Source organism: Lentzea terrae, assembly GCF_003265345.1.
In the GTDB taxonomy this organism is placed as follows: Bacteria; Actinomycetota; Actinomycetes; order Mycobacteriales; family Pseudonocardiaceae; genus Lentzea; species Lentzea terrae.
In genome coordinates, this window is the sequence record NZ_QFWW01000034.1 from 67,652 (window position 1) to 124,651 (window position 57,000).

The window sequence follows — 57,000 nt, forward strand, 5'->3', positions numbered from 1 at the left end:
AAGTCCACGCCGGTCTTCGAGGCACGCTGCTGGCCCAGCACCAGCGCCTCCAGCCCGGCAGAGCCCAGGAACCGGACCCCGCCGAGGTCCACGACGACGGCCCGGTTGCCGGACACCACGTGCGTGTCGAGAGGCGTGGTCAGCTCGCTGCTGGAAGTCGTGTCGAGCTCGCCGGACACGTGCAGCACCACGACGTCGGGTGCGACTCGGTCGACGACCACGGAGGCCAGCGTGGTGGGGTCGGGCACGTCTCTTCCTCCAGAACGAATGCGGGGACTAGCACCCCACGTTAACCCTGCCCTGCGAGACCAGCCAGCGGCCCTTCAGCGAGGTGCGGGCCGCGGCGACGGACGCGTGGACGTGCTGGGTCAGGCGGGCGTGCAGTTCCTGGCACACGGTGAAGCCGAGGCGGACGTCCTCCGGCGGGCACGGCACGGGCAGCAGCTGGGCGAACGGGTCGCCGCCGATCGTGTCGACCGCGGTGAGAAAGCCCACCAGGCAGCCCACCAGGCGCTGGTGCAGGCCGAACAGGGACAGGGCGTTCACCAGGGCCAGGGTCAGCGCGGGCATCTCGTCGACGCCGGCGGGGTCGATGTCGCGCAGCGTCACGGTGAACAAGACGGAATGGGTGCGCTCTCCGTAGGCCTGGAGGTCGCGCAGCACCGAGCGCATCTCGCGGCGCGGTTGCCAGAAGGCGTGGTGCTTGCGCAGCTCGGCGAGGCCCTCGTCCGACATCACCGCGGGCTGGGTCGCCTCCGACAACGTCCGCAGCGCCTCCTCCCAGCGGGTTTCCAGGGCCGCGTGGAACTGCGCGAGGAAGGGGTTGTCCTCCCAGCCGGAAGCAACGTCGTCGAAGCCGCGCGTGCGCAGCTCGTAGCAGATCCACAGCGAGAGCTGCAGGTCGTCGTCGAGGAAGATCTCCCTGGTGCCACCGCTGACGAGCAACGCAGGCCGGGGCAGGGGTGACGCGCGGAGCGCGGAGATGAGGGCGGAGCTCATGTGGCCGCGGGGAGCGGGCAGGCGCATCAGGTTTCCTCACGCGTTCGGGCGATCAGCATGTCCACAAGGGACTCGGGGTCCGGGCAGCGTCGTTGCCGAGCGGCACCGCAGCCGTTGTGGCGCAACCAGTCGATCTGCCGCTCCACAGTAGACAGAGTGCCGCGATCGTGCAGCGCGACCGAAACGTGCTCAACCAGCGCCACTACCCGGTCGAACGCGGGGGAGAGTTTTCCGGTGTGTGGATCGGCGGCCAGTCCGTCGACCCCGTCGCGCGACGCCCGCCAATATGCCGCTCGCAGCACGGAATCGTCCACCCGCTGTTCGGAGGGTTCGGTCGCCACGATGGCGCAGATGAGCTCCGCGAGAACGACTACTTCCGTTGCCAGTTGCGGAATGTCCGCAACGCGCACTTCAACCGTCGGATGATCCGCCGACGGCCGCACGTCCCAGTAGACCATCGCCCGGTCCAGCAACGCCTGGGTCGAGATGATCGCCTCGACCGTGCGGTCGTAGTGCTCCGGACCGTCCCACGACGGCGGCGGCCCGCTCACCGGCCAGCGCGACCACACCATCGACCGCCAGCTCGCGTAGCCGGTGTCCTCTCCTTCGTAGATCGGGGAGTTCGCGCTCAACGCCAGCAACGTCGGCAGCCATGCCCGCAGCTTGTTGGAGGCCTCCAGCGCCTCCGCCTTCGACGAGACACCGACGTGCACGTGCAACCCGCAAGCACCCTGCCCGATCACGAGTCTTCGGTGGGAGTACTCGATCTGGTGATATCTGGGGTCGTCCGTTCCGGGAGGTGGCCCGGCTTTCCCGATTGGCGGCATGCCCGTCGCCACGAGCCGGCATCCGGTGGAGTCGGCGGCCTCGACGAGCACCCGCCGGGCGCGCCGGACCTGCTCGTCGAGCTCTTCGTAGGAGTGCGTGATGCCGGTGGCGATCTCGATCTGGAACGGCGTCAGTTCGCCCTGCACGTCGAGGTCACCGGGGGCACGCGAGATTTCCCGGACTTGGGGAGCCAGTGCTACCGGCCGCCGCGATTCGGGATCTACGAGAAGGAACTCTTGTTCCACACCGACCGTGTAGTGATTCATCGGCGGGCGGGTACCCGCATCTCGTGCTGATCAACCACGAGGTGGCCAGATGAGACTTCGCCGGAGCGCTCCGTCGGGGCCGGGCTGGACGCGGGTGAGGCACGGCAAGGGCTTCCGCTACCTGGACGCCCACGGCCGGCCCCTCACGGCGGACGCCGTCGCACGGGTGAAAGCCCTGGTCATCCCGCCTGCGTGGCGTGAAGTGTGGATCTCCCCGCACCCCAACGGCCACATCCAGGCCATCGGGTACGACGACGCGGGCCGGCGCCAGTACCTCTACCACGAGAAGTGGCGCACCGGCCGGGACGCCGAGAAGTTCGACCGCGTGCTCGAACTCGCGCCGAAACTGCGGCGGTTCCGCGAGCAGGTCGAGCAGGACATGAGGTCACGCGGCCGCAAGCGAATGCTCGCCATCGCCCTGCGCATGCTCGACCTCGGCGTCTTCCGCGTCGGCCACGAGGAGTACGCCGAGGACAACGGCACGCACGGCGTTGCCACCCTGCTGTGCGAGCACCTCAGCGTGCGCGGCGACCGGGTCCGGTTCAGGTTTCCAGCCAAGCACGGCGTCGAGGTCGACGAGGAGATCACCGACCCGCGGCTCGCGCGGGCCGTCCGCTCGTTGCTCAAGGACCAGACCCCGGACTGCCGCGTCTTCGACCTCACCGCCGACGACATCAACGAACGGTTCCGCGAGCTGGTCGGCGACGAGTTCAGCGTGAAGGACCTCCGCACCTGGCACGCCACCGTCCGGGCCGCCCAGGCGTTCGCGCACACCCTGGAAGAACGCGGCAAGCCGTCGAAACGAGCTGTCAGCGCGGTGATGAAGGAGGTGGCGGAACACCTGGGCAACACGGCGGCCGTGGCGCGGAAGTCCTACGTGGATCCACGCCTGGTGGAGGCGTTCGAGAGCGGTGAGGTGATCGGCAACGGCGACCCGGAACGGGCGGTGCGCAAGTTGCTCAAGCAGCAGCCTTGAGCGCCGCCACCCGGTCGCACTGCCGGCACCAGGCGGCACCCTGAGCGGAAGCCAGGGCAGCGAACCCGGCGAACAGGTGCAGCGCGTTGCTGCCGGGGTTGACGTTCAGGAAGTTGACGACCTGCTCGTCGTACCGGGCCAGCCCCAACCCGAACAGCACCAGGAACAGCAACGCCGTCAGCAGCCCGACCCCGCTCAACGCCTTCAGCCGGAACGCCGCCAGCAGCAGCGCGACGCCGAAGACGAGGTGGATGGTGTTCTGCAGCGGGTTCACCCGCAGCAGCAGAATCGACGTGTCGGCCTCACCGGCGAACGACGAGAAGCCGGTCACGAAGAACCCGGCCACTCCCCAGAGCGCGAGCAGGGCGCCAGTGCCGATCGCCAGCTTCTGGGGCCACCGCAACCGGTTCATGCGGCCAGTATCGCGAAAGCCGGACATTCCCGCTCGCCCATTTCAGTCCTCTGCCAGAAGGTCGTGGCGCAGCTGCTCCAGTGACTTGGTGAGCAGGCGCGAGACGTGCATCTGGGAGATCCCGACGCGGCGCGCGATCTCCGTCTGGGTCAGCCGGCCGAAGAACCGCAGCACCACGATGGTCCGTTCCCGCCGGGGAAGGCCCCGCAGCATCGGCTGCAGGGCCTCGTGGATCTCGACGCCTTCCAGGGCCGGGTCGTCAACTGTCGACGACTCCAGCGAGTCCAGCGGCGCGAAGGCGACGTTCTTCTCTACGCGCAGGCCCTCGTAGACGTCCGTCAGCGGAACCCCCAGGTGCCGGGCGATCTCGGAGGGAGTAGGAGATCGCCCGGTCTTGTGCGACAGCTCGGCGGTCGCGCCGTCGATGGAGTCGCACAGCTCTTTCAACCTGCGCGGCACCCGCACGGCCCAGCACTGGTCGCGGAAGTGCCGCCGCACCTCACCGGTGATCGTGGGGACGGCGTAGGACAGGAAGTCCGTCTGCCGGCCCACGTCGTACCGGTCGATGGCGTTGATCAGTCCGACCGCCGCTACCTGGGCGAGGTCTTCCATCGGCTCGCCGCGTTCGCTGAAGCGGCGGGCGATGTGCCTGGCGAGCGGGAGGTACTCGCGCACCAGCCGGTCTCGCAGCGTGTAGTAACGCGGCGAGTCACGGCCGGTGCGGGCGAGTTCCTCAAACGCCGCCTGCTGATCTGGCGTCAACGTGCACCGCGATCAGACCTGGGGCGGCGGCGTGACGTCGCCCCGCCATGCACCGGTCTCGGTGCCGCGGTTCTCGATGAACTCCTTGAACCGCTTCAGGTCGCCCTCGATGCGGTGGCCGACCACGCCGAGCGCGGCACCGGCCTTCTCGGTGAGGGTCTCGGGGTCGTACTCCATCTGGAGGTGCACCCGAGTCGTGTCGTTGTCGAGACGGTGGAAGGTCACCACGCCGCCCTGCGGCGGTCCGTCGACCGTGGTCCAGGCAACGCGCTCGTCGGCGTGCTGCTCGGTGATCTCGGCGTCGAACTCGCGGACGACGCCGCCGATCTTCGTGGTCCAGTGGGTCCTGGTCGGCGTGACCTGGTCGATCTTCTCGACGCCGTCCATGAACGCCGGGAAGGATTCGAACTGGGTCCACTGGTTGTAGGCCGTGCTCACGGGCACGTGGACATCCACCGACTTCTCAATGGTGGTCACGAAACCTCCTCCTCATGAGTTGTGGTGCACCAGGTGAGTACCCATGTGACCGGTTGTTACACATCGTGTTCGGTCCACTCTGGACGGACACGGACAGTCGTGAACCAATCGCGATTTGCGCATCACGAAATCGCTCAGAGTGGTCAAACCTGCTGTGATCCAAGTCATACTGATCGGCATCGCAGGCCCTAGGAGGCGCTGGTGCTCGAGGCGAACAACCTTGAGGTTGTCTACGACGACGTGATGCTGGTGCTCCGCGGCGTGAGCCTCAGGGTGCCAAAAGGCCAGGTCGTCGCCCTGCTCGGCGCCAACGGGGCCGGGAAAACCACTCTGATGCGGGCCTTCAGCGGCCTGCTCGACGTGCACGACGGCAAAGTCACCAAGGGCTCGATCACGCTCGACGGTGAACCGATTCACAAGCTCTCACCTGCGAAAATCGCCGACCGGGGCATCAAGCAGGCGCTCGAAGGCCGCAGGATCCTCGCGGAGCTCACCGTGGAGGAGAACCTCAAGGTCGGCGGGCACGCGCGGCCGAAACGCCTCAAGCAGAATCTCGACCGCTGTTACGAGCTCTTCCCGCGGCTTCTGGAGCGACGAAGACAAAGTGCCGGCTATTTGTCCGGCGGTGAGCAGCAGATGCTGTCGATCGGCCGGGCGTTGATGTCCGAACCCGAATACCTGCTGCTCGACGAACCGAGCCTCGGCCTCGCGCCGCTGCTCGTGCAGCAGATTCGCGACCTGGTCGTGAAGATCAACGAACAGGGCACCACGGTCCTGTTGGTCGAGCAGAACGCCAGCATGGCGCTGTCCATCGCCGACCACGGCTACGTGCTGGAGACCGGCAAGGTCGTGATGGACAAGCCCGCCGCGGCGCTGCTCGCCGACGACGACATCCGCGAGTTCTACCTCGGCCTCGGCACCTCTTCGTTCCGTGCGGTCAAGCACTACAAGCGCAGGAAGCGGTGGCTGTCATGAGCGCTCCGGCGGCGAGCGTCCTGGAAGTCGACGGCATCCGGCTCGCGTTCGAGGGCGTCGTGGCCGTCGACGGGGTGTCGTTCGAGGTCGGCGAGAGCGAGCTCTTCGCCATCATCGGCCCGAACGGTGCCGGCAAGACGTCCATCTTCAACGTCCTGAGCGGCGTCTACCGGCCGCAGCAGGGCTCCGTGCGGTTCAACGGCGACGACCTGCTGGGCCTGCGGCCGCACCGGATCGCCGCTCGCGGGATGTCCCGCACGTTCCAGAACATCGAGCTGTTCTCGCACCTCACCGTCGTCGACAACCTCATGCTCGGCCGCCACAACCACATGCGCTACGGCGCTCTCAGTGCGTTTTTGTGGCTCGGGAAGGCGCGGAACGAGGAGCTGAAGAACCGGTCAGCGGTCGAGGACGTGATCGACTTCCTGGAGCTGGAGCAGTGGCGCCGGTTCCCGGTCGGCCTGCTGCCCTACGGCGTGCAGAAGCGCGTCGAACTGGGCCGCGCGCTCGCGATGGAACCGAAGTTGCTCCTGCTCGACGAGCCCGTCGCGGGCATGAACGTCGAGGAGACCGAGGACATGGCCCGGTTCATCCTCGACGTCCGCGAGGAGCTGAACATCCCGATGATCATGGTGGAGCACGACATGGGCCTCGTGATGGACCTCGCCGACCGCGTGATGGTGATGGACTTCGGCCGCCCGATCCGCACCGGCACGCCCGCCGAGGTGCAGGCCGATCCGGACGTCATCCGCGCCTACCTCGGTGAGCAGCACCGGAGCGTGACGACATGACCACTGCTACAGCTACAGCAACTACCACGGTTGTTACGCGCGTCAAGAACCGGGCAGCCAACACACCCGACCAGATCGCGTTGCGGGCCAAGGACTTCGGCATCTGGCAGGAAGTCACGTGGGCGCGGTACTGGGCGAACGTCGAACTGGTCGGCGACGCCCTGCTCGCGCTCGGGCTGCAGCCCGGCGACCGGGTGGCGATCCACTCGGAGAACCGTCGCGAGTGGCTCTACGCGGACCTCGGCATCGTTGCGGCGCGCGGCATCACGGTCGGCCTCTACCCGACGAACCCACCGTCCGAAGTCGCCTATCTGCTGTCGCACTCCGGCGCGCGGATCCTCATCGCCGAGGACCAGGAACAGGTCGACAAGGCGTTGCTGGTCCTGGAGGACACGCCGGACCTGGAGTGGATCGTCTACCTCGAACCCCGCGGCATCAGAGGGCGCTACGACAACCCGAAGCTGTTGTGGTGGGACGACTTCCTCGCGTTGGGCGCGCGGCACCGGGACGAACACGGCGACGAGCTGGCGTCCAGGATGGCGCAGACCCAGCCGGACGACGTGATGACGTTGATCTACACGTCCGGCACCACCGGGCCGCCCAAGGGCGCGATGCTCACCGTGGCGAACGTCGAGTTCGCCGTCCACGTGCTGGTGGAGGGCGGCGGTTTCACTTCGCCACCACCGTCCTCCGCCGATGTCACGCTGTCGTACCTGCCGTTGTGCCACGTCGCCGAACGCATCTTCACCACGTGGTTCAGCGCCGCCTCCGGGGTGCAGGTGCACTTCGCCGAGTCCATCGAGACCGTGCAGGCGAACCTGCGCGAGGTGCAGCCGACGATCCTCTTCGGCGTGCCGCGCATCTGGGAGAAGGTGCTGGCGGGCGTCACGATCGGCGTCTCCAGCGCCGACTGGCTCAAGCGGTCGGTCACCCGGTTCTGGCTGCGCAGAGCGGAGGGCATCGGCGCAACATTGGTGCGCACCGGCGGCAAGCACACGGCGCAGAGCAGGCTGATCTACGGCATCGGCTGGCTGTTCTGCTTCCGCGCGCTGAAAGCCCGCATCGGCATGCGGTACGTCCGCTACGCCGCGTCCGGTGCCGCGCCGATCGCCCCGGACGTGCTGAAGTTCTTCATGGGCATCGGGGTGCCGATGCACGAGGTCTACGGCATGACCGAGAACACGGCCGTGGCAACGGGAAACCGGCCGGGCAGGGTCAAGGTCGGCACGGTCGGCGAGCCGCAGCCGGGTATCGAGCTGCGGATCGACTCCGAGACCGGCGAGATCCAAACCCGGCACGGCGGCACGTTCGCGGGCTACTGGCGTGATCCGGAGGCGACGGCCCGCGTGGTCACCGACGGCTGGCTGCACACCGGCGACGTCGGCGAGTGGGTCGACGACACGCACGTGAAGATCACCGACCGGATGAAGGACATCATCATCACCGCGGGCGGCAAGAACATCGCGCCGTCGGAGCTCGAGAACGCGCTGAAGACCTCCCCGTACATCAAGGAAGCCGTGGTGATCGGCGACCAGCGGGCGTACCTGGTGGCGTTGATCGGCATCGAGTACGAGACGGTCGGGCACTGGGCGCAGCAGCGCAAACTTCCTTACACCACTTACCGGGACCTGTCGGAGAAGCCGGAGGTCCTGGAGCTGGTGCAGTCGATCGTGACCGAGGTGAACTCCCGGTTCGCCAACGTCGAGCAGATCAAGAAGTTCCGGATGTTCCCCAAGGAGCTCGACCACGAGGACGGCGAGCTGACCGCGACGCAGAAGGTGAAGAGATCCGCGCTGGGCAAGATGTTCGACGACCTCGTGGAGTCCATGTATGGATGAGTTTCTGCAGTCGTTGATCCGAGGCCTCGGCACCGGATCCATTTACTCGTTGCTGGCCCTCGGCTTCGTGATCATCTACAAGTCGACGCAGGTGATCAGCTTCGCGCAGCCGGCGTTCATGCTGGCGGGCGCGGTGCTGGTCTCCTACCTCGCACCCCAGGTGTCGTTCTTCGGCGCGGTCGTGCTGGCGGCGGCGATGATCGCGGTGCTGGCGCTGGGCGTCGAACGCACGGTCCTGCGGCCGATGGTCGGCAAACCGGTGTTCGTGGTCGCGATCATCACGATCGGCGTCGACGTGGTGATCCGGGTGGTGACGAACGCCTTCATCGGGCTGGACGTGCGCCAGGTCGGTGACCCGTGGGGCCTCACGACCGTCTCGTTCCTGGGTGCCGAAGTGCAGCAGCGGTACCTCGTGATGATCGGGACCACCGCGGTCGTGACGATCGCGCTGTTCGCGTTCTTCCGGTACTCGCGGATCGGGCTCGCCATGCGAGCGGTTGCCTACGACCAGGAAGTCGCGCTGGCCCAAGGGATTTCGGTCGGGTCGGTGTTCGCGCTGTCGTGGGCGCTGGCGGGCGGGCTCGCCGCGTTGGCCGGCGTGTTCGTGGCCACCGGCGCCGGAGTCGACCAGCAGTTGTGGATCGTCGCTTTGAAAGCGTTGCCCGCGATCATCCTCGGTGGACTCGAGTCGCTGGGCGGCGCGGTCGTGGGCGGGCTCGCGGTCGGGATCGTCGAGTCGCTCTTCGGCACCTACCAGGGTGATTTCGCGCCTTGGCTCGGGCCGAACTTCGCGCTTGTCGCGCCGTACGCGTTGATGCTGCTCGTGTTGCTGGTCAGACCTTATGGGCTTTTCGGCAAGAGGGAGGTGGAGCGGCTGTGAAGGGTCGTCCTGAGCTGTACACCTCTTATGGGCAGGACATGGCGTTCCTGAACACGCGTCCGAAGCGCGCGTGGACGGGTGGGCTCGTGGTGCTCGCTCTGCTGGTCCCGTTCCTCATCACGGACGACCTGCTGCAGCTGCTCGCCACCGGGTTCGTGGCGGCGATCGGCGCGATCGGCCTGAACATCGTCACGGGCTACGCGGGCCAGGTTTCCCTGGGCCACGCGTTCTTCCTCGCGATCGGTGCGTACACGGGTGCGGCTTTGAGCGGTTCGGAGACCGGGCGGGTGATCGGGTTCGGCATCACGTCGTTGCCGATCTGGTTGCTGGCCTCGGGTCTGGTGGCCGCGTTCTTCGGTGTCCTGGTGGCACCGGTGGCGGTGCGGTTGCGCGGGTTGTACCTCGCCATCGTCACGCTGGGACTGGTCTTCCTGGGAGAGCACGTCTTCCGGGAGTGGACATCGCTGACCGGCGGGCCGGGTGTCGGGCGGCCCGCGGCGATCCCGGAGCTCTTCGGGGTGCGGCTGGACCGGGACAACGCGATGTTCACGGCAGCACAGCAGCTGTATCTGTTGATGTTCGTGCTGCTGGTGATTTTCGGTGTGCTGGCACGGAATCTGGTGCGCTCGCGGGTGGGGCGGGCGTTCGCGGCGGTGCGGGACCGGGACCTGGCCGCGTCGGTCATCGGCGTGGACCTGACGAAGTACAAGGTCCTGGCGTTCGCGGTGTCCTCGTTCTACGCGGGTGTCGCGGGCGCGTTGCTGTTCGTGGTGAACGGGTTCTTCGATCCGGGCTCGTTCAGCCTGCTGTTGTCAGTGCAGTACATCGCGATGGTGCTCATCGGCGGCGCGGGCACCATCTCCGGCGCGATCATGGGCGCGCTCTTCATCACGCTGCTGCCACGCATCACCAGGGAACTGCCCGCGGTGCTGCCGTTCATCAGTGGTGACGCGACCGGAACGTTCACGGTCTTCCAGCTGGAGGCCGTGCTCTACGGCGTGCTCATCATCGTGTTCCTGATCGTCGAGCCACGCGGGTTGTTCGGCATCTGGGTGCGTGTCCGCAACTACTGGCGCACCTGGCCGTTCTCGTACTGAGGAGAATCCCCATGTCTGGTAAGCGATTGGCCGTTCTCTTTGTCGGCGCGCTGGCTCTGGCCGCGTGCCGTGGCGGGGACGGCGCCGCGCCGCAGGAGGGCGCGGGCGGTATCAAAGTCGACTTCGGCGTCACCAAGGAGGCCTGCCCGCAGGCCACCGACAAGGCCAAGGGCTGCATCTACCTGGGCACGATCTCGGACCTGACCGAAGGCCCGTTCAAGACGCTGGCCGTGCCGATCACGGACGCGCAGAAGGCGTTCTGGAAGCGCGTGAACGACCGCGGCGGCATCGGCGGCTACGAGATCGACGTGACGACGTACGTGAAGGACAACAAGTACAACCCGCAGATCCACAACCAGGTCTACCAGGAGATCAAGGGCAAGATCCTCGCCCTGACCCAGACCCTGGGCTCTCCCACGACCGCCGCGATCCTGCCGGACCTCGAGAGCACCCAGATGGTGTCGGTGCCCGCGTCGTGGACCTCGTTGTGGGGCTTCGAGGAGGTCGTGCTGGAGTCCGGCGCGAACTACTGCGTCGAGTCGATGAACACGGTCGACTACGCCGCGGACAAGATGGGCGTGAAGTCCGTGATGGCCGTGCACCTCGCCGGTGACTACGGCGACGACGCGGCGGCCGGCACTCGCATCGCCGCCGAGAAGCGCGGGCTGACGTTCGAGAACGTGACGACGCAGACCGGTCAGGACAACCAGGGCGGCGCGATCGACGCCGTGGTGTCCAAGAAGCCGGACCTGGTCGTGCTGACCACCGGCCCGACCGACGCCGCCGTGATCATCGGACAGGCCGCGGCCCGCGGGTACAAGGGCAAGTTCATCGGCACCTCGCCGACGTGGAACCCCGGTCTGCTGAAGTCGCCGGCCGCGCCCGCGATCAAGGCCCTGTACATGCAGTCGGCACCGTGGAAGGCGTGGAACACCGAGACCGTCGGCCACACCGCGATGCGCGCCGCGCTGCCGGGCGTGACGCCGAACGACGGCTACACCGCCGGTTGGGTGTGGGCGTACCCGTTGAAGGCCGCGCTGGAGAAGGCGGCTGCCAACAAGGACCTGACGCGTGCCGGTGTGCTCGCGGCCGTGCGTCAGCTCAGCTCGGTGGACTACGAGGGCATGCTTCCTTCGGGTGCGGGTAATTTCTCCGCTTCGCCCCAGGACGCCCTGTTCCGTCAGACCGTGCTGTACCGCCCGGACGACGCCGGTCCGACCGGGCTGTCGCTGGTGGAGGACTTCTACACCGGTTCCACTGCAAAAGATTTCAAGTTCGAGAAGCCCTGTTACCAATGAACCGAACGGGTGACGGTTGCCTCTGATCACCTGGGTTTCTGGCTAGTCTCGCTGGTGAGCTGGGTGTAGGAGGGTGTTGCGGTGTTGACGTGCGTCGAGGTTCGCCGTGCCGCAGGAGGCCTCCGTTTGTTCGTTCGTCCCCCGGCCGCGCTGCGCTGGAGCGCGCGGCTGGGGTACGAACGGGTGGCGGAGCTGCTGACCGCGATTCGTCAGGCGGAGTCGTGCAGTGTGCCGGACGTGGCACTGCGGTACGTGCCTGATCAGCGCACCGGTGAAGCCGTCTTGGCGTGCGCCACCGGGACCGTCGTACTGGACGCGGACGACGTGACGTCGTTGCACGACACATTACGGGCGCACATGCCCGACCGGATGAGGCCGCTACCGGTCTAGCCGCTGCCCTTTGGGGCAGCCGATCGTGTCCTGCGGGACGTCGGTGCGCTGGTCGTTCGCGGTGCTCGGGCACGCGATCGTGGACGGCGTGATTCACGAGGTCGATGAGGCTTTGCGCCGCCTGGTCCGCGACGAGGCGCTGCGCGGTTCCGATCTGGACGTCGCGTTCGACGCGCCGACCAAGGACTGGGCGGCGCGGCGGAACGCGCCCACGGTCAACATCTACCTCTACGACATCCGCGAGGACATGCGGCGGCGCCAGCGCGGGCTGCTCAACGAGTACGACGCGCAGGGGAAGGTGGCGGCGAGGCATCTCCCGCCGCGGCACATGAAGTTGTCGTACCTGGTCACGGCGTGGACGCAGCGGCCGGAGGACGAGCACCGGCTGCTGTCGGACCTGCTCATCGGGTTCCTGAGGTACGACGCGGTGCCGCCGGGGCTGCTCAGCGGGTCGCTCGAGGAGCTGGACCTGCCCGTGCCGATGACGGTCGCGTTGCCGCCGCCGGAGGACCGGGCGTTCGCGGACGTGTGGAGTGCGCTGGGCGGCGAGCTGAAGCCGTCGCTGGACGTCGTGGTGTCGGCGCCGGTGTCGTCCGGGCGCCGGATCGCCGCTGGGCCGCCGGCACGGGAGGGCGTGCAGTTGCACACCGGGGACGACCGGGTGCGGCACAACGTGTCCGAGGACGGCGTGGCGATGCGCCGGGTGGCGCGATGATCTTCGAGCGGATGGCGGGGCTGGAGCGGCGGATCCGGGCCGCGGTGGCGGCGCGCCGGGCCACGGACCCCAACCCGGACGACCCGTTTCGCGGGCTCTACCTGTCGGACGAGGTCATCGAGGCGCTGCTGGACAGCGGCAGGGAGCCGTTCGCGCCGTTCGTCGAGGCGACGGCGGACGGGCGGCTCGGCAGGCTGGCGCGCAAGGCTCGACTGTCCGAAGTGGACGTCGAGCTGCTGCTGGTCGCGTTGGCGCCGGACGTCGACAGCCGGTTCGAGCAGTTCTACGGGTACCTCAACGACGACGTGACGCGGCGGCGGGCGACGGTCGGGCTGGCGTTGCGGTTGTGCGGGCTCGCGGAGGCCTCGTCGCAGGGCCGGGCGCGGCTCGACCACGGGAGTCCGCTCGTGCGGTGCGGGCTCATCACCGTGGAGGACGCGGAACGGCCGTTGCTCAGCAGGTCGTTGCGGGTGCCGGACCGGGTCGGGGCGCACCTGCTCGGCGACGACCGGCCGGATCCTTCGCTGACGGACTTCGTGACGCTGTCCGGGGATCCGGTGCCCATGCCGGGTGCGGAACGGCTGGCGCGCGGTATCGAACGCGGCGTGCGGCTCGTCTACCTGCGCGAGCACCCCGGCGGTGGCGCGGCCGAGTTGGCCGTTTCCGCGTTGGCGCGAGCGGGTTTCCCGGCGTTGCTGGTGGACGCGGCGCGCATGACGGATCCGCTGGCGGTCACCCGCGAGGCGTTGCTCCGGGGCGCGGGGATCACGATCGGCCCGGTGGACTCGAACTTCACGCTGGACCCGTTGCTGCACGACGAGATTCCGGTTGTCGCGTACGGGCCGGGCGCGTGGGAGCCGCGCTGGACGCGGATGCCGCCGTTGCAGCACGACGCGGTGCAGGTGCCGTTCGACGTGCGGGTGGCGTTGTGGCGCACGGAGCTCGACGGCAAGCTGGCGCGGGGGATCGACCCGGCCGAGGTGACCGCGCATTTCGTGCTCGGGCCGACGCAGATCAGCAGAGCGGCGAACGCGGCGGCGGTGTCGGCGCTGGCCGACGACGGGCTGGTCGACGTGACGCACCTGCGGGCCGGTGCGCGCAGCCAGAACGCGGGAGGCCTGCAACGGCTGGCGCGGCGCATCGAGCCGGCGGTGTCCTGGCCGGACCTGGTGTTGCCGGCGCCCATCACGTCGTTGCTGCGCGAGCTGGCGGCCAGGGCCAAGCACCGCGACCGCGTGATCGACGAGTGGCGGATGCGGCCCGGTGGCGGCCGCGGTCGGGGCGTCACGGCGTTGTTCGCGGGCGACTCGGGCACCGGCAAGACGATGTCGGCCGAGGTGATCGCGGCGTCGCTCGGGCTGGACCTGTACACGGTCAACCTCGCGACGGTCGTGGACAAGTACGTCGGCGAGACCGAGAAGAACCTGGAGCGGATCTTCGTCGAGGCGGCCGGTGTCAACGGCGTGCTGCTGTTCGACGAGGCCGACGCGATCTTCGGCAAGCGGTCGGAGGTCCGGGACGCGCACGACCGGTACGCGAACATCGAGAGCGCGTACCTGTTGCAGCGCATGGAAAGCTTCGACGGCATCGCGGTGCTGGCGACGAACCTGCGGGCGAACCTCGACGACGCCTTCACCCGGCGGATCGACGTGATCGTGGACTTCCCGCTGCCCGACGCGGAGCTGCGGCGCGGTCTGTGGGACCGGTGCCTCGGCGGGTCGGTGCCGCGATCGTCCGATGTGGACCTGGACTTCCTGGCGGCGTCGTTCGAGCTGGCGGGCGGGCACATCAGGTCGGCGGCCGTGACCGCGGCGTATCTGGCTGCTGCCGCAGGGCATGTCGTCGGCATGGTCGAGCTGATCGGCGCGGTGGCGCGGGAGTACCGCAAGCTCGGCCGGTTGGTGGGGGAACGCGAGTTCGGCCGTTACTTCGAACTGGCCACCGAACGGCTGGTGGGGTAGGTCATGGCACAGGGAGCGGAGATGCACGGACACGGACACGAACACGATTCGGAAGCCTCCTTCCGGCCCAAGGGCGACCGGATCCAGCACGAGGAGACCGACCTGCTCGGCCGCGCGGCCGTCGCCGGGCGCCCCGACGTGCTCGGACCCGCCGGAATGCTCGGCCTGCAACGGGCCGTGGGCAATGCCGGTGTGGGTGCGGTCGTGGAGGAGGAACGCTCGCCGGTGCACGACGTCATCTCGTCCGGCGGCTCACCGCTGTCCGCCGACGTGCGCGAGGACATGGAAGGCCGGTTCGGGCAGGACTTCTCGGACGTGCGCGTGCACACCGGGTCAGCCGCGCACGACTCGGCGAAGTCGGTGAACGCGCAGGCCTACACCGTCGGCTCGAACATCGTGTTCCAGCGCGACAAGTACGACCCCGCGTCGGACAGCGGCAAGCACATGCTGGCTCACGAGCTCACGCACGTGGTGCAACAGCGGTCCGGGCCGGTCGACGGCACCGACACCGGTGGTGGCGTGAAGGTGAGCGACCCGTCCGACCGGTTCGAACGCGAGGCCGTTTCCAACGCGGACCGGATCATGGCCACGCCTGCTGCTCCCGTTCAGCGGTGCGAAGACCACGGCAGTCATGCCGGTGAGGCGCACGTGCAGCGCGAGGAAGCGCCTGCGGAGGAAGAGGAAACCGCGCAGACGTTCGTGCAGAGGGCCGAGGAAGAAGAAGAGGCCGCAGCCGAGTGATCAGCTGATCGGTGCCGGCGAACTGGCCTCGGGCACCAGGATCGCCGGGGTTCCGGTGCCGTCCGCCGGCACGGCCCACACGTCGTTGAGGCCGTCGTCGCGCTGGATGCCGTACGCGACGGTCTTGTCGTCGACCCACGCCGGCTGGTCGTCGACGCTGCGGGTCTCGGCGAGCGGGGTGATCTGCTTCGTAGCCAGGTCCAGCACGGAGACCCGCCAGCCCTGCTGCGGATCGCCGTTGACCGCGGCCTTGTAGGCGATGCGGGTGCCGTCCGGGGAGAGCGACGGGCACTCGACGTTGTCCTGATCCGTCAGCGGCTTGAGCCTGCGGGCCGCGAAGTCGCCCTCGATCAGGTAGCGGTGGCCGCCGGTGGACATGGTCGCGTAGAACCGGTTGTCGTCGGCGGTGAACGTGACGCCCCAGTAGTTCGTGTCGACCGGTCGCTGCGGCATGCCCTCGACGGCGAACTCCTCCAGTGACTGGACCAGTGTGCCCGTCCTGGTGTCGAGGATGCCCGTGCTGGTGGAGAACCCGTTGGCGGCGTACGAATGCCCGTCGACGAACAGCGTCCACGCCACCATGCGGCCGCTCGCGGACACCCGCGTGCGGTTGGGGAAACCGGTCAGCGGAACGGTTCGGAGCTCCTTGAGCTGGTTGTCCAGCACGGCCAGTTCGCCCGCCTTCAACGCACCCACCGGGCGCAGGCAGGAGATGGTGCCCGCCGCGGAGTACACGCGGTCGCAGCGCTGCTCGGTGATCTCGCGCGACCCGGCCGGGTTCTGGCGGGACACCGTGGAGAGCTTGCCGTTGCTGAGCACCATCAGCCGCGGACCCGCTCCGGTCGGCACGGACTGCGCGGCGTCTTCCGATGTGGCGCCGGACAGCGCGGTGTAGCCGACGGCGACACCGCCGAGCAGGACGGCAGCGGTCAGGGTGATCAGCAGTCGGCTGTTCATGAGCGGCGTCCCAGCAGTGCGGCGGTGGTGATCAGGGCGAGGACGACCGCGACCGCGGCGGTCCTGGTGGCGGCTTCCGGGCTCCAGAACTGCCAGAGCAGGCCGAACAGCACGGAGGAGCAGAGGTAGGCGAGCGCCTGTCCACTTTGGATCAACGCGATGCCGGTGGTGCGCAGGCGTTCCGGCAGGACCGGGGCCGCGAGCGCCATCAGCACGCCGTCCGTGGCGGCGTAGAAGACGCCGTAGAGCAGCACGACCAGCACCAGCAGCGGCCAGCCGCCGAGCGGGCCGTGCAGCAACAGGTAGACGGCGGTCAGCGCGCCGTAGCCCGCGAGCATGACCTTGAGCCGGCCGACCCGGTCCGCGAGTGCGCCCAGCGGTGCGGCGAGCAGCAGGTAGACCAGGCTCGTGCCGACGGCGAGCAGCGGGAACCAGCCGAACGCCAGTCCTTCGCGCTTCTGCAGCAACAGGTACACGAACCCGTCGCCGATGGTGACCAGGCCGAGCAGCGACGCGGCGAGCACGATCTTGCGCACGGCCGGGTCCTTGAGCAGTGCGAGCTTGACGGGTTCCTTGCGCTGGACCGGTTCTGGGCGGTCTTTGACGTAGAGGACCAGGACCAGCACACCGAACGCGGCGATGCAGAAGCTGACGACGAACACGGCGTCGAAGGACTGTGACGCTCCCTGGGCCGACGCCGCGAGGACGGCCATGGCGACCAGTGGCCCGGCGAAGGCGCCGATCCCGTCCATCGCGCGGTGCACGCCGAACGCTCGGCCCAGGTCACCGCTGGGCGTGGAGAGCGTGATCAGCGCGTCTCGTGGTGCCGTGCGCAGACCTTTGCCCGCGCGGTCCGCGGTGATCACGAACCCGAGCGCGGTCAGGGAGTTGCCCGCCGCCAGCAGCCCGAGCTTGGCCGCGGCGGAGATGCCGTAGCCGAAGCCCGCGACTGCCTTGCGCCGGTTCGTCCGGTCGGCGAGGTAGCCGCCGGCGAGCCTGAGCAGGGTGGTGGCGCCGGTGTAGACGCCGTCGATCAGCCCGTACGCGGCCGGACTGAGCTGGAGGCCGATCACCAGGTACAGCGGCAGGATCGCGGCCACCATCTCCGACGAGACGTCGGTGATGAGGCTGACCGTGCCGAGCGCGAAGACGTTGCCGCTCAGCCCTTTCCAGTTCGCCGTCTTGGGTTTGTCGATCGTGGACAGGTACATCGCTCGGCCTCCAGCAGCAGCGCGGTCAGTGACAGTTCGTGGTGCCGCTGTCGGTGTAGGTCTTGCCCGCTTCCGGGACGAACTGCCAGTCGAAGCTGTTGCTGTGCAACGTCAGCTTCAGCACACCGCGGGTGCCGGTGTTGCGGGCCTCGCTGTTCGGCTTGATCGTGCCGAAGCTGTAGGCACCCGCGCCGCCCATGCCCGCGACGAACGTCCTGATGCCGCGGGCCGTGTCCAGTCCGCCGCTGGGGTTCTGCGGAGCGAACCGCTCGTAGTGGTGGTTGTGGCCGAACAGCACCACGTCCGCGTTGGCGTCGTACAGCGCCTGGAACAGCGGCCTGGTGGCCGTGGAGGGCGCGTGGTTGGCGCCGCTGGTGAACAGCGGGTGGTGCCAGTACGCCGCGGTGCACGGCTTCGTGTTCGCCGCGAGGTCCTGGCGCAGCCACTGCTCCTGCGCGCTGCCGGCGGACATGCTGATGTTGGAGTTCAGCGACACGATGTGCCAGTTGCCGAGGTCGTAGGAGTAGTAACCCCGTCCCGACGGACCGGCCTGCGCACCGAAGTAGTTGTAGTACCCGGTGGCGCCACTGGTGTGGTAGTCGTGGTTGCCCGGCGACGGCCGCGTGCGCGCCTTGTGCCGGCCCCACGTGGGCTCGTAGTAGGTGTTGAACTGCGACGCGGTGCCGTCCGGGTAGACGTTGTCACCCGTGGTCCACACCGTGCCCTGGATGTTGTCCAGCAGCGCGGCCGTCGCGGTGTCACCGGAACCGGAGTCCGCGATGTCACCGGCGCCGACGAACACCGGGTCGCCGGGCGGTGGCGTCGTGCCGCTGGTGATCACGAGCTGGGGCGCCGTGGTGGAGCCGGACTCACGCGAGTCGTAGTCGGCGCCGTCCGAGTTGCTGGAGGTGACGCCGATGCTGAACGTGCCGTTGCCCGTGACGTAGCTGGTCACGTCGACCTCGTACCAGGCGTTGCGCACGACCGCGCCGAGGGAGCCGAGCGTGGCGCCGTCGATCGCGGGCTGGTTGTTCCAGGTGACACCGGTTTCCGTCCAGCTGACGTTGGACATCGACCGGAACGTGCCGCCGTTCGGGCTCTGCGCGTCGGCGACGTCGTCGGTGTGGATGCGCAGCTTGGCGCTGCTGACCGACTCGGTGAGGCCCGACACGGAGAACTTGAGGAACGTCCGCTTGGTCGACGAGTTGTCGATGCCGAGCTGGCCGGACGTGCCGTAGTTCGTGCCGGTGGCGGCGTTGTCGACGTAGGTGTCGGCGGTGGGGGTGAACGTGGTGGTGGCCGCTTGTGCGGTGGTGGAGGCGGTGAGGGTGGCCGCCGTGACGACGACGGTGGTGAGCACGGCCAATGGAGCCCTGCGACGTTGCATGCCAGCGCACTTCCTTGTTGGCGGACATGGACCGTCGGGAAGGCTAGGGCTCAAATGAGATGCGTGCGGTGATCGTTCGGCGGCAGTTTGGTGAACGGGCGGGAAATCCCCCTCAGGGGTGGCTGCCCTTTCGGGCAGTCACCGGCTCCCTCCAGCACCGTCGCGGGGTCGTGTCGGGTTTTGGGCGATCGCCGCAGCATGTGTCGTACAGGGTTCCGTACGACATGGGAGGCCGTCGATGCCCACCTATCTCTCGCCGGGCGTGTACGTCGAGGAGGTGGAGGCAGGTGCCCGCCCGATCGAGGGCGTGGGCACCGCCGTCGCCGCGTTCGTCGGGTTCGCGGCCAAGGGTGAGTTCAACACCCCGACGCTGGTCTCGAACTGGGCGCAGTACACCGACAAGTTCGGCGACTTCGCCGAGGGCTGCTACCTGCCGTTGGCCGTCTACGGCTACTTCCTCAACGGTGGCAACAACTGCTATGTCGTCCGCGTGGGCGGCTCCCGTTCCGCCGCCGCGCTGCCCGCGGGCCCGCAGGCGCAGCTGGGCGGCTACCGGGTGTCGGCTCGCGAGCTCAACGCCGGCAGCCTGTCCGTGGAGGTTGGCGACCCCGCCGGGGAGAACCAGCCGGACGACCGCTTCTCGGTGGTGGTCAAGGACAACGGCAAGGTCGTCGAGACGCACCAGGTGTCGGCCAAGCGCGGCAAGGAGAACGTGCTGACCGTCGTCAACACGGCCTCGAAGCTGATCACGATCGAGGAGGTCGCGGGGGCGTCGCTGGCCAAGCCGGACAAGGCTTCGGTCGCGTTGCGAGAGGCTCCGGCCCCGCCGCCCGTGCCGCGCAAGGTCGTGCCCGACGACTACGTGGGCGACGTCGCCGACCGCACCGGTTTCGGTGGCCTGGAAGCGATCGACGAGGTCACGATGGTCTCGGTGCCGGACCTGATGAGCTCCTACCAGCGCGGTCTGATCACGCTGGAGGCCGTCAAGACCGTGCAGTCCGCGATCATCGCGCACTGCGAGCTCATGGGCGACCGCATGGCGATCCTCGACCCGCCACCGGACTTGTCGCCGGACCAGGTCAAGAACTGGAAGCAGACCGAGGCCGGCTACGACTCGAAGTACGCGACGCTGTACTACCCGTGGATCAAGGTCTACGACCCGTCCACTTCGGACAACATCTTCGTGCCGCCGTCGGGCCACATGGCCGGTGTGTGGGCGCGCAACGATGCTTCCCGCGGCGTGCACAAGGCTCCGGCGAACGAGACCGTGCGCGGCGCCGTGGCGCTGCAGACGCAGCTCACCAAGGCGGAGCAGGAGCTGCTGAACCCGATCGGCGTGAATTGCATCCGCGCCTTCACCGGGCGTGGCATTCGCGTGTGGGGCGCTCGGACGCTGTCGTCCGACCCGGCGTGGCGTTACCTGAACGTCCGGCGGCTCTTCAACTACCTCGAAGAGTCCATTCTGGACGGAACGCAGTGGGTCGTCTTCGAGCCGAACGACGACGCCCTGTGGGCCCGGATCCGCCGGACCATCTCCGCGTTCCTGGTGATGGAGTGGCGCAAGGGCGCGCTGTTTGGCCTGACGCCCGACGAGGCGTTCTACGTCAAGTGCGACCGCGAGACCAACCCGGCGGAGGGCATCGACCTCGGCCAGGTCGTGTGCGAGGTCGGCATCGCGCCGGTCAAGCCCGCGGAGTTCGTCATCTTCCGGCTCGCCCAGATGCAGGGCGGCACCAGTCTGGTCAACGAGTAAAGGCGGTTCCTCGACATGGCACTCCCCGATCTCGACACGTCGGTAGGCCACTCGTTCGGCCTTGAGGTCGACGGCATCACGATCAAGCAGATCTCCGAGGTGACCGGCCTGAAGATGGAGCAGGACGTCATCGAGCTCAAGCAGAACATGGCCGACGGCAAGTACGTCATCAAGAAGCTCCCCGGCCGCATGAAGGCGGGCGAGGTCGTATTCACCCGCGGTCTCACGGCCGACAACTCCTTCGAGAAGTGGGTGAAGGACTCGCGCTTCGGCAAGATGGGCAGCGCCCGCAAGAACGGCGTGGTCGTCGTCTACGACTACGAGGGCGCCGCCATCAAGCGCTACAAGATCGTGCGCTGCTGGCCGAAGTCGTTGGAGATCGGCACGTTGAAGGCCGGCGACACCTCCGTGCTGACCGAGAAGCTGACGGTCACCTACGAGGAGATGGAAGTCGAGTGAGGCGCTCTTCTTCTGCTGTCGCTGCTGCTCCTTCGATGCAGACCGAGTTCGCTTTCGAACTGCCGCGCGGGTACGTGGACGACTCCGGGACTGTTCATCGCGACGGTGTGATGCGTCTTGCCACGGCACGCGACGAGCTGATCCCGTTGCGGGACGACCGGGTCCGCGAGAACGCTGCGTATCTGACGGTCGTGTTGCTGGGCCGCGTGGTGACTCGCATCGGGTCGGTCACGGACGTGCACGCCGGCGTCATCGAGGACCTGTTCGCCTCGGACCTGGCTTTCCTGCAGGACATGTACCGCCGCATCAACAGCGAGGGACACACGCGCTCGGCCGTCGCGTGTCCCTCGTGCGGGCACGGGTTCGAGGTCGACATCTCGGGTGGGCGCCTGGGGGAATCGTGACGTACGCGCCATCCCAGCTGTATTCGGAGGTCGCGTACGTCGCCTACCACTTCCACTGGTCGCTCGACTCCATTTTGGACCTGGAGCACGGTGAGCGGCTGCGGTACGTGGAGGAGATCGGCCGCATCAACACGCGGATTTCAGCTGGTTCGGGTTCTGGTTCCGGGTTGTCCGGGTTCTCCGGGTTCGGTTCGGGGAGGTGACTTGCTGTGTGGCCCTTTCGGCGGCGTGCTGCTGAACCTTCCTTGCCCGTGGTCCGGGCGGAGTGGCGCTCGTTGCCGCCCCTGCAGCGGGTCGTCGCGCCGCATCCGCTGATCAACCCGGTGTCGTCCTTCTCGGCCGGGTTGACCGCCTGGCAGAATCCGTCGTTCCTGGCGCCCCTGGCACACGCGGTGGGGCCTGCTGAGCCGTCCGGGTCGATCTCGGACGTGGCTGCTCCTGCCCCCGAGCCTTCTGGGGCTTCCGAGCCTGCCGGGTGGAAGTCGGTGTGGGGCGGTGCTTCCCCGGCTGGTGCACCGGTCGTTGCCCGAGCCGTCGAGCCGTCGGCTTCCTCGCCGGTCGTGGTGTCACGGAGTGTTTCGGAGCCGGCTCCCGCGCCCGAGCCGGCTCCCGCGCACGAGCCGGATGTCGTGGAGGCTTCCTCCTCGGACGCTCCGCCTGCCGAGGAGGAAGCGCCTGCTGTGCAGCGTTCGGTGTCGGCAGAGCCGCCTCCGCCGGTTCGACCGAGGAGGTTGGGCCTTGGTGAGCCGATCTCGTCGGTGCTGCAGCGATCGGCGGATCAAGTAGGCAGCTCTGGCGCGACTGTTTTGCCGCTTGCCGCGGCTACGCCGGCCGTGGCGCAACGGGCTGTCAGTCCGGATGAGCCCGGTGGCGCGACGCCGCCTGCTGGGCTGGCTGGTTCTGAGACCTCTGTGGTGCAGCGGGTGGCCGGTCCGGACGTGCCCGCTGGTTCTGGGCAGTCTGTCGTGCGGGGTCCCGGGACGCTCACGGATGCCGCGACCGCAGGCGGCGGTTTGCCTGCTGTGCAGCGGCTTTCGGAGGATGGCGGGCCGAGAGTCCCAGGACTCGGCATGCCGGTCGTTCGGCAGCCTGGCCCGGCGCGGTCGAGCTCAGCGGCGCCCGCTGATGAGCCGAGTCCGGCCGGGCACCTCGGCGAGCCACCCTCTGGCGGGTCAGGTCCAACCGCCGAGGGAATTGGCTCAGCCGGAGACCCCGGTTGGTCGGCCTCGGTGACTGACATCGGCGAATCGGCTCCGCTGGCGGGTTTTGCGGAGCAGGTGCCCGTTCTCGACCTCGGTGGCGACTCGTCGGCGGGTGAGGTGGCTGTGGTTCAGCGGTCCGCCGACTCCAGCGCCGATGTGGCGGAGCGGGCCGCGATGCCGATGGTGCAGCGATCCGCCGACCAGACGAGCACCCAGCCGGCGGCCAGTCCAGGCGCCGGCTCACCGGCGGTGCAGCGGCTGGTCGGCTCCGCGCCTGACCTGCCGGTGGTGGAACAGTCCGGGCGGCTGGGAGCGGAACCGGACAACCAGACCGGGACGCCCGCCCTGACCAGGGCCGACTTCACGGAACCTGTGGCGCAGCGGCTGGTCGGGTCCGCCCCGCCGATCGCCCAGACGTCGGTCCACCAAGGCAACGACGCCGTGGCGGCCCAGGGGACCGCCCAGCTCGCGGCAAACACAGGCAGTGAGGCCGCTGTGGTCCAGCGGACGCCTCAGAATTCGGTGCACACCGGGACCGCGATGGTCCAGCGGACGGCTCAGGGCTCAGCACACCAGGGCACCGAGGATGCGGTGGTCCAGCGAACATCCCAATTCTCGGCACACGTGGGCACCGGAGCCGAGACGGTTCAGCGAGTAGCTGACGCGGGCGACGGGGCTGCGGTGGTCCAGCGGACGCCCCAGTTCTCGGCACACACGGGCACCGCAGCCGAGATGGTTCAGCGGGCGGTTGGCGCGGGTGATGTTGCTGCGGTGGTGCAGCGGGCGGCTCCGATGTCGACATACCCAGGTACCGCAGCCGAGATGGTTCAGCGGGCGGTTGGCGCGGGTGATGTTGCTGCGGTGGTGCAGCGGGCGGCTCCGATGTCGACATACCCAGGCACTGCAGCCGAGATGGTTCAGCGGACGCCCCAGATCTGGGCGCACGTGGGCACCGGAGCCGAGATGGTTCAGCGGGTAGCTGACGCGGGCGACGGGGCTGCGGTGGTTCAGCGGACGCCTCAGATCTGGGCGCACACAGGCACCGGAGCCGAGATGGTCCAGCGGGTAGCTGACGCGGGCGACGGGGCTGCGGTGGTTCAGCGGACACCCCAGATCTGGGCACACACAGGCACCGCAGCCGAGATGGTCCAGCGGGCAGTTGGCACGGGCGACGTAGCTGCGATGGTGCAGCAGGCGGCTCCGATCTCGACATACGCGGGCAACGAAGCCCCGATGGTCCAGCGTGCTTTCACGCCGCCGGCGTCCCGGCCACTCGCTCACCTGCAACCAGCCGCGACCTCGCCGATTGCTGCGGCCCTGCCGGTTGCCGTGGCCCCGGCCGCAGCCCGCACCACGCCTCCAACCGTGGACCACCCCGTGGCCCATCCCGTGGTCCAAGCCATGACCCAGGCCGCGCCCCAATTCGCCGTCCAGACCGCGCCCCAAACCGTCACCCAGACCGCGGAGCAGCCGGTCGTCGCCCGCACCACAGACAACGCACCACCCCAGCCCGAACCCGTGCAGCGGACCGCGGAAGCACCCGTCACACCAACCGAGGCGCCGCAGCCGGGGACACCGCAAAGCCAGAACCCCGAAGAGCTGCTGCGCAAGTTGTACGACCCCCTGCTGCGCCGGCTCAAGGCCGATCTGTGGCTCGACCGCGAGCGTCGTGGGGCGCTCACCGACCTGTGAGGACATGCCATGACCGCACCAGAGGAAGCCGTCGCCGTCTGCTTCAGCGTGTCGGTGGACAAGAACGACCTGGGGTCCTTCAACAGTTGTGAGGGGCTCGGGTGCGAGTTCGTCATCGAGCAGCGGGAAGAGGGCGGCAACAACGGGATGGTGTGGCAGCTGCCCACGCGCATCAAGTACCCCAACGTGAAGCTCAGCAGGCCGGTCACCAGGGACAGCCAGAAGATCACCAACTGGATCTCGGGCATGGCCTCGGGCATCAAGAGAAGGACTGCGGTCATCGAGGCGAAAAACCTTGAAGGCAAGACGATCGCGAGCTGGTCGCTGGCGGAGGTCGTTCCGGTCCGGTGGACGGGGCCGCAGCTGAGCGCCGAGCAGAACAAGGTGGCCATGGAGACGCTCGAGCTGGCGCACCACGGGTTCTTGGACGCGCGATGACTGTCACGTTCACGAGCGCGGGGGCGAAGACCGCGGCCAAGAAGATGGAACACGCCGTCCTCACGGCGTACGAGCCGCCGAAGCCGGGTGGGCTGCAGAAGCCGGGGGCGGAACTGGACAAGATCGAGTTTCCGTTCAACCCCAAGGAGCTCAGCCTCGCCAAGAACGCCAAGTGGCAGCGGCAGGCGCAGCCCAACGCGGCCAAGGCCGGTGTGCCGGAGTTCAAGGGGGCCGAGCCGGCGAAGCTCAGCCTGGAGATCTTCATCGACTCCACCGACACGATGGGCGACAAGACCATCAAGCTGGTCGAGCGGCTGTTCAACCTGACCGTGCCCACGAAGGAGTCACGAACCAAGGGCAAGGGCAGTCCGCCCTGGGTCATCTTCAAGTGGGGCACCACGACGGGCTTCCCGAGCTACGTCTCCAGCGTCACGGCCAAGTACACGCTCTTCACGCCCGGCGGCATGCCGGTGCGGGCGGTGTGCACGGTCAACCTGGAAGAGGTCAGCGGCGAACCCGGCGGCCAGAACCCGACCAGTGGCGCGCTCGCCGCCAGGGACTCGCACACGCTCACCGCGGGCGACTCGCTCCAGTCCTTGGCCTACCAGGCGTACGGCAACCCCGAGCTGTGGCGGTACATCGCCGAGGCCAACGACATCGACGACCCCATGCGGCTCAAGCTCGGTTCGACCGTCCTCGTTCCGGCGTTGGAGGAGATCCAGCATGGCTAACGAGAGCTTCGCCAACAACCTGGTCGTCGAGGTCGAGGGCCAGCCGTTGCCCGCGGACGTCAAGCTGTTGCTCACCTACGCGTTCGTGGACGACAGCCGGAACCTGCCGGACATGTTCGTGCTGCGGTTCCGCGACCCCGGCCACGTCGTGCTCACCAAGGGCGGCTTCAAGATCGGCGCCAAGGCGGCGCTCAAGGTCCAGACGGCCGACCCCGGCGGGCCGAAGCCGCTCATGAGCGGCGAGATCACCGCGGTGGGCGTCGAGTTGGACGGGCAGGGCACGTTCACCGAAGTCAGGGGCTACGACGAGGCGCACCGGCTGTTCCGGGGCAAGCGGGTCGCGGTCTACCCGAACATGACGGTGAGCGACGTCGTCAAGAAGGTCGCCGATCGCGCGAACATCAAGACCGGCACGATCGACAACGTGCCCGGCTTCGGTGGCCGGCCGGACACCCAGCTCAGCCAGGACAACGTCAGCGACTGGGAGTTCTTGAGCCGCCTCGCGAAGACCGTCGGCGCGCAGATCGCGGTCAGGGAGGGCAAGCTCGACTTCAAGCTGCCCGAGCCGCCGGCGAAAGCGCCGAAGACCAACGCCAAGGCCAAGTCCGACCCGTTCGTCCTCGAGATGCACAGCACCCTCGTCGCGCTCAGGGCCGGCATCACGACGGCGGGTCAGGTGCCCGAGGTCCAGGTCAGGGGCTGGGACTTCGAGAACAAGCAGGAAGTGCTGGCCACGGCCAAGCCGAACACCGCGGGAGTCGAAGTCCCGCAGGCGAACCCCACCGAACTGGCGGCGAAGTTCAAGGCACCGCCGCACCTCGAAGCCGGCCTGCCCTACCGCACGCACGCCGAGGCCAAGACCGCGGCGGAAGCACTGGCCGCGCAGCTCGGCGGCTCCTGCGCAGAACTCACCGGCGTGGCAAGGGGAAACCCCGAGCTGAAGGCGGGAGTGGCGGTGGCGCTGGCCAACGTCGGCGAGCCGTTCCAGGGCAAGTACACGCTCACCAGCACCAGGCACCTGTTCGCCGAGCACACCGGGTACACCACCGAGTTCACGGTGTCCGGCAAGCAGGAACGCTCGCTCTACGGGCTGGTCCACAGCACGAAGGACAAGCCCCTCAACGGACTCGTGCCCGCGGTCGTCACGAACGCCAAGGACCCGTTGGAGATCGGCCGCGTCCAGGTCAAGTTCCCCTGGCTGTCGCCGGATCTGACCAGCGTCTGGGCCCGCACGGTGCAGGCCGGCGCCGGCGCGAACCGCGGCACGGTGATCCTGCCGGAGGTCGGCGACGAGGTGCTGGTCGGGTTCGAGCACGGCGACTTCGACGCGCCGTACGTGCTCGGCGGCCTCTACAACGGCAAGGACAAGCCGCCGAAGCTCGGCAAGCCGGCGGTCGACGGCGCCAACGGCCAGATCGCGGCCAGGGGCTTCGTGTCCAGGAAGGGCCACAAGGTCGAGTTCGTCGAGGACGACGGCATCGTGATCTCCAGTGGTGACGGGAAGTTCGTCGTCAAGCTCGACCAGAAGTCGCAGAACATCGAGATCACCAGCGGCAAGACCATCAACGTCAAGGCGCAGAACGGCATCACGGTCGACGCCGGCACCGGGCCGCTGGAGCTCAAGGGCCAGAAGGTGACCGTGACGGCGCAGACCGAACTGAAGGCGGAAGGCGCCCAGGTCAAGGTCGCCGGCCAGGCCCAGACCGAGGTGACCTCCAGCGGTGTCCTCACCGTCAAGGGTTCCATCGTCAAGATCAACTGAGGAACGAACCATGCCACCCGCAGCAAGAGTCGGAGACATGACCGGGCACCCCGGCGTCCTCATGCCGCCCGGTGTCCCGACCGTGCTCATCGGCGGGCTGCCCGCCGCGACGGTCGGGAACATGCACACGTGCTCGTTCCCGCCGCCCGCCGTGCACCCGCCGACGCCGATCATCCCACCGGGCTGTCCGACGGTGCTGATCGGCGGCAAGCCGGCGGCCCGCGTCGGTGACATGAGCGGTTGTGGCGCGCCGATCCTGCCGCCCGGCTGCCCGACCGTCCTGATCGGAGGGTGACGCGGTGGACTTCATCGGCAGGGGCCTGAGCTTTCCCGTCCGCACCGACGCGACGGGCTCGGTGGCGCTGGTCGACGGCGACCGGGAGATCGTCGAGAGCATCCGGCTGATCCTCGCGACCGCGCCGGGGGAACGCCCGATGCGGCCGGAGTTCGGCTGCGCGATCCACGACCTGGTGTTCGCGCCGGCCGACTCCACGACGGCCGGGCAGATCGCCTACGAGGTGCGGCTGTCGCTGGAGCGGTGGGAACCGCGCATCGACCTCACCGACGTGATCATCGACTTCGCCGAGGCCGACCAGGGCACCTTGCTGATCGACATCCAGTACACCCTGCGCAACACCAACGACCCGCGCAACCTCGTGTTCCCGTTCTACGTCATTCCGCCGCACGAGGACGGTGCGTGATGCCGCTTCCCTTGCCGAACCTGGACGACCGCAGGTTCCAGCAGCTCGTCGACGAGGCCAAGCGCCGCGTCCAGCAGCACTGTCCGGAGTGGACCGACCACAACGTCTCCGACCCCGGCGTCACGTTGATCGAGGCGTTCGCGCACATGGTCGACGAGCTGATGTACCGGCTCAACCGCGTGCCTCGGTTGCACTACCTCAAGTTCCTCGACCTGATCGGCGTCGAGCTGTTCGCCCCGACCGCCGCGCGCGTGGACGTCACCTACTGGCTGTCGGCGCCGCAGGAAACCTCCGTCGAGGTCCCGCAGGGCAACCAGGTCGCGACGCAGCGAAAGGGCATCGAGGACCCCGTCGTCTTCACGGTCGACCGCCCGCTCACGATCGTGCCCTGCGAGCTCGCCCGCCTGGCCACGGCCACGGCGAACGGCCAGCCCGTCGACCGCACCGACGACCTCAAGGCCGCCAAGGAGCCGTTCGCGTTCAGCGAGCAGCCGGAAGCGGGCGACGCCGTGCTGTTCGGCCTGTCGAACGCGGTTCCGGGTTGCGCGGTGCTGCTCCGGTTCGACTGCGAACCGATGGGCTCCGGCATCAACCCGGAGGACCCGCCGTGGGTGTGGGAGGCGTGGACGAGCGAGGGCTGGACCGCCTGCGAGGTCGACCACTTCACCAACGGCGGCTTCAACTCCGCAGGCGACGTCGTCGTGCACGTCCCGCCCGGCCACACCACGTCGATCCTGGTCCGGCAGCGCGCGGGCTGGCTGCGGTGCCGCGCCGCCGAACTGTGGCAGGGCCAGCCGTTCTACCAGCGCTCACCGAAGATCCGCGACGTCACGGCCGCCACGATCGGCGGCACCACCGAGGCCGTGCACGCCGACGTGGTCAAGGCCGAGACCGTCGGCGTCTCGGAAGGCGTGGCCGGGCAACGGTTCCCGCTCGCCCGCACCCCGGTCGTCGCCGGTGCGCCGATCACCGTCGAGGTCGCGACGGTCGACGGCTGGGAAACCTGGACCGAGGTCCCCACGTTCGTCGAGTCGGGGCCGCAGGACCGGCACTTCCTGCTGGACAACATCGAGGGCCAGCTCATCTTCGGCCCGGCCGTGCGGCAGCAGGACGGGACGTTGCGGCACTACGGCGCCGTGCCCACGAAGTCGGCGGCGATCCGGGTGCCCGAGTACCGCACGGGCGGCGGGCTGCGCGGCAACGTCGCCCGCAACCTCGTGACCGTGCAACGGGATCCGGTGCCGTTCGTGAGCAACGTGACGAACCGCAAGCCGGGCCGCGGTGGTGTCGCTGGGGAGTCGGTCGAGGATGCGGCCTTGCGAGGCCCGCTGTCCTTGCGGACGCGGGATCGGGCGGTGACGGCCGAGGACTACGAGATTCTCGCGCGGGAGGCGGCGCCTGAGGTCGCGCGGGTGCGGTGCGCGCCGGGGGATGACGGCGTGCGCGTGCTGGTCGTGCCGGCGGTGCCCGAGCACGAGGAGCCGAACTTCGCGGCGTTCCAGGTCGACCAGGAGACGCTCGAACGGATCGCCCGGCACCTCGACGCGCGGAGGTGTGTGGGGGCTCGGGTGAGCGTGGAGCCGCCGTTCTACCAGGGGATCACGGTCGTCGCGGATCTGAAGGCGCGCACCGGAACGCCGACGGAGGCCGTGCGGGCGCGGGCCATGGACGCGTTGGGCGACTACCTCGACCCGATCCGCGGTGGTGCGGACGGCGACGGGTGGCCGTTCGGGCGGCCGGTGCACTCCGGGGAGGTTTACGCGGTGTTGCAACGGATTGCCGGGGTGGAGCTGGTGGAGGACGTGCGGTTGTTCGCGGCCAACCTGTTGACCGGGGAGCGCGGGCAGGCGGTGCAGCGGGTGGATCTGCCGCCGAACGGGCTGGCCTTTTCCTACGGGCACCAGGTTCGCGTGGTGAGGAGCTGATCGTGCGCACCATCGAGTTCGAGGGGAGGGGTAGCCATGCGTAGCGCCGTCGACGACCTCATCTCGCCGCACCCCTTGGGCGAGCGGATGCCGTCCGTCTACACCGACGACGACTTCACCCAGCGCTTCACCCAAGCCCTGGACGAGGTCATCGCCCCGGTCTTCACCGTCCTCGACTGCTTCGCCGCCTACCTCGACCCCCGCCTGGCCCCGGCGGACTTCGTCGACTGGCTGGCCCAATGGGTGGCGCTGGACCTCGACGAGAGCTGGTCCGCCACCCAACGCCGCGAGCTGGTCGCCAGAGCCGTGCGGTTGCACCGGTTCCGCGGCACCAGAAGGGGGCTCGCGGAACACGTCTGGCTGCTGACCGGCGGCCGGGTCGACATCGCGGACAGCGGCGGCGTCGCGGTGTCTCAGCGGCCGAGCGGGCCGATGCCCGGCAGTTCGCCCGCGCACGTGTTGATCCGCGTCCGGGTGACGGACCCGGACGCGGTTGACCGGGAGCGGATCACCGCGGCGGTGCGCCGGATGGTGCCCGCCCACGTCGCCACGACCATCGAGGTGACCACATGATCGTCTGTCAGACCTGCGGGGAGCACAACGCCCCCAACGCCGAGTTCTGCGGCAACTGCGGCGACTTCCTCAAGTGGACCGGCGCCCAGGTGCAGGCGGGGCCGGTCCGCCCGGACGCGCCCCAGCAGCCGCAGCCGCACCACCGGCCGGTGCAGACGTTGAAACGGCAGGCGCAGCCCGGTGACCTGATCTGCGGGCAGTGCGGTTCCGGCAACGTGCCGACGCGCAAGTTCTGCGGTGTCTGCGGCTATTCGCTGGTCGACGCCGTCACGCAGAAGCAGCCGTGGTGGAAGCGTTGGCTACCCGCGAAAGGCCCGAAGGTCAGGGAGAGCGGCAGCCGGCCGCGCCGGGTTCGCAGAGCCACCCGGGTGAAGCAAGGCATCGGCAAGGCGGTCCGGTGGGGACTCGCCGTGGTGCTCCTGCTGTTCGGCGGCATGTACGGGCTCTCGCAACCGTTCCGCACCACCGTCAACAGCCAGGTGATCGCGGGCAAGGACAAGGTCGTCGGCATGTTCGAGGAATGGGTGCCGGTCCGGCAGAGCTCGATCTCGGCAGGGCGGGAACTGCCCGACCACCCGGCCAAGCTCGCGATGGACAACGACCACGGCACGTTCTGGGCCGCCCAGACCGACTCGAAGACCGCGGCGCTGACGATCACCTTCGACCACGTCACGGACCTGCGCCGGATGATCGTCTACAGCGGCGACGGTAAGAAGTTCCTGGGCTCCCAACGACCGCGGCGCCTGACGCTGGTGTTCGACACCGGCAAGACCCACGACATCACGCTCACCGACCAGCCTGGTGATCAGCAGCACGCCATCAAGAACGGCAACGGCGTCAAGCAGGTCCAGGTGCTCATCGCGGACGTCTACCCGTCCACCGAGAGCACGGACACGGTGATCAGCGAGATCGAGCTTTTCGAGAAGCAGGTGAAATGACCGTGCGCGCACTTCCGTTGCTGCTCGTGGCCTTGCTGGTGCTGCCAGTGCCCACGATCGAAGCCCAGCCACCGCAGACAGAGCCGTTCAACATCGGGTTCTCCAGCTTCGAGAACGACGACCGCGACATCTTCACGGTCGACAGCAATGGAAGCACGCGCACGAACCTGACGAAGAGCCCGCGCAGCCAGCAGGAGCCGGCCTTCTCGGTGGACGGCACCAAGCTCGCGTACGCCGACGACGGCCGCATCATGATCGCCAACGCCGACGGCACGAACCCCAAGCGGCTCAACGACGAAACGCTGCGGCAGGCGCAGCCCGCGTGGTCACCGGACGGCACGCAGCTGGCGGTCGTCACCCGGATCCCGAACGGTGACGGCTCCGATTCGGTGATCGACATCTACCGCGTCGCGGACGGCGCGAAGACCGGCGAGATCCCGATCCCCGAGCACCTCACCGGCGACGACAGCCAGCCGGACTGGTCACCGGACGGCAAGACCATCGCGATCACCAGAAGCTCCAGCAACATCGTCGTGCCGCCACCGCCGGTCCCCGACCCCGACACCGAGCTCCCGGCCCGCCAGGGCAGCACGTTCGACCTCGAGCAGGTCGTGCACACCCCGCGCATCCCGCCGAAGCCGGACGTCGTGATCCTGATCGACATCAGCGGATCGATGGACGGCGAGCTCGGCAGCGTCAAGAGGACGCTCAGCGAGAAGATCATCACCGAGGTGGCGAAGCTGCAGCCGGAGACCCAGTTCGGCATCGCTTCCTTCGCGGGGCCGGAGAACACGGGGCAGACGTTCACCGTGCACCGCGACCTCAACGAGCCGCTCGGCGACTGGCAGGACGAGGTCAACGTCATCAGGAACGTGGGCTCCACAGAGGTGTGGGCGCACGCGCTGATCCGGACCGCCACCGACGCGTTCGACTTCCGGCCGGACTCCAGCCGGGTCGTCGTGGTGATCGGCGACGAGCCCACCGCGCAGAACCTGATGCCACCCGACTACACCGACACCGTCGACAACGCGATCAACGCGTTGAAGGCCAAGAACATCCGCTTCGTCGGGATCGACAGCGGAGGACTGGACGCGACCGGTCAGGCCACGGCGTTCAAGGAGGCCACGGACGGCTCGCTGAAGACGTTCGACGAGACCAAGCCGGAGGAGATCAGCACCGCCATTCTCGACGGCATCAAGGACCTCAAGGTCACGGTCACCCCGGTCGCCAAGTGCGACACCGGTCTCAGCGTCGTGCTCACCCCGCCCGGCCCGGTCCAGGGGCCCAGCGGACAGGACTTCAGGTTCGCCGAGAAGTTCACCGTGGCACCGACCGCCACGCCGGGCAGCACCCTGCGCTGCACCATCGACTTCCTGCTCAACAAGGAGACCGAGGTGCGGCCGGGCCACACCCAGACCGTCACCGTCCAGGTCGCCGACCTGGTCAAGCCGGTGGTGCGGGTCGACGACGTGACCGTCCAGCAACAGGACAACACGGGCAGCGCGGTCGAGTACCGGGCGAGCGCGACCGACAGCCAGAACCGCCCGCTCACCCCGGTCTGCACACCGCCGTCCGGCACGAAGTTCCCGATCGGCGTCACCCGCGTGACCTGCACCGCCACCGATGTGCGTGGCAACACCGGCACCGACACCGCCGTCATCACGGTCACGTCGCCGAACCCGCGCGGACCCGAGGTCTGGCTCGTCACCCCCGACGGCACCAGCCAGCTCAACCTGTCCAAGCGGTTCACCGAGCCGTGCGCGAGCCCCTTCAACCAGGAACCGGCGTGGTCCCCGGACGGCAAAACCCTTGCCGTCACGCAGGAAGAGCAGATCTGCGAGGTCAACGCGGACGGCACTGGCGCGCGAGTGATCGTGCGCTACACCGAGGAGATCGGATACCCGAGGAACCCGGCGTGGCTTCCGGACGGCACCCGGATCGTGTTCCAGGCCTCGCGCAGCGAATCGCCACCGGACCTCTACACCGTGCCGGTGCAGAACGGCACACCGAAACTCCTGACCGAGAACGCCGGCCAGGCGGCTGTGCAGCGACTTCCGCGGCTCACGGTGGCCACCACCGCGACACCGGCCGAGATCCCGTTCAACGGCAAGACGACGATCGAGGTCGCCGTCACGAACACGGGCTTCGCGCCCACGCCCGCCACGCTCACCGTGACCGTGCCCGCCGGGCTGCAGGGCGGGCCGGCGAGCGGGAACATCGGCCCGCTCGCGCCGGGACAGCAGAAGGTCGTGAGCGGCGAGGCCACCGGTATCACCGCGGGAGAGCACGTGGTGACGGCAGCGGTCGGTGCGGTGACGTCGAAAGTCACCGTGAAGGTCCTGGAACGCACGGGATCGCTGTCGCTGACGATGTCGGCGAGCCCGCAACCGGCGTTCGTCGGCGGTGACAACGTGACCGTGACGTTCAAGCTGCTCAACAGCTCCGGCTCCACGCTGACCGACGTGCGGGTGAACGCCTCGGCGTTCGGCTGCCAGCCGGACTGCCCGGTCGGCACGCTCGGGCCCGACGGCCAGGCCGAGGTGAAGCTCACGATCCCGGCCACCGAGGCCGTCGACCGCGAGCTGGCCGGCGTCGTCATCGCCACCGGCCCGGACGAGAACGCGCGGGACAACGTCGCCACCACCCGGATCGTCATCAAGCAGCCGGTGCTGACCGTCGACCAGCAGGCAGGACCGCTCGGCGGCGTGGTCTCGCTGCAGGGCAAGGACTTCCCGCCGGCAGCCAAGATCAGGCTCGGCTGGACCATCGGCATCTCCGAGGCGCCGGGGGAGATGACCACCGGCGCTGACGGCGCGTTCGCCACGCAGCTGCTGGTCTTCCACAACGACGCAGAAGGAGTCCGGCAGGCACTAGCGACGTCGATCGAGGGCACGAAGTTCGGTGAGGTCAAGTCGGGCGACTTCCTCGCGCTGCCGAGCACCGTGCAACCGTCGGACTTCGTCGAACGCGGATGACTGCCCGAACGGGCACAGATGAGCGCACCCGCCCACGCCTCCACCGGCGCTGTGCGGCGACAGGGAACGAAGGAGACTGCTAGTCATGGGAGCAACAGCGACACTGTCCACTTCGGACCTTGCCGTCGCACCGGGCGGGGACGTCACCTGCCAGGTGATGGTGCGCAACGCGGGCGAGCTGGTGGACCAGTTCACGGTCGACGTCGTCGGCGATGCCGCGTCGTGGAGCCACGCCGAACCGGCCGTGGTCAACCTCAACCCCGGTGAGTCCGCGCCCGTGCTCATCCGGTTCGCCCCACCGCGCGACGCGGGCGTCTACGCGGGCCCGGTGCCGTTCGGCGTGCGGGTCATCTCGCGCGAGGACCCGCACGGCTCGGTCGTCGAAGAGGGCGTCGTCGTGGTCGGCGCGTTCACCGACGTGGCCGCGGAACTGGTGCCCGCCAAGGCGGAGGGCAGCAGGAAGGCCAAGTACGAGGTCGCCGTCGACAACGTGGGCAACTCACCCGCGATGCTGCGGCTGCGGGCCGTCGACCCCGAGGACGAGCTGGACTTCCGGCTCGACCGCAGCGAGATCGCGCTGCCACCGGGCACCACCGCGTTCGTGCGGCTGCAGGCCAGGCCGCGCAAGACGTTCCTGCGCGGTGAGCCGAAGCGCTACCCGTTCCAGGTCGAGATCACGCCGGAGCAGGGCGAGCCGCTGGTCACCCAGGGCACCATGGTGCAGCGCCAGCTGCTGCCGAAGTGGTTGCTGCCGGCCCTGATCGCACTGCTGTTGCTCGCGGGAGCCTTGGTGGCGCTGTGGTTCTCGCTGCTGGCGCCGGCCGTGAAGTCCGCGGCCCGCGAGGCGATGCAGCAGGAGAGCAAGGAGATCAACGAGAAGGCCGACCAGGCGGCCAGCGCGGCCGGAGCGGCCAAGGAGGAGTCGAAGCAGGCGGCGGCCAACGCCGGGCAGGCACTGGACGTGCTGGGCGTCAAGCCGGGCGACACGAACGCGACGCCGACGCTGCAGCCCAAGCCGGCCGAGAAGGGCGAACCGGTGACGTTCCGGCTCGACCTCACCTCGCCGATCGTGACGAACACCGGTGCGTTCACCGAGGTGACGCTGACCCCGCTGGACGGCAAGAAGACGGTGCTGGTCAAGGACATCTTCTTCGAGAACTCGAAGGGCGACGCGGGCACGGCCCAGCTCGTCCGGGACACGGGCGGGACGCGCACCACGATCCGCGTGATCGGGCTCGGGAACTTCCGGGACCGCGACGAGCACTTCCAGGAACCGCTGCGGTTCCAGCCGGGCGAGAAGATCGTGTTCCGGGTGAGCTGCCAGAACCCGCAGCCGAAGGGCGCGTGCACGCCTTCCGTGGTGCTGAACGGGCGAGCGGAGTGAGAGGAGCTGGTGCGGCGGCCGTGCGGAACGGCCGCCGCGTCAGATCAGGCCCTCGCGCAACGCGAAAGCCACGGCGTGGGCGCGGTTGCGCAGCTGGAAGCGGTTGGTGATGTCGTGCAGGATCGACTTCACCGTCCGCTGCGAGTAGCAGAGCCGGTCCGCGATCTCCCTGGTCTCCAGGCCGTCGGCGATCATCCGCAGCACCTCGGTCTCCCGGCTGGACATGCCGGCGAGGTTGAGCCCGTTGGGGCGCAGCACGTTGCGCTGCAGCTGGGACACCCGGCCGAGCAACCGGCCGAGCAGGTCCGCCGGCAGCGAGCCCTCCCCGGCGTGGGCCGCACGGATCAGCCGGACCAGCGTGTCCGGGGTGGCGTCGGCCCGGCGCAGCACCGCGGAGACGCCGCTGCCGACGATGTCGAGCAGCTCGGAGTCGGCCACGTCGCCGGCCACCAGCACGATGCCGGGATTCGGCTGGCACTGCAGCTTTCTCAGCAGTTGCAGGACGTTCTCGTCGAGACGTTCGGCCACGACGAGGGCGACGCAGCTCTCCGCGGTCTCCGGCTCGACCAGCCGGATCTCGGGGCGGGAGCGCAGTGCGACCGTGACGCCCGCACGGGTGATCGAGTCGGTGGCGTGCAGGACAACGGTTACGGGTTCGGCGTTCATCAGCTCCCCTTCTGACTCAAGCACGATCAATCATCGGACCGGGTGTGTCCCGGCCTACAGGGGCAGTTATCCCGAGTTGTCCCGGAACAGGTTTATCGCTTGGGCACGATCTGCGACCTGCAACTTGCGGAGGATGTTGGACACGTGGTTGCGCACGGTTTTGGTGCTCAGGAACAACTCCCGCGCGATCGCGGCGTTGCCCTTGCCCGCAGCCATCAGCCGCGCGACCTCGCGTTCGCGCCCGGTGAGCTCCGGGAGCGCGCTCGGCCGCGGTGCCGTGGCGAAGAAGTCGAGCAGCCGCGTGGCCACGGCAGGACTGAAGATCGCCTCACCCTCGCCGACCGCGCGCACAGCGTCCACAATCTGTTGGGGGCGGGAGGACTTCACCAAATACCCCCGGGCACCGGCTTTCATCGCGGCGAACACGGATTCGTCGTCCTCGAACATGGTCAGCACGAGCACGCGTGCGCCCGGCCGCGCGGCGACGATCCGGCGCGTCGCCTCGACCCCGCCGATGTCCGGCGGCATGTTGAGGTCCATCACGATGACGTCCGGCTGCAACTGCTGAGCCAGCTCCACGGCACCTGTGCCACCGGAAGCTTCGCCGACGACCTCGATGCCGTTGTCGGCCAGCGCCGCCATCACGCCGCGGCGGAAGAGCGGGTGGTCGTCCACGACCAGCGCGCGCAACGTCATGAGAGAGGCAACGCGGCCGCGAGTCTGGTGCCACCGTCCGCACCGGGCTCGACGAGGCAGTTCCCGCCGAGGTCGCTGGCGCGCTGGCGCATCGACGCCAGGCCCACGCCCGTCGAGACTTCAGCCGCGCCGACGCCGTCGTCGACGACCTCGGCGTGCAGTTCCGTGTCGAACCACAGCCGTACCGAGCACGTCTGCGCGTCGGCGTGCGTCACGACGTTGGTGAGGGCCTCGCGGATGATCCGGTATGCCGCCACGCTCACCGCGTCCGGCAGCGGCGGGATCTCGCCCTGCACCACGACGTCGATCGTGACCTGCATCCGGGACCGCAGCGCCGCCACGAACTGCTCGACGGCTCCGATCAGGCCGAGCTTGGTGACCGCGGCCGGGCTCTCGTTCGCCACCAGCGCCTTGATGTCGCCGATCGCCGAGTGCATCTCGTCTTCGAGGAGCGCGAGCAACCGGGCCGCGCCGGCCGGGTCGGAGGTGAGCAGCTGCCGGGCCGACCGCAGCCCGAGGGCCACCGCGGCGAGTGATGGGCCAACACCGTCGTGGAGATCGCGCAGCACCGTGCGGCGTGCTTCTGCCGCACTCCTGGCGCATGACTCCGCTGGCACGATGAATTGGCGGCGCATGCTCCCTCCCCTCCCCAAACTGAACGTCGTTCAGAGGTCCGTACCTGTTTCCTAAGTTCCCGATTGTGTGACCACAAGTCCCCTGATCGGCCCATTCGCCCTCGTAGCGGGAGTGGGTGACGGTTTCTCCGCACTTCGATGGAAGCGGCGGCGGGCTAGATACAGCCAGACGAAAAATCCAAATGGCCCGATGAGCGGTACGGACGTATTTGTAGGCCGAACGGACGCTCTTGACGGGTATGGGAGTCGAGGTCCACGACCCTCGCTGGCTCGCCGCCGTGCCGGGAGCCGAGCTCGTGGTCGGACTGGGCGATGTGGGTGAATGCGCCGCGGCCGGGCACCGGGTGACCGTGCTGATCGACCTCGTGCCGGACACCGTGGCACGGGTGCGCGACCTGGCCGCCGCTGCGGTGGGGGAGGGCGCGCGGAAGGTCCGCGTGCGGCCGCACGGGGTCGATCGGGTCGATCTGGTCTACGTGGCCGTGGAGCTGAACCGGGTCGCCGAAGACGACGCCGTCGAGGTCCAGTTCGACGTCACGTCGGCCGCACTGCTGCGGGCCGACCCGGCGGCGTTCGTGCGGGTCGATCCGCTCGTGGTCAAGGCGGACGGGACGGTCGTGCCGATCTGCGCGGGACTGGAGCGGTACGCGTTGGGGACGCTGGGATCGCTGGACGAGCTCACGCGGGACTGGGATCCCGAGCCGGTCCGGGACCTGTGCCGGATCGCGCTGGGACGCGCGCTGGCCGACACCGGGCCGTTGGTCTCCTGGTACGAGCACCTCACCCGGACAGCAGCCGACCTGCGGGTCGGGTGTTGATCACGCGCTCCGGTGGCACACCGCACTCCTCCGCCCGCGCACAGCCGTAGTTCAGCCAGTCCAGCTGGCCGGGCGCGTGCGCGTCGCTGTCGATCGAGAACGTGCAGCCCGCGTCGACGGCGAGGCTGAGCAGCCTGCGCGGCGGGTCGAGGCGCTCGGGGCGTGAGTTGATCTCCACCGCGGTTCCGTGCTCGGCGCAGGCCTCGAAGACCCGCTCGGCGTCGAACTGCGACTCCGGCCGACCCTTGCCCACGACGAGGCGGCCCGTGCAGTGACCGAGGATGTCGACGTGCGGGTTGGCGACTGCGTTGATCATCCGAGGCGTCATCTCCGCCTTCGGCATCTTCAGTTTCGAGTGGACGCTCGCGACCACGACGTCCAGCCGTGCCAACAGGTCGTCGTCCTGGTCGAGCGAGCCGTCGTCGAGGATGTCGACCTCGATGCCGGTCAGGATCAGGAACGGCGCCAGCTCGACGTTCAGCTCGGCGACGACCTCCAGCTGCTTCTCCAGCCGGTCGCGGGAGAGTCCATTCGCGACGGTCAGGCGCGGCGAGTGGTCGGTCAGCACCATGAACTCGTGGCCGAGATCCCGGGCTGCCTCGGCCATCTCCTTGATCGGGCTGCCGCCGTCGGACCAGTCGGAGTGGACGTGGCAGTCGCCTTTCAGCAGCGCGCGCAGTTCTTCGCCACCGCTGAGGTCGACGTGCCGGAGCTTCGCGAGATAGGAGGGTTCGCGGTTCGCGAGCGCGTCGAGCACGACACCGGCCGTCGCCTTGCCGACGCCTTTCAGGTCGGTGAGCGTGCCGAGCTTCGCGCGCTTCTCGACCTCGGCGGGATCGAGATCGGCGAGCACCGCTGCCGCGTTGCGAAAGGCCTGGACGCGGTAGGTCGGCTCGCCCGCTCGTTCGAGGTGGAAGGCCACCTGCTTCAACGCCTTGACCGGATCCATACCTCTTCCTACCTCATCCACTCCCGATCCGCGGGCCGTACGGGGTTCCCCAGCAGATAAGCGACGCCCGTTGTCTGCTCGGGGTGCGCCGAATAATTTCGCCGGCATGTCGAGCAACCCGTTTTCGCTGATCGGACACGTCGCGCTGGTCACCGGCGGCACTCGCGGCATCGGTCTGGAGTCGGTGCGCGCGCTGGCCCGCGCGGGGGCGAGCGTGGCGGTGGTCGCGCGCAGCACCGAGACCACCAAGGAGGTCGCCGCGACCCTGGAACGCGAGTTCGAGGTCGAGGCACTGCCCGTCGTCGCCGACATCGGCCACGACGACGAGATCCCCGGCGTCGTGCAGTCCGTGGTCGACCGGTTCGGCCGCATCGACGTGCTGGTCAACAACGCAGGTGCCGCGCCGCCGTTCGGTCCGTTGATCGACGTCTCCGCCAAGGCGTTCGACAAGATCATGGCCGTCAACGTCCGTGCGCCGCTCTCGCTCACGAAGGCTGCGGTGGCCGCGGGGCTCGGCGCCGGTGGCGGGTCGGTCATCAACATCGTGTCGGCAGCGGGACTCAAAGCCGAGCCGTACCTGGGTCTTTACTCCGCAGCCAAAGCCGCGATGATCAGTGCCACCCGGACGTTGGCCCGTGAGCTCGGTCCGGCCGGTATCAGAGTGAACGCGGTGGCGCCCGGCGTGATCCGGACCGATTTTTCGGCGGCGATCGTGGCCGACGAGGACTTGCACGCCTCGGTCGTCGCGAAGACCGCGCTGGGACGGGTGGGTGAGGCGTCCGAGGTCGCCGGTGCCGTGGCGTATCTGGCTTCTTCCGCGGCCGCGTACACGACCGGTTCGATCATCGTGGTCGACGGCGGGACGGTGGCGTGATGGAGCTCGTGCCTTTGGGAACGATGACCGCCCGGATGCGAAAGCCTTACAAACTCCCGAAAACGCCCGTCGGCGACCGGTTGATCTACGAGGTCGAGTCCGGAACGTTCGAGGGCGAGCGGTTGTCCGGCGTCATGCACGGCACGTCCACCGCCGACTGGCTGACCATCGGCCCGGACGGCACCGCGACCCTGGACGTCCGTTCCGTCCTGCGGACTCACGACGACGCCTACGTCTATCTGCACTACTCGGGACGGGTTGACGTCTCGAATGGCTTCGGTGCGCCGTTGTACGCGGCTCCGCTCTTCGAGACCGGCGACGACCGCTACCGCTGGTTGAACCGCGTCCAGGCCGTCGCGAAGGGCGTGCTCGACGGCCTGGTCCTGACCTACGAGGTGTGCGAGGTGAGGTGAAATTCACCCGACCTTCGGGGGTGTCGATCGGGTCGGCGACTGCGGAAGCGTCAGCCGCTGACCAACGATCGGAGGGGTACGCGGTGAGGAAGCGTTGGGGCGCGGCGGCTTTGGTCGCCCCGCTGTTCATGTCCCTGGTGGGAACGGCCCAGGCAGTGCCGGGGCCGCTGGACGAGTACTACAACCAGACCGTCGCGTGGGCGGAGTGCCCGGCGGGCTGGGTGAACCCGTCGACGGGCATCGAGTGCGCCACGGTCATCGTGCCGATGGACTACGCCAACCCGGAGAACGGCAACCTGGAAATCGCGCTGTCACGCCGGAAAGCGGCGGATCCGGCCCGCCGCAGAGGCGTGCTGATGACCAACCCCGGCGGTCCCGGTGGGTCCGGTTTGGGCGCGGTGCACTGGTTCAACGCGCAGACGGACGTGCTGAAGATCTACGACGTCATCGGCATGGACCCGCGCGGTGTCGGCCGCTCGACGCAGCTCCGGTGCATCGCCACGCCCACGGACGACGAGTTCCCGACCCGTCCGACCAACAACCAGCTGCAGAACTGGACCGACTACGCCCGCTCGGTCGAAGGAAACTGCGCGCGCGGCGGCGGCGAGATGCGCCGCTTCGTCACCACGATGAACACCGCACGGGACATGGACGTCATCCGCGGTGCCATGGGAGAGAAGAAGATCTCCTACGTCGGCTACTCCTACGGCACCCAGCTCGGCTCCGTTTTCGGCTCCATGTTCCCGAAGTCGCTCGACCGCAACGTCCTGGACTCGGCGCTCGACCCGTTGAAGACGTGGCACGAGCAGGACACCGACGTGGTGGACGCGATCACCGACAACCTGAAGAAGTGGACCGAGTGGACGGCCGCCCGCAACGGCACCTACAAGCTGGGCGCGACGCCGGCCGCTGTGCGCGGTGAGCTCGACGCGATCGCGGAGAAGCTGAAGGCCGGCCCGTTCGGCGGCTACGCGGATGTCTCGTCGTTCGACTACGCCGTCGGTGCCACCCGCTACCGCCGCTCCTGGGCCGCGTTCGCCCGGCACATCGCCTCGATCAAGGCCGGTGCTTCGGACGCTTCCGAGGCCTCCGCGATCGTCTCCGCGTTGCGCCGCGGCGACATCGAGCCCACCTCGTCCGGCGTGTACCAGGCCGTGACGTGCGAGTGGAACTGGTCCACGGACGTGAACACCTACTACAACGACATGAAGCGTTGGCGCGACACCAACCCGTACGGCGGCACCGTCGACTACATGGCTCCGACCAACTGCTCGTTCCGCTCGTTCGAACGCCCGGAGCCGATCCCGGCGATCACCCGGCAGTACCCGGCCGGCATCGTCATCAACTCCGACGGCGACACCCAGACGCCGCTGGCGAACGGCCGGGTCATGGCCGAGCACCTCAACGTGCCGCTGATCAACGTGTCCAACGACGGCCAGCACGGCCACTACGCCTTGCGCCGCAACGCCTGTGTGGACGCGCTGGTCAACAAGTACCTGGTGTCGGGCATCCTGCCGGCGTCGCGGGTCACCTGTGCGGGCACGGACATCGCGGAGAACGTGCCGCCGGGCGAGGCCGTCACGATGGGCGTGCAGTCCGCGCGGCCGTTGAGCGACGTCCTCAGCGAGATCGCGGCGGAAACCAAGCCGTACTGACGGTGGGCGAGGGAGCTCCCGTGCGGGGGCTCCCTCGCTCTCAGATCGCGTACGGCCCGAACCGGCCCCACGCGACGAACGCCGCGGCGATCAGCAGGACCACGTTGACCACAATGCCCTGCATTTCCTTGCGGCGCCCGTGCACGACCACGGCCGCCAGCATGATCACCACGAGGCCGACGGCGGCCAGCGGGGTGAGCACGGGGGCGATGCCGGTCGCGGCGGGCAGGACGAGACCCAGCCCGGCGGCCAGCTCGCTCACGCCGATGAGGCGGACGACGGGCATGGAGAAGTCGTCGACCCACGGCATTTGCTTGAGGAGTTTCTCGCGCGGCTGCGTCGACTTCGTGATGCCTGCCATCAGGAACAGCGCGGCCAGCAAACCTTGCACGATCCACAGAGCAATGTTCACTTCGAGGTGCCTTTCTAACGGGTGAAGACGCGTTCGGCGTCGTCGCGGTGGACGTGCAGGTCCCAGTAGACGGGGGCGATCTCGTCGGCCGTGGCCGTCGGGGCTCCCGGCGGGCCGTCGGTGCCGATCCACACTCCGATGGCGACGTGCGCGGCCTGGACGCCGGTGCCGGCCAGTTCCTTGTGCAGGTTGAGCACCCAGTTCCGCAACGCAGCGGCGGCGGCGTTCGCGTTGCCGAGCATGGGCAGCGGATCGATCGAGCCCGCGCCGGTGCTGTAGAGCAACGTGCCTGCGCCCGCCTCGCGCATCGCGGGCAGCACCGCCTGCGTGGCCGTGATGGCGCCGTAGAACAGCAGTTCCAGCTCTCGCTGCACGTCCGCCGGCGTGGTCTGCGACGGGACGGTCAACGTCGTGGTGGCGATGGTCCCGGTGGGTGAGTACTCCAGCACGTCGATGCCGCCGAAACGCGCGGCGGCGTCCTTGAGCGCCTGCGTGAGGGCCTCGGGGTCGCGTACGTCCGCGGCGAACCCGGCAGCGGTGATGCCCTCCGCTTCGAGCGTGCCGGCCAGGTCGTCGAGTTTGGCCTGGTTGCGCGCGACTAGGGCGACGTCGAAGCCGCGGCTGCCGAAGGTGCGGGCGATGGCCAGGCCCATCCCCGGCCCGGCTCCGACGATGGCGATGGTCGGCATGTCCACTCCTATCCGGAAAGGCCTATCCGTTTCCGTCGCGGCCAGCGTAGCACCGAAGTGGATAAGCCTTTCCGGTTGGTAGGCTCGGAGGTGTGAACAGCCCATGTCTGCGCAGCGACGCGGAACGCAACCGCGCGCGGATCATCGCGGCCGCGCGCACGGTGTTCGCGCGCGACGGTCTGGGCGCCTCCATGGCGTCGGTCGCGCGCGAGGCGGAGGTGGGCATCGCGACGTTGTTCCGCCGCTTCCCCACGAAGGAAGAGCTGGTCGCGGCCGTCTTCGCGGACCGCATGGACGCCTACGCCCGTGCCGTCGCGGTCGCCCTCGAAGACCCTGACCCCTGGCACGGGCTGGTCGGCTACATCGAGACCGTGTGCGAGATGCAGGCCGCCGACTCCGGCTTCGCCGACGTGCTGACCATGACCTTCCCCGCCGCCAAGTGCCTGGAGGACCGTCGCCGCGAGGGGTACGAGGGCATCGTGCGGCTCATCGACCGGGCCAAGGCCGCGGGCAGCCTGCGCGAGGACTTCACCCCCGAGGACCTCGTGCTGGTGTACATGGCCAACGCCGGCGTGGTCAACGCGACCGGCGACGCCGCCCCCGACAGTTGGCGCCGCGTCGTGGCCTTGCTGATCGAGTCCTTCCGGGCCCCTGGTCGCGGTCCACTGCCCGACGCGCCCGAGCCTCGCGCCATCTACCGGGCCATGCTGCGCGCCGGGCAGGCGTGCCGCGGCGCGCAGGAGCGCTGATCAGGCGAACCAGGTGCCGCCGCTGCGCCGGTAGCCCAGCGCGGAGTACACGGCGTCCACAAGGGACTGTCCGCGCGCGTTGGCGGCGAGTCCCGGGCCCTGCTTGTTCATCGCGTAACCGAACGAGATCCGCGCCTTCGGGTCGGCGAACCCGAGTGAGCCGCCCATCCCGGTGTGCCCGAACGCCTCCTCGGACATCAGCAGGCCTTCCGCGTCGTTCGGCGGCAGGTAGGAGTTGTCCACCTGCTTCTGGAACCCGAGGGCGAACCGCGACGGCACGCCCACCACGACGTCGAGGCCGGACACCACGACGTTGGACATCTGCGGGATCTGCTCCGGTTCGACCAGCCGCACGCCGTTGTACTCACCGCCGAGCGCGAGCGGCCGGTACATGCCGGCGAGCCCGCGGGCGTTGGAGATGCCGCCGATCGCGCCCATCTCGGCCGTGTGCGCGGCGCGCGAGTCCGACTCGCCCGGCGCCATGTAGCCGCCGTTGTTGAGCAGCATCAGGCCGGGCATCGACTCGGGCTGGGTCATCGCGGTGACGAACAGCGACGGCAGCAGGATGCCCGGCTGCGTCGGGTCGACCGGGATCGTGTGCGCGACATGGGGTTCGAGGTCCTCCGGCAGGCCCATCCAGAAGTCGAGGCCGAGCGGGCCGGAGACCTCCTTCTCGAAGAACTGGCCGAGCGTCAGGCCGGTGACGCGGCGGACGATCTCGCCGGCCAGGAAGCCGAACGTCAGGCCGTGGTAGCCGTGCCGGGTGCCGGGCTCCCAGAGCGGTTTCTGGGCGGCGAGCGTCGAAGTGACGAGTTCCCAGTCGTAGAAGGCGCCGGCGGGCAGCCAGTCGGTCAACGCGGGCAGGCCGGCCTGGTGCGACAGGACGTGCCGGACGAGCGTCGCGTCCTTGCCCTCGGCGCCGTACTCCGGCCAGTAGCGAGTGACCGGCGCGTTGAGGTCGAGAGCGCCGCGCGAGGCGAGGATGTGCGCGCACAGAGCGGTGGCGGCCTTGGTGCACGACCACACGTGCACGATGGTCTCCTCGGACCACGGCTGGCCGGTGACGGGGTCGGCCACACCGCCCCAGAGGTCGACGACGGGCTCGCCCTCGAGGGTCACGTGCACGGAGGCGCCCACCTCCCCGCGCTCGGCGAAGTTGCGTTCGAACTCGGCACGCACCTCCGCGAACTGCGGGGCACAGGTTCCCTGGATCGACATTGACCCTCCTCGTCGGCGGGATCGGCGGTTGCCTTTAGGGCATCACTGAGAGGAACCACGGATTAGTAGGGAACACTTAGCGGCTAACGTGTCCGGCCTCACACAGAGCAGCAGTGCTACTCAGAGTGAGTGATCGCGTACGGAAAGCGGCTCTTGCCGGGTCAAGACACCCACATGGAAGACTCAGCGCTGCTCCGCCGAAGCTCGCCGGGAGGCCGTCATCGTCGACACTCCGCTCCGTGCCGCGATCGTGGGACGGGAACCGGAACTGCGCGCCGTGCTCGACTGCGTCGACTCCGCGCCCGCGACCGGCCTCGTCGTCGTGCAGGTGAGCGGGGAGCCGGGCATCGGCAAGACCAGCCTGCTCGCGGAGCTCGCCCGCCGGCTGCGGGAACGGCACTGCGGCGTGCTGACGTCGGCGTCGGACGTGCTCGGCAAGCGCATCCCGTACGGGGCGGTGGTGGCGTTGATCCGCTCGCTCAGCGTGCCTGCGCCGCTGGACAAGATCCGCGCGGATGCCTTGGCGGCGCTGGAGATCTCCGTGACCGAGGACTCCGGCGCGTGGTTCGGCCGCGCGTGCGATCGCGTGGTTCGCCTGCTGACGGAACTCACCGCGACGCGCCCGGCGGCGTTGCTGATCGACGACCTCGACCACGTCGACGACGACTCCCTGGCCCTGCTCACGTTGGTGCTGCGCCGGGTCTCGGCCGCCCCGCTGGTGCTGATCACCGCGAGCCGTGCGCACACCAGCGAACCCGGCGCCGAGCACCTGCTGGACCGGGTGGAACAGCACGCGGAGGTCATGCGGCTGGCGCTCGCCCCGCTGTCCGGCGCGGATGTCGCGCGGATCGTCGAGTCCGTCCTGCAGACCGCCCCGGACGACGCCCTCGCCCGCGAGGTCCAGCAACGATCCGACGGAAACCCGTTCTTCGTCACCGAGATCGCGCGCTCGCTACGGGAACTCGAGCTGGTGACGGTCGACAACAACCGGGCGCGGCTGGCCGTCTCGCCGGACGCCATCCGCCTCACGCGCCGCGAAGCCGTCCTCCGGAGGGTCGCACCGCTCGAGAACGACACACGGCTCGTTGCACGCGCCGTCGCCGTGTTCCGCAGAGTCCGACTCGACCAGATCTCTTTGCTGGCGCGCGTTGCGAGTCTTCCGGAGTCAACGGTCGTGGCCGCGTTCGACGAGCTTCTGCGCGCGCACATCGTGGTGCACGACGACGATCGCGGCTATCGGTTCTCGCACGCCCTTGTCGGCGAAGCGCTCTACCACGAGGTGGGCCCGGCCCAACGCCGCCACCTGCACTCGCTGATTTCCGCGCGGCTGCTGGAAGATCGCGCGCAGGGCCTGCCGGTCGACCTCCTGCAACTCGCCTGGCACCTCGCCGAGTCCGCTGCGCCCGGCGACCGCGTGGCCGTCGGCGTCCTGGCCGAGGCGGCTTCCGTCGCCCGTGCGACCGCCCCCGAAACCGCGGCCGCCCTGTGCGCCCGAGCCCTGCAGTTGTTGCCGCGCAACGCGCCTGAACGTGCCGAGCTGCTGGCGTTGCAGTGCCGGGTGCTGGCCAGAGCATCTCGTCCGGCCCTGGCGATCGAACCGGGTCTGGCCGCGCTGGAGTCGTTGGAACCTGGGCAAGAACGCACACGCGTTGCCACCGCGGTCATCTCGTCGTTGTTCTCCGTCGGCCGCACGGCAGAAGCGATGGAACTGGCCGATGGCGAAGTCGCGCGCGGTTCAGTCCCTGCTTCGTTGGAAGCCCAACGCGCCGTGCTCATGATCTACAACAACCGCCACGACGACGCCGTGTCCGAGGTCGCGCGCGTTGAGGCGTTGCCCATCAGCTCGCCGGCCGAAGGCGTGATCGTCTTCGAGCACCTGGCCATGCTCAGTTCGTTGCTCTTCCAGCACGACCGCACCGTCGAGTACGCCAACCGCGCTCTGGCCTGCAGCGACGGCCAGCCGATGCTGGAGCTGCAGGCGTTGTCGGTCTGCGCGTCGATCACTGCGCTCGCGGGTCTCGTGCACGACGCGTCGTGGCGGGTCCGCAGAGCCGAGGAACTCGTCGACCAGGTCGGCTCACACGGTTTCCGCGCCGAACGGGCCGCCTCACGGGTGGCGCTCGACTGGCTGGGCGGCCGGTGGGACGCGGCACTCGACGGCATCGGGCGCTGGCTCCCGGACGTCGAAGCCGCCCAAGCAGACCAGGCTCTCGGTGTGCTGCACGCGATCGAGCTCCACATCCGCACGTGGCGCGGCGAGCTCGACGTCGCCGCCCGCCTGGCCGCGCTGCCGGCACCGCAGTCGGTCAACATCTCGAAGCTGCACGCCGCCGCGCTCGCCGAGTACCTGATCGCGCGCGGGGAGGTCGACGAGGCCTACACGTTGCTTGGCAACGCCATCGGCTCACGGCTGGAGTCCGCCTACTCGTGCGTCCTGGTCGCCCGCATGATCGAGCTCGACCAGGAACGAGGGCAGTCCCAGCAGGCCTTGGCAGCGCTGGACCGGCTGGCCGCGGTGTCGTCCACCCGCGTCTCACCCTGGTCGCGCACGACGATCCGGCGCGTGACCGGCGTGGTGCGGCAGGACGCGGACCTGTTGCGGGAGGCGGTCTCCGAGGCCGCGCTGGGCGGGCTGGAGTTCGAGAAGGCCCGCGCGCAGCTCGCGCTCGGCGAGGCCTCTGCCGACGAGGTGCCGACCCTGGTCGAGGCCTACACGGCGTTCCAACGGCTCGGCGCGCACGGGTTGCGGCGCCAGGCAGGCAACCGTTTGCGCACGCTGGGAGCCAAGGTCCCACGGGCGCGCTCGAAGGCGCCGGGGCTGCTGACCGAGGCCGAGGAGAACGTGGCGCGGCTGGTGCAGCAGGGCATGCGGAACCGGGACATCGCGGCCGCGTTGCACTACAGCCCGCGCACGATCGAGGTCTACCTGTCCCGCATCTACGCCAAGCTGCACGTGTCCTCACGGCTGGAGCTCGCCCGCGTGCTCGACGCCATGCAACAACGTTAGTGCCGTGACCGCCAACCTTCACCGCGTCTTCGACGCTCAGCAGGGCGCCTCGCGGCACCGGCCCCGCGCCCACAGCCAACCAGGATGAGGACGCGGGGCCGGCACCGCGAGGCACCCGTCTGACCGCCGAATACGGGGCAAAGGCTGGCGGTCACGGCACTAAGCAGGCGGGGAGACCCGGCCGATTCGTTTGCGCACGCCATCCTGCTGGTAGCGCGCAACGGTTTCGGCAAGCTGCTCGCACGCGCGCTCGATCGCCTGGCGGGCCTGGTTCCGCTCGCTCGTGATGGCGCTCAGGATCAACCCGGTCAGCGCCACCGAACCGTTGAACGCCTGCAGCACGATCATCGTCGTCAGCAGGTCGGTCTGCGCGAAGTGCCCGCTGGCCGCGGACATCACAGCGGCCACGGAGATGATCGCGGCGCACGGGGCGGCGATCGCGAGCTGGAACCGCAGGGCCGCCCAGATCAGCATCGGGAACACCAGGAACAGCAGTCGTGACTCCGAGAGGGTCACGAACGAGGCGAGGAACGCCGTGACGACCAGCAACCCGGCGGCCTCCGCGAGTCGGCGCGGCGGAGCGTGCCAGTGCCGGGGGAGCGTCAGCAGCAGCGGCGTGAACACCAGGACGCCCATCGCGTCGCCGGTCCACCACACCGCGAACACAGCGGGCATCTCGTGCCACGGGATCATGCCGTCGGCCTTCAACGCCAACGCGCCGATGAGCGCGCTGATCAGCATCGCGCCCAGTGCGCCGGCGAACACGAGCAGCAGCGCGTCCTTCAAGCGGTCGAGCTGCGGCCGGAACCCGAAGCGCCGCAGCAGGTACCAGGCGACCAGCGGCGCGGCGGTGTTGCCGACGGTGATCACGGCGATCGCGCCGGGTCCCGCGCCGAGCGCGATGTTGGCGGTCAACGCGCCGAGGGCGATGCCCGGCCAGATCCGGCCGCCCGACATCAGCAGCGCCGCGACGGAGATCCCCGTGGGCAGCCACAGTGGAGTGACCTGGCCCTTGACCAGCGCCAGGACCAGCCCCACCTTCGCCGTCGCGTAGTAGGCGACCGCGACGGCGAGGATCGTCGTGGTGGTGCGCAGTGCGGCGTTCACCGGCACATGCTCCACCCGTGCACACCGGTCCGCCAGACCTCGCGACGGGGCGTACCCGGTCGGACTCACTCCGTAGGTCCGTACCAGTCGGTTCCGCTGAGCAGGTGCTGAAGCGATCTGCGCGAGGGCAAGCCGAAGGCTCTGAGCTGCGCTGACGCTTAGTTGTCGTGGAAGCCGCACTACAGCCCGTCGCCACGAGGACGTGAGATGGACTACATGCGCACAGCCGAGGCGGTCGACGAGATCCGGGTCGAGGACGGCGGACGGCGCGTGGTGGTGGTCGCCGGTCGCCTCCACCTGCCGGTCTCCGCGGGTGTGACCGACGACCAGGCGCTGACGCTGGCCAGAGCGGGCACCACGGCCTGGCACCTCCTCCGCACGTGCGCGCACCTGCGGCCGGACGAGTCGATCGTCGTGCACGACGCCGCGAGCGAGGTCGGCGCGATCGCCGTCCAGCTGGCCCGCAGTTTCGCCGCCGGACGTGTGATCGCCACCGACTCCAGCCAGGCGCGCCGGCGCAAAGCGATGAAGCTAGGCGCCGACGTGGTCGTCGACTCCGGCCAGGACGGCATGGCCGAAATTCTGATCCAGGCGAACGAGGGCAAGCAGGTCGACGTCGTGCTCGATCCAGGTGGCACGTTGAAAGCCTCATTGGACGCCCTCGCGCCGTTCGGCCGGATCGTCTGCTACGGCGCTGACCAGGACGAATCCATCAAGCTGACCGGTCTGCTGGGCGGCTCGCGCGCGGTCATCGGGTTCCGCTTCGAGCACACCCTCGACCGGCCGGACATGATCGCGAGGGCTGTCAGTGAGCTGTTCGGGTTGACCTCGGCTGGGCGATTGCGTCCGATGGCAGCTGACTAGTACCCGTTGGTAATAAAGCCGGACAAGGGGACCAATGAGCACCGTGTTCACGACCTGCCCGCTCTGCGAGGCGACGTGCGGGCTGGAGCTGACGGTCGAGGGCGATCGCATCACGAAGGTGCGCGGCGACCGTGCGGACGACTTCAGCAAGGGCTTCATCTGCCCCAAGGGCGCCTCCCTCGGCACGCTCGACGCCGACCCGGACCGCCTGCAGGCCCCGCTGATCAAGCGCGACGGCGAGTTCCAGGAGGTGACCTGGGACGAGGCCTTCCGCTACATCGACGAGCGGCTCAAGGACTTCCCCGACCGCGACTCGATCGCGATGTACCTGGGCAACCCGGTCGTCCACTCGCTCGCCGGCGGCCTCTACGCGGGTCCGCTGCGCAAGGCGCTGGGCAGCCGCAACGTCTTCACCGCCAGCACGGTCGACCAGATGCCCAAGCACGTCCAGTGCGGCCACATGTACGGCAGCATCTTCTCGATCCCGGTGCCGGACATCGACCGCACCGACTTCATGCTGGTGCTCGGCGCGGACCCGTTCTCGTCCAACGGCAGCCTGTGGACCGTTCCGGACGTGCCCGGCCGGTTCAAGGAACTGCAGAAGCGCGGCGGCTCGTTCGTCGTCGTCGACCCGCGCCGCAGCCGCACGGCACAAGCCGCCGACCAGCACATCGTGATCCGGCCGGGCACCGACGTGTTCCTGCTGCTGGCGTTGATCCACGAGCTGTTCGCGCAGGATCTGGTCAACCTCCGCGAACTTGCCGAGCACGTCACCGACCACACGGCGATTCGCGCGCACGTGGCCGCGTTCAGCCCGGAGGCCGTCTCCGAACGGACGGGGATTGACGCTGAGGCGATTCGCGCGTTGGCCCGGCAGTTGGCCGACGCCGAACGTGCGGCGGTGTACGGGCGTATTGGCACGACGACGGTCGAGTTCGGCACGGTCGCGTCGTGGGCGGTCGACACGCTCAACATCCTCACCGGCAACCTCGACCGGCCCGGTGGCGTGATGTGGCCGTTGCCCGCGCACAGCAAGCGCGGATCGGGCCGGGGCAAGGGTTTCGGCATCGGCCGCTGGCACAGCCGGGTCAAGGGGCATCCCGAGGTGATGGGGGAGTACCCGGCCGTCACGATGGTCGACGAGATCGAGACGCCCGGCGAGGGCCAGGTCCGGGCGCTGTTCACGATCGGCGGCAACCCCGCGCTGTCGTTGCCGAACTCGGCGCGCGTGAACGAGGCTCTGTCCTCACTGGACTTCGTGGTCAGCGTTGATCCGTACCTGAACGAGACCACCCGGCACGCGGACGTCATCCTGCCGACGCCGCCGCCGTCTCGCCGTGACCACTACGACATCGCGTTCCTGAACAACTCCGTGCGCAACGTCGTGAAGTACTCGCGCGCGGCGATTCCGTTGGAGGAAGGCAGGGTCGACGAGACGGACATCTTCTTCCGGCTCGCCACGATCTTCAGCGGACTTGGCCCGTCCGCGGATCTCGACGCCATCGCCGCGATGCAGCTCGCCGGTCTGAAGCAGCAGCTCGGCGTCGACTTCGAGCCCGAGGGCGAGACGCGCGAGGAACGGTTGCTGGACCTCAAACTCCGCACCGGCCCGTACGGGGTTTCCTTGCGGCAGTTGCTGGACAACCCGCACGGCATCGACCTCGGCCCGCTCACCTCGCGACTGCCGGAGATCCTGCGGACCGTGTCCGGCCGGATCGAGCTGACGCCTGAGCCGATCATGAACGACCTGCCGCGCGTGCTGACGGCGTTGCAGACGCCGGAGATCGACATGGTGCTGGTCGGCCGCAGGCACCTGCGCACCAACAACTCCTGGATGCACAACGTGCCCGCGCTGGTGAAGGGCAAGCCGTTGTGCACGCTGCTGGTGAACTCCGGTGACGCCACGCGGATCGGACTGGTCGACGGCGCGACCGCTCAGGTCACCTCGCGCGTCGGCAAGATCGAGGTGCTGGTCGAGGTCACCGACGACATCGCGCCCGGCGTCGTGTCGATGCCGCACGGCTGGGGCCACGACCAACCGGGTACGCAGTTGACCGTCGCGCGCGAGCACGCCGGCGTGAACGTCAACCTCCTCACCGACGACCTCCGCATCGACCCGCTCTCGGGCACCGCCGTGCTGAACGGCACCCGCGTGCAGGTCGTGCCCGCCTGAAAATCCCCCCGACGTGCCTAGGAGCCGCCATGACCGCCGCAGTCAGCAGCCCCAACGCGGTGCAGACCGTCCGCCGGATAGCCGACCTGCCGTTCCTCGCGGAGCAGGCCTACGGCGACGCGGTGGCGTGGCGGTTCAAACGGCACGGCGAGTGGCGCGAGCAGACCTACGCCGAGGTCGCCGAGCAGGTGCTGGATCTCGCGTCCGGGTTCGTCCACGCCGGACTGAAGGCGGGCGACCGGGTCTGCGTGCTGGCGAACACGCGTCCCGAGTGGACGGCGGTCGAGCTGGCCGTGCTGGCGGCGGGTGGCATCGTCGTGCCGATCTACCCGTCGAGCACGGCGGAGGAGATCGCGTGGGTGGTCGGCGACTCCGGCGCGTCGATCGTGGTGGCCGAGGACGAGTCCCAGTGCGTGAAGGTCGAGGTCGTCCGGCCGGAACTTCCTGAGCTGCGAACAGTTTTCACGATTGAACCTGCCGCTGACCGCCCGACCCTGGCCGAGTTGCAGGACACCGGCCGCACCTCACCGCTGGCCGCCGAGCTGGACTCCCGTCGTGCCGCGATCAAACCGGAAGACCCGAGCCTGATCATCTACACCTCCGGCACCACCGGGCCGCCCAAGGGCTGCATCCTGACCAACGCGAACTGGGTCGCGTTGTGCCGGGTCGCGGAAGAAGCCCGCATCGACGCGATGACCGGCACCGTCTACCTGTTCCTGCCGCTGGCACACGTTTTCGCCCAAATAGTCATGTTCGGCACGATGTACCGCGGTGGCGCGCTCGCGTACTTCGGCGGCGACATGACGGCGATCGTGCCGGAGCTGGCGGAGGTCCGGCCGACGTTCCTGCCTTCTGTGCCGCGAATTTTCGAAAAGATCTACACGTTCGTCACGTCGGCCGTGCCACCGGAGCAGCTCGGTCAGGCGGTGACGCTCGGGCTCGAGGTTCGGCGTCGCCGTGCCGTTGGTGAACCTGTTCCTGCCGAGATGGCTGCGGCTTTCGAGCAGGTCGACGCGCTGTTCGCCAAGGTGCGGGCGGTGTTCGGCGGACAGCTCGTGCAGGCGTTGTCCGGCGCCGCGCCGATCTCGCGCGAGGTGCTGCAGTTCTTCCACGCGGCCGGAGTGCCGGTGCTGGAGGGCTACGGCATGACCGAGTCCACCGCGGTCGGGACGATCAACACGTTGACACGTTTCAAGCTCGGTTCCGTTGGCGCGTCCGGAGTTGCGGGCCTGGAGATGTCGCTCGGGGAGGACGGCGAGCTGCTGATGCGCGGCCCGCACGTGTTCGCGGGCTACTGGCGCAATCCCGAGGCGACCGCTGCCACGATCCAGGACGGCTGGCTGCACACCGGCGACCTCGGCGAGATCGACGCGGACGGTTTCGTGACGATCACGGGGCGCAAGAAGGACATCATCATCACCGCGGGCGGCAAGAACATCGCGCCGGCCAACGTGGAGAACGTGCTGCGCCAGTCCCGCTGGATCTCGCACGCCGTCCTGTTCGGCGATCGCAAGCCCTACTGTGTGGCGCTGATCACACTCGACGCCGACGAGATCGTGCCGTGGGCGACGGCGCGTGGCTTGCCCGGTGATGTCGAATCTTTGGTGGGTCACCCAGACGTGCGAGCGCTCGTGCAGGAAGTTGTTGACGAAGCGAACTCGCACTTCGCCAGCGTTTCCCAGGTGAAGAGGTTCGTGCTGCTCAGCCGCGATCTGTCCCAGGAGGAAGGTGAGCTCACCCCGACGCTGAAGGTCAAGCGGAACGTGGTGCACCGCCTTCACTCTGCGTTGTACGAAGGGCTCTACGGGTAACCCGTACGTACGAGAAATCCAAAAACAGGTACATCCACCCTGGCGCATTCGGTCCGGTCAGGGCAGAGTGGAGAACCAAGCGGCGCTAGGCCCCCTCCCCCCTCGGGCCCAGCCGCTTCGCGGCCCCGGCTCACGGCGTACTCCCCCCAGACGCCCTTGCCGGGGCCGCCTTGCATTACTTGCGAGGTGGCGTAGTAGTTCCGCGCACGATGAGTTGGGTTTCGGCCACGATCTGCGGAACTTCCGTGTTGTCCGAGTCGAGCCAGTCGAGCAACAGGTTCACGGCCGTGCGTCCCGCCTGCGCCACCGGCATTGCCACCGTTGTCAACGCGGGCGAGCACAGCGCCGCGTACGTCAGGTCGTCGAACCCGGTCACCGACACGTCACCGGGCACCGAGATACCGCGGTCCCGCAGCCGCGCCAGCACGCCCAGCGCCATGATGTCGTTGTAGGCGACGATCGCTGTCGTGTCGGCCGCCACGGCCAAGTCAGCGGCCTGCAAACCGCCTTCGTAGCGCGGCGCGAACGGTCCGAGATCCACCAGGTCGACACCGTGCTGGGCAACCGCTGACATCAGGCCCCGGCGACGCTCCTGGTTGGACCACGAGGTGCGCGGCCCGTTCAGGTAGGCGATCCGCCGGTGTCCCAACGCGACGAGGTGGTCGATGATCGCGTGCATGCCGCCGGCCGAGTCCATCAACGCGGCCGGCACGCCGGGCAGGCGCCGGTTCAGCAGCACCAGCGACGTCGCGCCGGCCACCTCGTAGACCTGCGAGTCCTCCAGGCCCGGCGCGCACAGCACCACGCCGTCCACCTGCTTGGCCATCGCGTGCACGAGCTTGGCCTCGGCGACCGGGTCCTCGTCGCTGTCCGCGACGAACACCGCGTAGTCGGCCTGCATCGCCCGCGCCTGCACGGCCTTGAGCACGCCCGTGAAGAACGGGTTGTCGAGGTCGGGCACGACGATGCCGATGTTGCCGGTCTTGCCGGTGATCAGCCCTCGCGCGGCCCGATTGGGCTGGTAGCCGAGGTCGGAAGCGGCAGCCAGCACCCGTGATCTGGTCTCCGGGCGCACCAGCTCGGGGGATGTCAGCGCACGCGAAACGGTGGCGACCGATACGTGCGCCCTGCGTGCCACGTCGCGGATGGTGACTGCCACTTGTACCTCACCCTCGAACTGCCGGTTGAAACAATCATGACGGGTCAGGTGTTCGGGCCTGCCCAACAGGTCCGTGTCCGCGATAGCCGGGGCTGAGGTGGCCCCTGGCGGCACGGGCGGCCGACCCACATACAACACCGGTATGCGGGTCGGCCGCCCGCACCACCAGGAACCACCTCAACCGCGACTCTCATCGAACGAGACCTGTTGGGCATGCCCTAAGCCGTGTCCTTGAGCCTGGTGACGAGCTGCGTCGGGTTCACAAACCTAAGCGCGATCACCAGCAGCACCAACATCGACCCCGTGTAGATGACGGCCATCGAGTCGACCATCTGCTGTGGCCGGATGCCCGCCGACGACATGGCCTCGTACAGCGACACGACCAGGGTCTGGCTGGTCGGTCCCGCGGTGAGGAACGTCAGTTCGAACATGCCCACCGTCCGCACGAGCACCAGGATCGATGCTGCCAGGATGCCCGGTACCAGCAACGGGGCCAGCACGCGGGTGAAGATGGCGAACGTGTTCGCGCCGCACATCCGCGCCGCCGACTCGATCTTCGTGTCGATCTGCTCGATGAACGGCGTCATCGTCAGCACCACGAACGGCACGGCCGGCACGAGGTTCGCCGCGATCACGCCGAACATGCTGCCTGCCAGCTGGAACTTGTAGAGCACGGTGGCGAGCGGGATGCCGTACGTCATCGGCGGCATCAGGATCGGCAGCAGGAACAGGACGTTGAGCAGCTTCTTGCCGGGGAAGTTGCGACGTGCCAGTGCGTAGGCCGTAGGAACTCCGATGAGGACGGAGATGACCACGACCGCGATCGCGACCTGGAAGGTGACGGTCAGGACGTCGAGCAAGCGGTAGTCGCGCCACGCCTCGCCGTACCACTTGCCTGTGTAGCCGTTGGGCAGCCACGTGCCGAACCAGCTCTCCGCGAACGAGTTCGTGACGACCGCGCCGACGATGCCGACCAGGTTCACCATGAAAAACGCCAGTGCGCCCCACGTGAGCCAGACGACCGGACGTGCTTTCATCCCTTGCCTCCCGTCGCGCCGCGGTAGAGCGTCGTGCGCCAGATCAGCACCACGCCGATCACGATCAGCATCACCAGCGCCATCAGCATCGCGATCGCCGAGCCCATCGCGAAGTCGTTGTCCCGCAACGCTGTTTCATACGCGGCGATCGACATCACGTGGGTTTCGCC

General features: G+C 68.7%; 54 protein-coding genes and 1 pseudogene (1 of these 55 running past the window's edge). 35 read left to right on the top strand and 20 right to left on the bottom strand.

Annotation, left to right across the window (positions count from 1 at the left end):
- From DI276_RS42050 to DI276_RS42060, 3 genes are all read right to left on the bottom strand, one after another.
- The coding region (locus tag DI276_RS42050) for an STAS domain-containing protein (RefSeq protein WP_198681248.1) at positions 1-248 on the bottom strand (248 nt) is incomplete at its 3' end.
- Positions 249-276: 28 nt separating this feature from the next.
- Positions 277-1,026, bottom strand: a complete 750-nt coding sequence (locus tag DI276_RS42055; RefSeq protein WP_157985306.1) for a heme oxygenase-like domain-containing protein — start codon at positions 1,024-1,026, stop codon at positions 277-279.
- Positions 1,026-2,093: a carboxylate-amine ligase gene (locus DI276_RS42060; RefSeq protein WP_112274492.1), complete on the bottom strand. Its 1,068-nt coding sequence runs from the start codon at positions 2,091-2,093 to the stop codon at positions 1,026-1,028. The genes DI276_RS42055 and DI276_RS42060 overlap by 1 nt, the downstream gene beginning before the upstream one ends.
- Before the next feature lie 49 nt (positions 2,094-2,142).
- Here DI276_RS42060 and DI276_RS42065 point away from each other — a divergent pair, with 49 nt between their 5' ends.
- A complete protein-coding gene (locus tag DI276_RS42065) occupies positions 2,143-3,069 on the top strand; it encodes a DNA topoisomerase IB (protein WP_112274494.1) in 927 nt (308 codons plus the stop codon).
- Here the strand turns inward: DI276_RS42065 and DI276_RS42070 are convergent.
- The 3 genes from DI276_RS42070 to DI276_RS42080 are packed head-to-tail and all read right to left on the bottom strand — an operon-like array spanning position 3,053 to position 4,720.
- Positions 3,053-3,481, bottom strand: coding sequence for a DUF4383 domain-containing protein (locus tag DI276_RS42070; protein WP_157985307.1), 429 nt, complete (start codon positions 3,479-3,481; stop codon positions 3,053-3,055). The two genes, DI276_RS42065 and DI276_RS42070, sit on opposite strands and share 17 nt — an antisense overlap.
- 42 nt (positions 3,482-3,523) lie before the next feature.
- Positions 3,524-4,243 (bottom strand): SigB/SigF/SigG family RNA polymerase sigma factor, encoded by a 720-nt coding sequence (locus DI276_RS42075; RefSeq protein WP_112274498.1) that lies wholly within the window; start codon positions 4,241-4,243, stop codon positions 3,524-3,526.
- A 12-nt stretch (positions 4,244-4,255) separates the two neighbouring features.
- On the bottom strand, positions 4,256-4,720 hold the full coding sequence (locus DI276_RS42080) for an SRPBCC family protein (RefSeq protein WP_112274500.1): 465 nt from the start codon (positions 4,718-4,720) through the stop codon (positions 4,256-4,258).
- A 201-nt stretch (positions 4,721-4,921) separates the two neighbouring features.
- On the opposite strand from DI276_RS42080, the gene DI276_RS42085 reads away from it, so the two are divergent.
- The 10 genes from DI276_RS42085 (at position 4,922) to DI276_RS42130 (ending at position 15,406) form a co-directional block, all read left to right on the top strand.
- On the top strand, positions 4,922-5,695 hold the full coding sequence (locus tag DI276_RS42085; RefSeq protein ID WP_112274502.1) for an ABC transporter ATP-binding protein: 774 nt from the start codon (positions 4,922-4,924) through the stop codon (positions 5,693-5,695).
- Entirely contained in the window at positions 5,692-6,486 is a 795-nt protein-coding gene (locus DI276_RS42090) for an ABC transporter ATP-binding protein (RefSeq protein WP_112274504.1), read from the top strand. Before DI276_RS42085 ends, DI276_RS42090 begins: the two co-directional genes overlap by 4 nt.
- On the top strand, positions 6,483-8,324 hold the full coding sequence (locus DI276_RS42095) for an AMP-dependent synthetase/ligase (RefSeq protein WP_112274506.1): 1,842 nt from the start codon (positions 6,483-6,485) through the stop codon (positions 8,322-8,324). The genes DI276_RS42090 and DI276_RS42095 overlap by 4 nt, the downstream gene beginning before the upstream one ends.
- Positions 8,317-9,204 (top strand): branched-chain amino acid ABC transporter permease, encoded by an 888-nt coding sequence (locus DI276_RS42100; RefSeq protein WP_112274508.1) that lies wholly within the window; start codon positions 8,317-8,319, stop codon positions 9,202-9,204. Before DI276_RS42095 ends, DI276_RS42100 begins: the two co-directional genes overlap by 8 nt.
- On the top strand, positions 9,201-10,301 hold the full coding sequence (locus DI276_RS42105) for a branched-chain amino acid ABC transporter permease (RefSeq protein WP_112274510.1): 1,101 nt from the start codon (positions 9,201-9,203) through the stop codon (positions 10,299-10,301). The genes DI276_RS42100 and DI276_RS42105 overlap by 4 nt, the downstream gene beginning before the upstream one ends.
- A gap of 11 nt (positions 10,302-10,312) precedes the next feature.
- Entirely contained in the window at positions 10,313-11,599 is a 1,287-nt protein-coding gene (locus tag DI276_RS42110) for an ABC transporter substrate-binding protein (RefSeq protein ID WP_112274512.1), read from the top strand.
- A 126-nt stretch (positions 11,600-11,725) separates the two neighbouring features.
- On the top strand, positions 11,726-11,989 hold the full coding sequence (locus DI276_RS42115; RefSeq protein WP_112274514.1) for a hypothetical protein: 264 nt from the start codon (positions 11,726-11,728) through the stop codon (positions 11,987-11,989).
- 25 nt (positions 11,990-12,014) lie between these two features.
- Positions 12,015-12,704, top strand: coding sequence for a DUF4255 domain-containing protein (locus tag DI276_RS42120; RefSeq protein WP_408610626.1), 690 nt, complete (start codon positions 12,015-12,017; stop codon positions 12,702-12,704).
- Positions 12,701-14,665: an ATP-binding protein gene (locus DI276_RS42125; RefSeq protein ID WP_112274516.1), complete on the top strand. Its 1,965-nt coding sequence runs from the start codon at positions 12,701-12,703 to the stop codon at positions 14,663-14,665. Before DI276_RS42120 ends, DI276_RS42125 begins: the two co-directional genes overlap by 4 nt.
- Positions 14,666-14,686: 21 nt before the next feature.
- Complete coding sequence (locus tag DI276_RS42130; protein ID WP_112274835.1) at positions 14,687-15,406, top strand: eCIS core domain-containing protein; 720 nt, start codon at positions 14,687-14,689, stop codon at positions 15,404-15,406.
- On the opposite strand, the gene DI276_RS42135 is transcribed toward DI276_RS42130, so the two are convergent.
- The 3 genes from DI276_RS42135 to DI276_RS42145 are packed head-to-tail and all read right to left on the bottom strand — an operon-like array spanning position 15,407 to position 18,961.
- The gene (locus tag DI276_RS42135) at positions 15,407-16,363 is read right to left on the bottom strand and encodes a PD40 domain-containing protein (protein ID WP_112274518.1); all 957 of its coding nucleotides are present in this window, start codon (positions 16,361-16,363) and stop codon (positions 15,407-15,409) included.
- Positions 16,360-17,574 (bottom strand): MFS transporter, encoded by a 1,215-nt coding sequence (locus tag DI276_RS42140; RefSeq protein ID WP_112274520.1) that lies wholly within the window; start codon positions 17,572-17,574, stop codon positions 16,360-16,362. Before DI276_RS42140 ends, DI276_RS42135 begins: the two co-directional genes overlap by 4 nt.
- Before the next feature lie 25 nt (positions 17,575-17,599).
- Complete coding sequence (locus tag DI276_RS42145; RefSeq protein ID WP_112274522.1) at positions 17,600-18,961, bottom strand: CBM96 family carbohydrate-binding protein; 1,362 nt, start codon at positions 18,959-18,961, stop codon at positions 17,600-17,602.
- Between the two features lie 238 nt (positions 18,962-19,199).
- Here DI276_RS42145 and DI276_RS42150 point away from each other — a divergent pair, with 238 nt between their 5' ends.
- The 15 genes and pseudogenes from DI276_RS42150 to DI276_RS42220 all read left to right on the top strand — a co-directional run bounded on the left by DI276_RS42150 (position 19,200) and on the right by DI276_RS42220 (position 35,898).
- Entirely contained in the window at positions 19,200-20,714 is a 1,515-nt protein-coding gene (locus DI276_RS42150; protein WP_112274524.1) for a phage tail sheath family protein, read from the top strand.
- 15 nt (positions 20,715-20,729) lie between these two features.
- On the top strand, positions 20,730-21,173 hold the full coding sequence (locus DI276_RS42155; protein ID WP_112274526.1) for a phage tail protein: 444 nt from the start codon (positions 20,730-20,732) through the stop codon (positions 21,171-21,173).
- 35 nt (positions 21,174-21,208) lie between these two features.
- Positions 21,209-21,577 (top strand): hypothetical protein, encoded by a 369-nt coding sequence (locus DI276_RS42160; RefSeq protein WP_232837293.1) that lies wholly within the window; start codon positions 21,209-21,211, stop codon positions 21,575-21,577.
- Positions 21,574-21,726: pseudogene (locus tag DI276_RS42165) on the top strand (DUF6760 family protein); the annotation flags it as partial. The gene DI276_RS42160 and the pseudogene DI276_RS42165, both read left to right, overlap by 4 nt.
- A 1,080-nt stretch (positions 21,727-22,806) precedes the next feature.
- The gene (locus tag DI276_RS42170) at positions 22,807-24,471 is read left to right on the top strand and encodes a hypothetical protein (protein WP_112274532.1); all 1,665 of its coding nucleotides are present in this window, start codon (positions 22,807-22,809) and stop codon (positions 24,469-24,471) included.
- 9 nt (positions 24,472-24,480) lie between these two features.
- Positions 24,481-24,909: a phage tail protein gene (locus tag DI276_RS42175; protein ID WP_112274534.1), complete on the top strand. Its 429-nt coding sequence runs from the start codon at positions 24,481-24,483 to the stop codon at positions 24,907-24,909.
- Complete coding sequence (locus tag DI276_RS42180) at positions 24,906-25,640, top strand: CIS tube protein (RefSeq protein WP_112274536.1); 735 nt, start codon at positions 24,906-24,908, stop codon at positions 25,638-25,640. Before DI276_RS42175 ends, DI276_RS42180 begins: the two co-directional genes overlap by 4 nt.
- Positions 25,633-27,402: a VgrG-related protein gene (locus DI276_RS42185; protein WP_112274538.1), complete on the top strand. Its 1,770-nt coding sequence runs from the start codon at positions 25,633-25,635 to the stop codon at positions 27,400-27,402. The genes DI276_RS42180 and DI276_RS42185 overlap by 8 nt, the downstream gene beginning before the upstream one ends.
- A 10-nt stretch (positions 27,403-27,412) precedes the next feature.
- Complete coding sequence (locus DI276_RS42190; RefSeq protein WP_112274540.1) at positions 27,413-27,697, top strand: PAAR domain-containing protein; 285 nt, start codon at positions 27,413-27,415, stop codon at positions 27,695-27,697.
- A gap of 4 nt (positions 27,698-27,701) precedes the next feature.
- Positions 27,702-28,103: a GPW/gp25 family protein gene (locus DI276_RS42195; protein WP_112274541.1), complete on the top strand. Its 402-nt coding sequence runs from the start codon at positions 27,702-27,704 to the stop codon at positions 28,101-28,103.
- Positions 28,103-30,028, top strand: coding sequence for a putative baseplate assembly protein (locus tag DI276_RS42200; protein ID WP_112274837.1), 1,926 nt, complete (start codon positions 28,103-28,105; stop codon positions 30,026-30,028). Before DI276_RS42195 ends, DI276_RS42200 begins: the two co-directional genes overlap by 1 nt.
- A 36-nt stretch (positions 30,029-30,064) precedes the next feature.
- Positions 30,065-30,601 carry a phage tail protein gene (locus tag DI276_RS42205; protein WP_112274543.1) on the top strand — a complete coding sequence of 179 codons (537 nt, stop codon included), beginning with the start codon at positions 30,065-30,067 and terminating at the stop codon, positions 30,599-30,601.
- Positions 30,598-31,539, top strand: a complete 942-nt coding sequence (locus tag DI276_RS42210; protein WP_112274545.1) for a zinc ribbon domain-containing protein — start codon at positions 30,598-30,600, stop codon at positions 31,537-31,539. Before DI276_RS42205 ends, DI276_RS42210 begins: the two co-directional genes overlap by 4 nt.
- The gene (locus DI276_RS42215; protein ID WP_112274547.1) at positions 31,536-34,514 is read left to right on the top strand and encodes a VWA domain-containing protein; all 2,979 of its coding nucleotides are present in this window, start codon (positions 31,536-31,538) and stop codon (positions 34,512-34,514) included. Before DI276_RS42210 ends, DI276_RS42215 begins: the two co-directional genes overlap by 4 nt.
- 85 nt (positions 34,515-34,599) lie before the next feature.
- Complete coding sequence (locus DI276_RS42220) at positions 34,600-35,898, top strand: COG1470 family protein (RefSeq protein ID WP_157985308.1); 1,299 nt, start codon at positions 34,600-34,602, stop codon at positions 35,896-35,898.
- Positions 35,899-35,937: 39 nt separating this feature from the next.
- On the opposite strand, the gene DI276_RS42225 is transcribed toward DI276_RS42220, so the two are convergent.
- From DI276_RS42225 to DI276_RS42235, 3 genes are all read right to left on the bottom strand, one after another.
- Positions 35,938-36,564: a response regulator transcription factor gene (locus DI276_RS42225; protein WP_112274551.1), complete on the bottom strand. Its 627-nt coding sequence runs from the start codon at positions 36,562-36,564 to the stop codon at positions 35,938-35,940.
- A gap of 66 nt (positions 36,565-36,630) precedes the next feature.
- Positions 36,631-37,260, bottom strand: a complete 630-nt coding sequence (locus DI276_RS42230; RefSeq protein WP_112274553.1) for a response regulator — start codon at positions 37,258-37,260, stop codon at positions 36,631-36,633.
- Positions 37,257-37,895: a sensor histidine kinase gene (locus DI276_RS42235; protein ID WP_112274555.1), complete on the bottom strand. Its 639-nt coding sequence runs from the start codon at positions 37,893-37,895 to the stop codon at positions 37,257-37,259. The genes DI276_RS42230 and DI276_RS42235 overlap by 4 nt, the downstream gene beginning before the upstream one ends.
- 239 nt (positions 37,896-38,134) lie before the next feature.
- Between DI276_RS42235 and DI276_RS42240 the strand changes: the two genes are divergently transcribed.
- On the top strand, positions 38,135-38,713 hold the full coding sequence (locus DI276_RS42240; protein ID WP_112274557.1) for a hypothetical protein: 579 nt from the start codon (positions 38,135-38,137) through the stop codon (positions 38,711-38,713).
- Here DI276_RS42240 and DI276_RS42245 read toward each other — a convergent pair.
- Positions 38,676-39,662, bottom strand: a complete 987-nt coding sequence (locus DI276_RS42245; RefSeq protein ID WP_112274559.1) for a PHP domain-containing protein — start codon at positions 39,660-39,662, stop codon at positions 38,676-38,678. The two genes, DI276_RS42240 and DI276_RS42245, sit on opposite strands and share 38 nt — an antisense overlap.
- A 106-nt stretch (positions 39,663-39,768) precedes the next feature.
- On the opposite strand from DI276_RS42245, the gene DI276_RS42250 reads away from it, so the two are divergent.
- The 3 genes from DI276_RS42250 to DI276_RS42260 all read left to right on the top strand — a co-directional run bounded on the left by DI276_RS42250 (position 39,769) and on the right by DI276_RS42260 (position 42,604).
- On the top strand, positions 39,769-40,536 hold the full coding sequence (locus tag DI276_RS42250) for an SDR family NAD(P)-dependent oxidoreductase (protein ID WP_112274561.1): 768 nt from the start codon (positions 39,769-39,771) through the stop codon (positions 40,534-40,536).
- The gene (locus DI276_RS42255) at positions 40,536-40,949 is read left to right on the top strand and encodes a DUF3237 domain-containing protein (protein ID WP_112274563.1); all 414 of its coding nucleotides are present in this window, start codon (positions 40,536-40,538) and stop codon (positions 40,947-40,949) included. Before DI276_RS42250 ends, DI276_RS42255 begins: the two co-directional genes overlap by 1 nt.
- An 83-nt stretch (positions 40,950-41,032) precedes the next feature.
- Positions 41,033-42,604 (top strand): alpha/beta fold hydrolase, encoded by a 1,572-nt coding sequence (locus tag DI276_RS42260; RefSeq protein ID WP_157985310.1) that lies wholly within the window; start codon positions 41,033-41,035, stop codon positions 42,602-42,604.
- A 40-nt stretch (positions 42,605-42,644) separates the two neighbouring features.
- Here DI276_RS42260 and DI276_RS42265 read toward each other — a convergent pair whose 3' ends face one another.
- Positions 42,645-43,016, bottom strand: coding sequence for a DoxX family protein (locus DI276_RS42265; RefSeq protein WP_112274567.1), 372 nt, complete (start codon positions 43,014-43,016; stop codon positions 42,645-42,647).
- A gap of 14 nt (positions 43,017-43,030) precedes the next feature.
- Complete coding sequence (locus tag DI276_RS42270) at positions 43,031-43,705, bottom strand: SDR family NAD(P)-dependent oxidoreductase (protein WP_112274839.1); 675 nt, start codon at positions 43,703-43,705, stop codon at positions 43,031-43,033.
- Between the two features lie 92 nt (positions 43,706-43,797).
- On the opposite strand from DI276_RS42270, the gene DI276_RS42275 reads away from it, so the two are divergent.
- Positions 43,798-44,454: a TetR/AcrR family transcriptional regulator gene (locus tag DI276_RS42275; RefSeq protein WP_112274569.1), complete on the top strand. Its 657-nt coding sequence runs from the start codon at positions 43,798-43,800 to the stop codon at positions 44,452-44,454.
- On the opposite strand, the gene DI276_RS42280 is transcribed toward DI276_RS42275, so the two are convergent.
- Complete coding sequence (locus tag DI276_RS42280; protein WP_112274571.1) at positions 44,455-45,672, bottom strand: serine hydrolase domain-containing protein; 1,218 nt, start codon at positions 45,670-45,672, stop codon at positions 44,455-44,457.
- A 250-nt stretch (positions 45,673-45,922) separates the two neighbouring features.
- Here DI276_RS42280 and DI276_RS42285 point away from each other — a divergent pair, with 250 nt between their 5' ends.
- Positions 45,923-48,679 carry an ATP-binding protein gene (locus DI276_RS42285; RefSeq protein WP_112274573.1) on the top strand — a complete coding sequence of 919 codons (2,757 nt, stop codon included), beginning with the start codon at positions 45,923-45,925 and terminating at the stop codon, positions 48,677-48,679.
- Positions 48,680-48,838: 159 nt separating this feature from the next.
- On the opposite strand, the gene DI276_RS42290 is transcribed toward DI276_RS42285, so the two are convergent.
- Positions 48,839-49,786, bottom strand: a complete 948-nt coding sequence (locus DI276_RS42290) for an MASE1 domain-containing protein (protein WP_198681249.1) — start codon at positions 49,784-49,786, stop codon at positions 48,839-48,841.
- 207 nt (positions 49,787-49,993) lie between these two features.
- On the opposite strand from DI276_RS42290, the gene DI276_RS42295 reads away from it, so the two are divergent.
- From DI276_RS42295 to DI276_RS42305, 3 genes are read left to right on the top strand one after another with little or no spacing between them, the layout of a single operon-like run.
- The gene (locus DI276_RS42295; RefSeq protein ID WP_112274585.1) at positions 49,994-50,650 is read left to right on the top strand and encodes a quinone oxidoreductase family protein; all 657 of its coding nucleotides are present in this window, start codon (positions 49,994-49,996) and stop codon (positions 50,648-50,650) included.
- 34 nt (positions 50,651-50,684) lie between these two features.
- Positions 50,685-52,823, top strand: a complete 2,139-nt coding sequence (locus DI276_RS42300; RefSeq protein WP_112274587.1) for a molybdopterin oxidoreductase family protein — start codon at positions 50,685-50,687, stop codon at positions 52,821-52,823.
- Between the two features lie 29 nt (positions 52,824-52,852).
- Positions 52,853-54,634 carry an AMP-dependent synthetase/ligase gene (locus DI276_RS42305; RefSeq protein ID WP_112274589.1) on the top strand — a complete coding sequence of 594 codons (1,782 nt, stop codon included), beginning with the start codon at positions 52,853-52,855 and terminating at the stop codon, positions 54,632-54,634.
- Positions 54,635-54,809: 175 nt separating this feature from the next.
- On the opposite strand, the gene DI276_RS42310 is transcribed toward DI276_RS42305, so the two are convergent.
- The 3 genes from DI276_RS42310 to DI276_RS42320 form a co-directional block, all read right to left on the bottom strand.
- Entirely contained in the window at positions 54,810-55,793 is a 984-nt protein-coding gene (locus tag DI276_RS42310) for a LacI family DNA-binding transcriptional regulator (protein WP_045314629.1), read from the bottom strand.
- A gap of 218 nt (positions 55,794-56,011) precedes the next feature.
- Positions 56,012-56,830: an ABC transporter permease gene (locus DI276_RS42315; protein WP_112274591.1), complete on the bottom strand. Its 819-nt coding sequence runs from the start codon at positions 56,828-56,830 to the stop codon at positions 56,012-56,014.
- Positions 56,827-57,000 carry the end of an ABC transporter permease gene (locus tag DI276_RS42320; RefSeq protein WP_112274593.1) on the bottom strand. The gene runs 723 nt beyond the window's last position, so 174 of the gene's 897 nt are visible here — the last part of the coding sequence; the start codon falls outside the window, past its right edge; the stop codon is at positions 56,827-56,829. Before DI276_RS42320 ends, DI276_RS42315 begins: the two co-directional genes overlap by 4 nt.

Bases quoted from the DNA above. Each gene is read 5' to 3' on its own strand.
- DI276_RS42280 (WP_112274571.1), bottom strand. From the start codon at position 45,672: ATGTCGATCCAGGGAACCTGTGCCCCGCAGTTCGCGGAGGTGCGTGCC.
- DI276_RS42090 (WP_112274504.1), top strand. From the start codon at position 5,692: ATGAGCGCTCCGGCGGCGAGCGTCCTGGAAGTCGACGGCATCCGGCTC.
- DI276_RS42315 (WP_112274591.1), bottom strand. From the start codon at position 56,830: ATGAAAGCACGTCCGGTCGTCTGGCTCACGTGGGGCGCACTGGCGTTT.
- DI276_RS42245 (WP_112274559.1), bottom strand. From the start codon at position 39,662: ATGGATCCGGTCAAGGCGTTGAAGCAGGTGGCCTTCCACCTCGAACGA.
- DI276_RS42125 (WP_112274516.1), top strand. From the start codon at position 12,701: ATGATCTTCGAGCGGATGGCGGGGCTGGAGCGGCGGATCCGGGCCGCG.
- DI276_RS42140 (WP_112274520.1), bottom strand. From the start codon at position 17,574: ATGTACCTGTCCACGATCGACAAACCCAAGACGGCGAACTGGAAAGGG.
- DI276_RS42175 (WP_112274534.1), top strand. From the start codon at position 24,481: ATGACCGCACCAGAGGAAGCCGTCGCCGTCTGCTTCAGCGTGTCGGTG.
- DI276_RS42255 (WP_112274563.1), top strand. From the start codon at position 40,536: ATGGAGCTCGTGCCTTTGGGAACGATGACCGCCCGGATGCGAAAGCCT.
- DI276_RS42155 (WP_112274526.1), top strand. From the start codon at position 20,730: ATGGCACTCCCCGATCTCGACACGTCGGTAGGCCACTCGTTCGGCCTT.
- DI276_RS42230 (WP_112274553.1), bottom strand. From the start codon at position 37,260: ATGACGTTGCGCGCGCTGGTCGTGGACGACCACCCGCTCTTCCGCCGC.
- DI276_RS42055 (WP_157985306.1), bottom strand. From the start codon at position 1,026: ATGCGCCTGCCCGCTCCCCGCGGCCACATGAGCTCCGCCCTCATCTCC.
- DI276_RS42160 (WP_232837293.1), top strand. From the start codon at position 21,209: ATGCAGACCGAGTTCGCTTTCGAACTGCCGCGCGGGTACGTGGACGAC.
- DI276_RS42190 (WP_112274540.1), top strand. From the start codon at position 27,413: ATGCCACCCGCAGCAAGAGTCGGAGACATGACCGGGCACCCCGGCGTC.
- DI276_RS42070 (WP_157985307.1), bottom strand. From the start codon at position 3,481: ATGAACCGGTTGCGGTGGCCCCAGAAGCTGGCGATCGGCACTGGCGCC.
- DI276_RS42135 (WP_112274518.1), bottom strand. From the start codon at position 16,363: ATGAACAGCCGACTGCTGATCACCCTGACCGCTGCCGTCCTGCTCGGC.
- DI276_RS42240 (WP_112274557.1), top strand. From the start codon at position 38,135: ATGGGAGTCGAGGTCCACGACCCTCGCTGGCTCGCCGCCGTGCCGGGA.
- DI276_RS42210 (WP_112274545.1), top strand. From the start codon at position 30,598: ATGATCGTCTGTCAGACCTGCGGGGAGCACAACGCCCCCAACGCCGAG.
- DI276_RS42220 (WP_157985308.1), top strand. From the start codon at position 34,600: ATGGGAGCAACAGCGACACTGTCCACTTCGGACCTTGCCGTCGCACCG.
- DI276_RS42235 (WP_112274555.1), bottom strand. From the start codon at position 37,895: ATGCGCCGCCAATTCATCGTGCCAGCGGAGTCATGCGCCAGGAGTGCG.
- DI276_RS42095 (WP_112274506.1), top strand. From the start codon at position 6,483: ATGACCACTGCTACAGCTACAGCAACTACCACGGTTGTTACGCGCGTC.
- DI276_RS42065 (WP_112274494.1), top strand. From the start codon at position 2,143: ATGAGACTTCGCCGGAGCGCTCCGTCGGGGCCGGGCTGGACGCGGGTG.
- DI276_RS42130 (WP_112274835.1), top strand. From the start codon at position 14,687: ATGCACGGACACGGACACGAACACGATTCGGAAGCCTCCTTCCGGCCC.
- DI276_RS42270 (WP_112274839.1), bottom strand. From the start codon at position 43,705: ATGCCGACCATCGCCATCGTCGGAGCCGGGCCGGGGATGGGCCTGGCC.
- DI276_RS42100 (WP_112274508.1), top strand. From the start codon at position 8,317: ATGGATGAGTTTCTGCAGTCGTTGATCCGAGGCCTCGGCACCGGATCC.
- DI276_RS42200 (WP_112274837.1), top strand. From the start codon at position 28,103: ATGCCGCTTCCCTTGCCGAACCTGGACGACCGCAGGTTCCAGCAGCTC.
- DI276_RS42225 (WP_112274551.1), bottom strand. From the start codon at position 36,564: ATGAACGCCGAACCCGTAACCGTTGTCCTGCACGCCACCGACTCGATC.
- DI276_RS42305 (WP_112274589.1), top strand. From the start codon at position 52,853: ATGACCGCCGCAGTCAGCAGCCCCAACGCGGTGCAGACCGTCCGCCGG.
- DI276_RS42300 (WP_112274587.1), top strand. From the start codon at position 50,685: ATGAGCACCGTGTTCACGACCTGCCCGCTCTGCGAGGCGACGTGCGGG.
- DI276_RS42145 (WP_112274522.1), bottom strand. From the start codon at position 18,961: ATGCAACGTCGCAGGGCTCCATTGGCCGTGCTCACCACCGTCGTCGTC.
- DI276_RS42295 (WP_112274585.1), top strand. From the start codon at position 49,994: ATGGACTACATGCGCACAGCCGAGGCGGTCGACGAGATCCGGGTCGAG.
- DI276_RS42185 (WP_112274538.1), top strand. From the start codon at position 25,633: ATGGCTAACGAGAGCTTCGCCAACAACCTGGTCGTCGAGGTCGAGGGC.
- DI276_RS42110 (WP_112274512.1), top strand. From the start codon at position 10,313: ATGTCTGGTAAGCGATTGGCCGTTCTCTTTGTCGGCGCGCTGGCTCTG.
- DI276_RS42060 (WP_112274492.1), bottom strand. From the start codon at position 2,093: ATGAATCACTACACGGTCGGTGTGGAACAAGAGTTCCTTCTCGTAGAT.
- DI276_RS42205 (WP_112274543.1), top strand. From the start codon at position 30,065: ATGCGTAGCGCCGTCGACGACCTCATCTCGCCGCACCCCTTGGGCGAG.
- DI276_RS42150 (WP_112274524.1), top strand. From the start codon at position 19,200: ATGCCCACCTATCTCTCGCCGGGCGTGTACGTCGAGGAGGTGGAGGCA.
- DI276_RS42215 (WP_112274547.1), top strand. From the start codon at position 31,536: ATGACCGTGCGCGCACTTCCGTTGCTGCTCGTGGCCTTGCTGGTGCTG.
- DI276_RS42250 (WP_112274561.1), top strand. From the start codon at position 39,769: ATGTCGAGCAACCCGTTTTCGCTGATCGGACACGTCGCGCTGGTCACC.
- DI276_RS42180 (WP_112274536.1), top strand. From the start codon at position 24,906: ATGACTGTCACGTTCACGAGCGCGGGGGCGAAGACCGCGGCCAAGAAG.